General features: G+C 69.7%; 51 protein-coding genes, 2 tRNA genes and 1 other RNA gene (2 of these 54 running past the window's edge). 27 read left to right on the top strand and 27 right to left on the bottom strand.

Translation table 11 applies throughout. From position 1 onward, the window contains the following. From CEF10_RS03510 to CEF10_RS03490, 5 genes are all read left to right on the top strand, one after another. Positions 1-640, top strand: the 3' portion of a protein-coding gene (locus CEF10_RS03510) for a beta-ketoacyl-ACP synthase III (RefSeq protein ID WP_101066271.1). 335 nt of this gene lie to the left of the window's left edge; the window shows 640 of its 975 coding nt (coding positions 336-975); its start codon lies beyond the left edge, outside the window; it ends in the stop codon at positions 638-640. 123 nt (positions 641-763) lie between these two features. Then, entirely contained in the window at positions 764-1,066 is a 303-nt protein-coding gene (gene ihfA, locus CEF10_RS03505; protein WP_101066269.1) for an integration host factor subunit alpha, read from the top strand. A 24-nt stretch (positions 1,067-1,090) separates the two neighbouring features. Further along, positions 1,091-2,266 carry a MerR family transcriptional regulator gene (locus CEF10_RS03500; protein WP_101066267.1) on the top strand — a complete coding sequence of 392 codons (1,176 nt, stop codon included), beginning with the start codon at positions 1,091-1,093 and terminating at the stop codon, positions 2,264-2,266. An 86-nt stretch (positions 2,267-2,352) separates the two neighbouring features. Continuing rightward, positions 2,353-2,429, top strand: a tRNA-Pro gene (locus tag CEF10_RS03495). A 73-nt stretch (positions 2,430-2,502) separates the two neighbouring features. Continuing rightward, entirely contained in the window at positions 2,503-3,582 is a 1,080-nt protein-coding gene (locus CEF10_RS03490) for a 2'-deoxycytidine 5'-triphosphate deaminase (RefSeq protein ID WP_101066678.1), read from the top strand. 18 nt (positions 3,583-3,600) lie between these two features. Here CEF10_RS03490 and CEF10_RS03485 read toward each other — a convergent pair whose 3' ends face one another. The 6 genes from CEF10_RS03485 to argS form a co-directional block, all read right to left on the bottom strand. Next, the gene (locus tag CEF10_RS03485) at positions 3,601-3,822 is read right to left on the bottom strand and encodes a hypothetical protein (protein WP_101066265.1); all 222 of its coding nucleotides are present in this window, start codon (positions 3,820-3,822) and stop codon (positions 3,601-3,603) included. Positions 3,823-3,892: 70 nt separating this feature from the next. Beyond that, the gene (scpB, locus tag CEF10_RS03480; RefSeq protein WP_101066263.1) at positions 3,893-4,597 is read right to left on the bottom strand and encodes an SMC-Scp complex subunit ScpB; all 705 of its coding nucleotides are present in this window, start codon (positions 4,595-4,597) and stop codon (positions 3,893-3,895) included. After that, a complete protein-coding gene (locus CEF10_RS03475; protein ID WP_101066260.1) occupies positions 4,594-5,391 on the bottom strand; it encodes a segregation and condensation protein A in 798 nt (265 codons plus the stop codon). The genes scpB and CEF10_RS03475 overlap by 4 nt, the downstream gene beginning before the upstream one ends. After that, positions 5,384-6,391: a beta-N-acetylhexosaminidase gene (gene nagZ / locus CEF10_RS03470; RefSeq protein WP_198586138.1), complete on the bottom strand. Its 1,008-nt coding sequence runs from the start codon at positions 6,389-6,391 to the stop codon at positions 5,384-5,386. The genes CEF10_RS03475 and nagZ overlap by 8 nt, the downstream gene beginning before the upstream one ends. Beyond that, complete coding sequence (locus CEF10_RS03465; RefSeq protein WP_232796389.1) at positions 6,388-7,242, bottom strand: SPOR domain-containing protein; 855 nt, start codon at positions 7,240-7,242, stop codon at positions 6,388-6,390. The genes nagZ and CEF10_RS03465 overlap by 4 nt, the downstream gene beginning before the upstream one ends. A 167-nt stretch (positions 7,243-7,409) precedes the next feature. Then, positions 7,410-9,155 (bottom strand): arginine--tRNA ligase, encoded by a 1,746-nt coding sequence (argS, locus tag CEF10_RS03460; protein WP_101066254.1) that lies wholly within the window; start codon positions 9,153-9,155, stop codon positions 7,410-7,412. Positions 9,156-9,413: 258 nt separating this feature from the next. Here argS and CEF10_RS03455 point away from each other — a divergent pair, with 258 nt between their 5' ends. Continuing rightward, the gene (locus CEF10_RS03455; RefSeq protein WP_157932953.1) at positions 9,414-10,025 is read left to right on the top strand and encodes an outer membrane protein; all 612 of its coding nucleotides are present in this window, start codon (positions 9,414-9,416) and stop codon (positions 10,023-10,025) included. Between the two features lie 20 nt (positions 10,026-10,045). Here the strand turns inward: CEF10_RS03455 and CEF10_RS03450 are convergent, their stop codons facing one another. From CEF10_RS03450 to CEF10_RS03440, 3 genes are read right to left on the bottom strand one after another with little or no spacing between them, the layout of a single operon-like run. Beyond that, positions 10,046-10,669, bottom strand: coding sequence for a hypothetical protein (locus tag CEF10_RS03450; RefSeq protein WP_101066249.1), 624 nt, complete (start codon positions 10,667-10,669; stop codon positions 10,046-10,048). Positions 10,670-10,704: 35 nt separating this feature from the next. Continuing rightward, the gene (locus CEF10_RS03445) at positions 10,705-12,528 is read right to left on the bottom strand and encodes a cation:proton antiporter (protein ID WP_101066247.1); all 1,824 of its coding nucleotides are present in this window, start codon (positions 12,526-12,528) and stop codon (positions 10,705-10,707) included. 4 nt (positions 12,529-12,532) lie between these two features. Then, entirely contained in the window at positions 12,533-13,696 is a 1,164-nt protein-coding gene (locus CEF10_RS03440) for a deoxyguanosinetriphosphate triphosphohydrolase (protein WP_101066245.1), read from the bottom strand. Positions 13,697-13,773: 77 nt separating this feature from the next. Here CEF10_RS03440 and CEF10_RS03435 point away from each other — a divergent pair, with 77 nt between their 5' ends. Next, entirely contained in the window at positions 13,774-14,097 is a 324-nt protein-coding gene (locus tag CEF10_RS03435; protein WP_101066243.1) for a HesB/IscA family protein, read from the top strand. A gap of 30 nt (positions 14,098-14,127) precedes the next feature. Here CEF10_RS03435 and CEF10_RS03430 read toward each other — a convergent pair whose 3' ends face one another. Then, complete coding sequence (locus CEF10_RS03430; RefSeq protein WP_101066241.1) at positions 14,128-15,036, bottom strand: Hint domain-containing protein; 909 nt, start codon at positions 15,034-15,036, stop codon at positions 14,128-14,130. A 173-nt stretch (positions 15,037-15,209) separates the two neighbouring features. Here CEF10_RS03430 and xth point away from each other — a divergent pair, with 173 nt between their 5' ends. Then, the gene (gene xth, locus CEF10_RS03425; RefSeq protein ID WP_101066239.1) at positions 15,210-15,992 is read left to right on the top strand and encodes an exodeoxyribonuclease III; all 783 of its coding nucleotides are present in this window, start codon (positions 15,210-15,212) and stop codon (positions 15,990-15,992) included. A gap of 85 nt (positions 15,993-16,077) precedes the next feature. On the opposite strand, the gene CEF10_RS03420 is transcribed toward xth, so the two are convergent. Together CEF10_RS03420 and dksA are read right to left on the bottom strand one after the other, a co-directional pair. Next, positions 16,078-17,247 carry an FAD-dependent monooxygenase gene (locus CEF10_RS03420; RefSeq protein ID WP_101066237.1) on the bottom strand — a complete coding sequence of 390 codons (1,170 nt, stop codon included), beginning with the start codon at positions 17,245-17,247 and terminating at the stop codon, positions 16,078-16,080. 108 nt (positions 17,248-17,355) lie between these two features. Continuing rightward, entirely contained in the window at positions 17,356-17,778 is a 423-nt protein-coding gene (dksA, locus tag CEF10_RS03415) for an RNA polymerase-binding protein DksA (RefSeq protein ID WP_101066676.1), read from the bottom strand. Positions 17,779-17,964: 186 nt separating this feature from the next. On the opposite strand from dksA, the gene CEF10_RS03410 reads away from it, so the two are divergent. The 4 genes from CEF10_RS03410 to CEF10_RS03400 all read left to right on the top strand — a co-directional run bounded on the left by CEF10_RS03410 (position 17,965) and on the right by CEF10_RS03400 (position 21,810). Then, positions 17,965-18,810 carry an AAA family ATPase gene (locus CEF10_RS03410; RefSeq protein ID WP_101066235.1) on the top strand — a complete coding sequence of 282 codons (846 nt, stop codon included), beginning with the start codon at positions 17,965-17,967 and terminating at the stop codon, positions 18,808-18,810. Between the two features lie 272 nt (positions 18,811-19,082). Then, entirely contained in the window at positions 19,083-20,450 is a 1,368-nt protein-coding gene (locus CEF10_RS03405) for a DUF2927 domain-containing protein (RefSeq protein ID WP_101066674.1), read from the top strand. A 3-nt stretch (positions 20,451-20,453) separates the two neighbouring features. Next, positions 20,454-20,621 (top strand): hypothetical protein, encoded by a 168-nt coding sequence (locus CEF10_RS17040; protein ID WP_198586137.1) that lies wholly within the window; start codon positions 20,454-20,456, stop codon positions 20,619-20,621. 4 nt (positions 20,622-20,625) lie between these two features. After that, positions 20,626-21,810 carry a vWA domain-containing protein gene (locus CEF10_RS03400; RefSeq protein WP_101066232.1) on the top strand — a complete coding sequence of 395 codons (1,185 nt, stop codon included), beginning with the start codon at positions 20,626-20,628 and terminating at the stop codon, positions 21,808-21,810. An 84-nt stretch (positions 21,811-21,894) separates the two neighbouring features. Here the strand turns inward: CEF10_RS03400 and CEF10_RS03395 are convergent, their stop codons facing one another. The 4 genes from CEF10_RS03395 to CEF10_RS03380 all read right to left on the bottom strand — a co-directional run bounded on the left by CEF10_RS03395 (position 21,895) and on the right by CEF10_RS03380 (position 27,011). Beyond that, positions 21,895-23,862 carry an acyltransferase family protein gene (locus CEF10_RS03395; protein WP_101066229.1) on the bottom strand — a complete coding sequence of 656 codons (1,968 nt, stop codon included), beginning with the start codon at positions 23,860-23,862 and terminating at the stop codon, positions 21,895-21,897. Positions 23,863-23,977: 115 nt separating this feature from the next. Continuing rightward, complete coding sequence (locus tag CEF10_RS03390; RefSeq protein ID WP_101066227.1) at positions 23,978-25,114, bottom strand: trans-sulfuration enzyme family protein; 1,137 nt, start codon at positions 25,112-25,114, stop codon at positions 23,978-23,980. Beyond that, positions 25,107-25,880: a maleate cis-trans isomerase family protein gene (locus tag CEF10_RS03385; RefSeq protein ID WP_101066225.1), complete on the bottom strand. Its 774-nt coding sequence runs from the start codon at positions 25,878-25,880 to the stop codon at positions 25,107-25,109. The genes CEF10_RS03390 and CEF10_RS03385 overlap by 8 nt, the downstream gene beginning before the upstream one ends. A gap of 30 nt (positions 25,881-25,910) precedes the next feature. After that, positions 25,911-27,011 (bottom strand): anhydro-N-acetylmuramic acid kinase, encoded by a 1,101-nt coding sequence (locus CEF10_RS03380; protein WP_101066223.1) that lies wholly within the window; start codon positions 27,009-27,011, stop codon positions 25,911-25,913. A 63-nt stretch (positions 27,012-27,074) separates the two neighbouring features. Between CEF10_RS03380 and tyrS the strand changes: the two genes are divergently transcribed. From tyrS to arsB, 3 genes are all read left to right on the top strand, one after another. Continuing rightward, positions 27,075-28,328 (top strand): tyrosine--tRNA ligase, encoded by a 1,254-nt coding sequence (gene tyrS, locus CEF10_RS03375; protein ID WP_101066221.1) that lies wholly within the window; start codon positions 27,075-27,077, stop codon positions 28,326-28,328. Between the two features lie 109 nt (positions 28,329-28,437). Continuing rightward, positions 28,438-28,953: an arsenate reductase ArsC gene (locus tag CEF10_RS03370; RefSeq protein WP_101066219.1), complete on the top strand. Its 516-nt coding sequence runs from the start codon at positions 28,438-28,440 to the stop codon at positions 28,951-28,953. Positions 28,954-28,977: 24 nt separating this feature from the next. Next, positions 28,978-30,033, top strand: coding sequence for an ACR3 family arsenite efflux transporter (gene arsB / locus CEF10_RS03365; RefSeq protein WP_101066217.1), 1,056 nt, complete (start codon positions 28,978-28,980; stop codon positions 30,031-30,033). A 6-nt stretch (positions 30,034-30,039) separates the two neighbouring features. Here the strand turns inward: arsB and aroB are convergent, their stop codons facing one another. Further along, positions 30,040-31,155: a 3-dehydroquinate synthase gene (aroB, locus tag CEF10_RS03360; RefSeq protein WP_101066214.1), complete on the bottom strand. Its 1,116-nt coding sequence runs from the start codon at positions 31,153-31,155 to the stop codon at positions 30,040-30,042. 3 nt (positions 31,156-31,158) lie between these two features. Then, complete coding sequence (locus CEF10_RS03355) at positions 31,159-31,662, bottom strand: shikimate kinase (RefSeq protein WP_232796394.1); 504 nt, start codon at positions 31,660-31,662, stop codon at positions 31,159-31,161. A gap of 161 nt (positions 31,663-31,823) precedes the next feature. Here CEF10_RS03355 and CEF10_RS17035 point away from each other — a divergent pair, with 161 nt between their 5' ends. From CEF10_RS17035 to CEF10_RS03345, 3 genes are read left to right on the top strand one after another with little or no spacing between them, the layout of a single operon-like run. Beyond that, the gene (locus tag CEF10_RS17035) at positions 31,824-31,973 is read left to right on the top strand and encodes a hypothetical protein (RefSeq protein WP_198586136.1); all 150 of its coding nucleotides are present in this window, start codon (positions 31,824-31,826) and stop codon (positions 31,971-31,973) included. Further along, on the top strand, positions 31,960-33,489 hold the full coding sequence (locus tag CEF10_RS03350; RefSeq protein WP_232796388.1) for a hypothetical protein: 1,530 nt from the start codon (positions 31,960-31,962) through the stop codon (positions 33,487-33,489). The genes CEF10_RS17035 and CEF10_RS03350 overlap by 14 nt, the downstream gene beginning before the upstream one ends. Next, positions 33,486-34,454 (top strand): site-specific tyrosine recombinase XerD, encoded by a 969-nt coding sequence (locus tag CEF10_RS03345; protein ID WP_101066672.1) that lies wholly within the window; start codon positions 33,486-33,488, stop codon positions 34,452-34,454. Before CEF10_RS03350 ends, CEF10_RS03345 begins: the two co-directional genes overlap by 4 nt. On the opposite strand, the gene CEF10_RS03340 is transcribed toward CEF10_RS03345, so the two are convergent. Further along, positions 34,391-35,209 carry a metallophosphoesterase family protein gene (locus CEF10_RS03340; protein ID WP_101066207.1) on the bottom strand — a complete coding sequence of 273 codons (819 nt, stop codon included), beginning with the start codon at positions 35,207-35,209 and terminating at the stop codon, positions 34,391-34,393. The two genes, CEF10_RS03345 and CEF10_RS03340, sit on opposite strands and share 64 nt — an antisense overlap. A gap of 88 nt (positions 35,210-35,297) precedes the next feature. On the opposite strand from CEF10_RS03340, the gene CEF10_RS03335 reads away from it, so the two are divergent. Then, positions 35,298-36,605, top strand: coding sequence for an HlyC/CorC family transporter (locus tag CEF10_RS03335; RefSeq protein WP_101066205.1), 1,308 nt, complete (start codon positions 35,298-35,300; stop codon positions 36,603-36,605). A gap of 28 nt (positions 36,606-36,633) precedes the next feature. Here CEF10_RS03335 and CEF10_RS03330 read toward each other — a convergent pair whose 3' ends face one another. Beyond that, positions 36,634-39,063 carry a GcvT family protein gene (locus CEF10_RS03330; protein ID WP_101066203.1) on the bottom strand — a complete coding sequence of 810 codons (2,430 nt, stop codon included), beginning with the start codon at positions 39,061-39,063 and terminating at the stop codon, positions 36,634-36,636. Positions 39,064-39,251: 188 nt separating this feature from the next. On the opposite strand from CEF10_RS03330, the gene CEF10_RS03325 reads away from it, so the two are divergent. Continuing rightward, positions 39,252-41,669 (top strand): GcvT family protein, encoded by a 2,418-nt coding sequence (locus CEF10_RS03325; RefSeq protein WP_101066200.1) that lies wholly within the window; start codon positions 39,252-39,254, stop codon positions 41,667-41,669. Positions 41,670-41,856: 187 nt separating this feature from the next. Further along, the gene (locus tag CEF10_RS03320) at positions 41,857-42,462 is read left to right on the top strand and encodes a nucleotidyltransferase family protein (RefSeq protein ID WP_101066669.1); all 606 of its coding nucleotides are present in this window, start codon (positions 41,857-41,859) and stop codon (positions 42,460-42,462) included. A gap of 136 nt (positions 42,463-42,598) precedes the next feature. On the opposite strand, the gene CEF10_RS03315 is transcribed toward CEF10_RS03320, so the two are convergent. The 4 genes from CEF10_RS03315 to CEF10_RS03300 all read right to left on the bottom strand — a co-directional run bounded on the left by CEF10_RS03315 (position 42,599) and on the right by CEF10_RS03300 (position 49,513). Then, positions 42,599-45,649 (bottom strand): Hint domain-containing protein, encoded by a 3,051-nt coding sequence (locus CEF10_RS03315; protein ID WP_101066198.1) that lies wholly within the window; start codon positions 45,647-45,649, stop codon positions 42,599-42,601. Positions 45,650-46,451: 802 nt separating this feature from the next. Continuing rightward, complete coding sequence (locus CEF10_RS03310) at positions 46,452-47,738, bottom strand: DUF6522 family protein (RefSeq protein ID WP_101066196.1); 1,287 nt, start codon at positions 47,736-47,738, stop codon at positions 46,452-46,454. Continuing rightward, positions 47,731-48,915 (bottom strand): P-loop NTPase, encoded by a 1,185-nt coding sequence (locus CEF10_RS03305; protein WP_101066194.1) that lies wholly within the window; start codon positions 48,913-48,915, stop codon positions 47,731-47,733. Before CEF10_RS03305 ends, CEF10_RS03310 begins: the two co-directional genes overlap by 8 nt. Further along, positions 48,902-49,513, bottom strand: a complete 612-nt coding sequence (locus CEF10_RS03300) for a MarR family winged helix-turn-helix transcriptional regulator (protein ID WP_101066192.1) — start codon at positions 49,511-49,513, stop codon at positions 48,902-48,904. Before CEF10_RS03300 ends, CEF10_RS03305 begins: the two co-directional genes overlap by 14 nt. A gap of 85 nt (positions 49,514-49,598) precedes the next feature. Here CEF10_RS03300 and CEF10_RS03295 point away from each other — a divergent pair, with 85 nt between their 5' ends. Further along, positions 49,599-50,456 carry a sigma-70 family RNA polymerase sigma factor gene (locus CEF10_RS03295; RefSeq protein WP_101066190.1) on the top strand — a complete coding sequence of 286 codons (858 nt, stop codon included), beginning with the start codon at positions 49,599-49,601 and terminating at the stop codon, positions 50,454-50,456. 64 nt (positions 50,457-50,520) lie between these two features. Here CEF10_RS03295 and CEF10_RS03290 read toward each other — a convergent pair. After that, a tRNA-Leu gene (locus CEF10_RS03290) sits at positions 50,521-50,606 on the bottom strand. A 114-nt stretch (positions 50,607-50,720) separates the two neighbouring features. Here CEF10_RS03290 and CEF10_RS03285 point away from each other — a divergent pair. Both CEF10_RS03285 and CEF10_RS03280 read left to right on the top strand, forming a co-directional pair. After that, entirely contained in the window at positions 50,721-51,299 is a 579-nt protein-coding gene (locus CEF10_RS03285; protein WP_101066188.1) for a YqaA family protein, read from the top strand. 1 nt (position 51,300) lies between these two features. Further along, on the top strand, positions 51,301-51,768 hold the full coding sequence (locus CEF10_RS03280) for a disulfide bond formation protein B (RefSeq protein WP_101066185.1): 468 nt from the start codon (positions 51,301-51,303) through the stop codon (positions 51,766-51,768). 76 nt (positions 51,769-51,844) lie between these two features. On the opposite strand, the gene CEF10_RS03275 is transcribed toward CEF10_RS03280, so the two are convergent. Next, positions 51,845-52,276 (bottom strand): Lrp/AsnC family transcriptional regulator, encoded by a 432-nt coding sequence (locus CEF10_RS03275; protein WP_101066183.1) that lies wholly within the window; start codon positions 52,274-52,276, stop codon positions 51,845-51,847. Positions 52,277-52,394: 118 nt separating this feature from the next. Between CEF10_RS03275 and rocF the strand changes: the two genes are divergently transcribed. Continuing rightward, positions 52,395-53,321: an arginase gene (gene rocF / locus CEF10_RS03270; RefSeq protein WP_101066181.1), complete on the top strand. Its 927-nt coding sequence runs from the start codon at positions 52,395-52,397 to the stop codon at positions 53,319-53,321. Positions 53,322-53,336: 15 nt separating this feature from the next. Further along, on the top strand, positions 53,337-54,398 hold the full coding sequence (locus CEF10_RS03265; protein ID WP_101066179.1) for an ornithine cyclodeaminase: 1,062 nt from the start codon (positions 53,337-53,339) through the stop codon (positions 54,396-54,398). A gap of 12 nt (positions 54,399-54,410) precedes the next feature. On the opposite strand, the gene CEF10_RS03260 is transcribed toward CEF10_RS03265, so the two are convergent. Continuing rightward, positions 54,411-55,130, bottom strand: coding sequence for a class I SAM-dependent methyltransferase (locus CEF10_RS03260; protein ID WP_157932952.1), 720 nt, complete (start codon positions 55,128-55,130; stop codon positions 54,411-54,413). A gap of 69 nt (positions 55,131-55,199) precedes the next feature. On the opposite strand from CEF10_RS03260, the gene ssrA reads away from it, so the two are divergent. Then, positions 55,200-55,502, top strand: a transfer-messenger RNA (tmRNA) gene (gene ssrA, locus CEF10_RS16740) (it continues 49 nt past the right edge of the window).

Raw genomic sequence — 55,502 nt, 5'->3', positions numbered from 1 at the left:
CGTATGCGCCGGCTTCGTCTATGCGCTGAGCACTGCCAACGCCATGATCCTGTCCGACCAGGCGGAGCGGCTTCTGGTCATCGGCGCGGAAACCTTCAGCCGGATCATGGACTGGACCGACCGCTCGACCTGCGTGCTGTTCGGCGACGGCGCGGGCGCGGTGGTCCTCGGCCCGGGCGAGGGCGACGGCTCCGCGGCGGACCGCGGGATCCTGTCGTCGGACCTCAACTCGGACGGTCGCTACCTCGACATGCTGTACGTCGACGGCGGGGTGTCGACCACGGGAACGGCGGGCAAGCTGCGCATGCAGGGCAACCCCCTGTTCCGGCAGGCCGTCGAGAAACTGACCACGACCGCCGATGCGGCTCTGGGCAAGATCGGACTGACGGGACAAGACATCGACTGGATCGTGCCGCACCAGGCCAACATCCGGATCATCCAGGGCACGGCCAAGAAGATGGAGGTGCCGCTCGACCGCGTGATCCTGACCGTCCAGGACCACGGCAACACCTCCGCCGCGTCCATTCCGCTGGCGCTGTCGGTGGGCGTGGCCGAGGGCCGCATAAAGCCGGGTGACCTGGTCCTGACCGAGGCCATCGGCGGCGGTCTCGCCTGGGGGTCGGTCGTCCTGCGCTGGTGATCGCACCAAAAAAACGGGGCAAGTCATCCGTTTAACGCATCGGTTTCAAGCGTTCTTTATTGACTCGAAAATTCTCGTCCCCCTATGCTGTTTCAATAACGAGAACAGGACGGGGGGAACGCGATGACCAACAAGACGCTGACGCGCATGGATCTCAGCGAGGCGGTGTTCCGCGAGGTCGGCCTTTCGCGCAATGACTCCGCGCAGCTCGTGGAAAGCGTTCTCCAGCACATGTCCGACGCATTGGTCCGCGGTGAACAGGTTAAGATATCCTCGTTCGGGACCTTCTCGGTGCGCGACAAGTCGGCGCGCGTCGGCCGCAACCCCAAGACGGGCGACGAAGTCCCGATCGAGCCGCGGCGCGTTCTCACGTTCCGCCCCTCGCACCTGATGAAGGAGCGGGTCGCCGCCGGCAACAAGCGCTAACGGGGCGAAAGGGGCCCGCCTGCCATGCCGAAATCCGCGGATGCCTTCCGCACGATCAGCGAGGTGGCCGACTGGCTGGGCACGCCGGCGCACGTCCTGCGCTTCTGGGAAAGCAAGTTCGCCCAGGTCAAGCCGGTCAAGCGTGCCGGTGGCCGCCGGTATTACCGGCCCGCGGACATGCAGCTTCTGGGCGGCATCAAGAAGCTGCTGCACGAGGACGGCATGACCATCAAGGGCGTCCAGAAGATCCTGCGCGAACAGGGCGTCAAGCACGTCGCCAGCCTGTCGCCGCCGCTTGACGACATCGTGGACGAAAGCCGGACGATCGAAGGGGTCGCCCGGCCCGAAGCGGACAGCCGCCCGGCGCAGGTGCTCGATTTTCCGCCCCAGGGCAAGAACGGCGAAGCTGTTGCCGAAAACGGGGCGCCCGAGACCGCCACGCAAGACACGCCTGAAGCCGAAGACGCACCGGCAGCCGAAGCGACACATCAGGCCCCGGGCGCCCCCGAGCCTTCCACCGGGTCGGCCGAAACCGCGGCCGAGGCCGGGACTGGCGCCACGGCGACCGGAAACGAGGATGCGACGGGCGACGCCGCACCGTTTCAGGACAGCGATGCCGCGCCCGATACCTCGCGACCAGCCGGGGCGTCCGAAGCGGAATCGACGGGTCCCGCCGGCGGGACCGACGACGCCGATAAACCGCAGACCGAAGGAACGCCGCCGGCACAGCACGCCGCGGACGATACCGACACCGGCGACACCGCGCCCGCAGACACCGGCGAGGATGCCGCCGGGCCGACCAGCCAACCGGACGCTGCCGGCGCCACGTCGGCCTTCGGCGGCGGGCCGGCACCGGCCTTCCTGCGCGGCGGTGCAGCCCCCCCCGCGCCCGGGCAGGACGCCGCGTCGCGCGGCGAGCAGCAAGCCAGCGAAGGAGACGGCGGCGCCGACGAAGCGGCCTCGACCGAAGACACCGGCCCGCCCGAACACCTCGGCTGGAGTTCCCCGCCGCGCCCCGCGGTGGTGGATGTGCCCCCCGACCCGGACGACACCCCGGCTCCGACAGCCGAACCCGGCCTGCTGACCCGGCTGGCACGCTCCGGCCGCGACCTGCCCGAGGACACCGCACGCGAGATCGCCCCGTCGCTGGACAGGCTGCGCGAACTGCATGCAAGAATGGCCCCGGACAGGGGCAAATGACCTCGGCCGGGATGGTGAAAGGGCGGGCGATTTTGCCAGAATCCCCCTTGTCCCTGCCGCGAAAACAGGTATGAAACGCAGACCATCGGGCTATAGCGCAGCTTGGTAGCGCGTCCGTCTGGGGGACGGGAGGTCGCAGGTTCGAATCCTGCTAGCCCGACCATCGCCACCCGCCCCGGCCCTCGCACGCGGACCAAGGGCGCCGCCGGGGCAGCACGGCCATGCGGGGCGCGGTCATGACCGGTGTTCTTTCCAGCCAGCAGATTCGCGGAATGATCGAGGCGGACCAGATCCGCGTCGCGGCGCCGACCGATCCCGACCAGATCCAGCCCGCCAGCCTCGACCTTCGGCTGGGCAGCGTGGCCTATCGCGTGCGCGCCTCCTTCCTCGCCGGCAAGGGGCGCAGCGTTGCCGACCGGCTGGACGAGTTCGAGATGCACCGCGTCGACCTGTCGGAGGGCGCCGTTCTGGAAAAGGGCTGCGTTTACGTCGTGCCACTGTTGGAGGGGCTCGCGCTGCCCGAGGGTGTGCAGGCTGTGGCGAACGCCAAGTCCTCGACCGGCCGGCTCGATCTGCTGACCCGCGCAATCACCGACGGCGGCGAGGAATTCGACCGCATCGCACCGGGCTACGACGGCCCGCTCTACGCCGAGATCTGCCCGCGCTCGTTTTCCGTGCTGGTGCGGCCGGGGATGCGGCTCAACCAGATCCGGTTCCGCGCGGGTCAGGCCGTGCTGGACGATGCCGCGCTGCGCGCGCTGCATGCCGAGACCCCGCTGGTGGACGGGCCGGCGCTGATCGATTCCGGCCTGGGTTTCTCGGTGGACCTGCGCCCGGCGGCGGGGCAAACGCTGGTGGGCTACCGTGCCAAGCCGCACGCCGGTGTCATCGACCTAGGCAAGATCGGTCACTACGCTCCGGGCGATTTCTGGGAGGAGGTGCACGGCGACAACGGGCACATCATCCTCGACCCCGGCGCCTTTTACATCCTCGTCAGCCGCGAGGCGGTGCATATCCCCCCCGATTACGCTGCCGAGATGGCCCCCTACCTGGCGATGGTGGGGGAGTTCCGGGTGCACTACGCGGGGTTCTTCGACCCGGGCTTCGGCCATGACGGCGCCGGCGGGGCCGGATCGCGCGGGGTGCTCGAGGTGCGCTGCCACGAAGCGCCCTTCGTGCTCGAACACGGGCAGATCGTGGGCCGGCTGGTCTATGAACGCATGGACGCGCGGCCCGAGCGGCTGTACGGCGCCGCGCTGGCCTCGAACTACCAGGGCCAGGGGCTCAAGCTGTCCAAGCATTTCCGCACGGCCTGACGCGGCCGCGCCGGCGGATCAGAACCTGCCCATACGCCGGGTCATGCGCATGGATTGCTTGGCGCGCTTGGTGGTCTGGCCGGTGTCGGGGCCGTGGCCGCCGTCGTCGTCGCCGTCCTGGTTGCCCTTGGCCCGCTTGCCACGCTTGCCGACGGCATCGATGCCGGCGTTGATGCCCTTGCCGATGACGCGGCGCATCACCAGACGGACGACCATGTTGATCAGATGATTGGCGTTCATCGCGCCCTCCTTTGCCTGCTCGTGTGCGATATAACCCGCGACTGTGCAGATTTCAGGGCACCGGCCGCGGTCAGTCGTCGAAAAGTTCATCCTGCCCGCCACCCCCGGGCTCTTCGCCTTCCTCGTCGCCCTGCGCATCGCCAAGGCCGGGCATGTTCCCCGGCGGTGGCCGGCTGTCGAGCAACCCGGCCGAGCGCAGTTCGGCCAGCCCCGGCAAATCGCGTGCGCTTTCCAGCCCGAAGTGGTCGAGGAAGGTCTGCGTGACCATGAAGGTCACCGGCCGGCCCGGCGTCATCTTGCGCCGCCCGAAGCGGATCCACTCGAGCTCCAGCAGCTGGTCGACCGTGCCGCGGCTGACCGAAACGCCGCGGATCTCCTCGATCTCGGCGCGTGTGACCGGCTGGTGGTAGGCGATGATCGCCAGTGTCTCGGTCGCCGCGCGCGACAGCTTGCGCGTCTCCACCACCTCGCGGTGCATCAGGAACCCGAGGTCGGGCGCGGTGCGCATCGCAAAGGCGTCGCCGACCTTCACCAGGTGCACGCCGCGCCCCTCGTAGCGGCGGCGCAGGTGTGCCAGCGCCTCGCCCACGTCGCAGCCGTGGGGCAGGCGTGCGCCGATGTCCGCGGCGGTCAGCGGCTCGGCGCTGGCGAACAGGATCGCCTCGCACATGCGCTCCTGTTCGGCCATCGGCGGCGCCTCGAACAGGGTCTGTTCCCGTTCGGGCGCTGTCTTGTCCGCCTCGTTGCCCGTGTCGCCCGCGCGCTCGTCGCTCATTGGCGATCCTCCCGGCGGCGCAGTTCGATGGGCGCGAACGTCTCGCTCTGACGCAGTTCGATCCGGCCTTCCTTGACCAGTTCCAGCGCGGCCGAAAACGTCGCCGCGGTGGCCGAGCGGCGCTTGTGCGGCTCACCCAGCCAGTCCGCGGGAAGGTAACGGGCGATGTCCGTCCAGGTGCCGGCGAAGCCGATCATGTCGCGCATCCGCTCCAGCGCCTCCTCGGGGCTGTAGATCGCGTCGCGATCCATGGCGTAGGGGCGGAACTCGTCGCGCGTGCGGATGCGGGCGTAGGCCTGCATCAGGTCCAGCAGGGTGGCGGTGTGATGCACGCGGCGCACGTGGGTCTGCGTCTCGGGGATGCCGCGCGCAAAGAAATCGCGGCCCAGCCTGTCGCGGGCCATCAGCTTCGCCGCGGCCTCGCGCATCGCCTGCAGCCGCTCCAGCTGATAGGCCAGATGCGCGGCCATCTCCTCGCCGGTTGGGCCGTCCTCGGCCGGGTCGGGCGGCAGCAGCAGCCGCGACTTCAGATAGGCCAGCCAGGCCGCCATGACGAGATAGTCGGCGGCCAGCTCGATTCTCAGCGCACGCGCCTCCTCGACGAAGGCGAGGTACTGGTGCGCCAGTTGCAGGACGCTCACCCGGCGCAGGTCCACCTTCTGCGACCGCGCCATCGACAACAACAGGTCGAGCGGCCCCTCGTAGCCGTCCACGTCCACGACCAGCGTCTCTGCGGCCATCCGGTCGGCCACGTTTTCCACGTTGCTACCGTCCTCGAACCTTTCGTCAGCCATGCCACGCATCCCCCGTCAGGGCTTCAAGCTTTGCCTCCAACGCGGCGATGTCAACCGGCTTCGGGGCACGGCGCATGGCAAGCGCCGCCTCGGCACGCGACAGCGCGGCGCCCGCCAGTGGCCCCGCGGCCTCGGCCACGGCCTCGCGCTCTGCCAGCGTCGCGTTGCAATACAGCGCCACGTCGCAGCCCGCGTCCAGCGCGGCGCGCACGCGCTGCTCCGGGCAGCCCTTGAGCGCCTGCATCGACAGGTCGTCGGACATGACCAGCCCCGAAAAGCCGATGTCGCGGCGGATCGCCTCCATCACCACGGGCGAGGTCGTGGCCGGCCGGGGATCAAGCGCCGTGTAGACCACATGCGCCGTCATCGCCATCGGCAGGTCGCGAAGCGCCCGGAACGGGGCGAAATCCGTCTCGCGCAGGGCCGGCATGTCCGCGCCCACCACCGGCAGCGCGTGATGGCTGTCGGCCCGCGCGCGTCCATGCCCGGGAATGTGCTTGACGACCGGAAGAACCCCGCCGTCCATCATCCCCTCCGCGGCCGCGCGGGCCACGCGCGCCACCGTCCCGGCATCGGCGCCGAAACACCGGTCGGCCAGGAAGGTGTGGGTCTGCAGCCCGGCGATGTCGGCGGTCGGTGCGCAGTTCACGTCGATTCCCAGCTCCGACAGTTCGGCCGCGATCAACCGGTACCGCATCCAAATGGCCGCCGAGGCGCGGTCACCGGCAGTCGCGGCATGCGCGCGCGGGCTGGGCCATTCGCGCCAATGCGGCGGGCCCAGACGCTGCACGCGGCCGCCTTCCTGGTCGACGAGGATGGGCGCGTGCCGGCCAACTGCCCCGCGCATCTCGTCGCAAAGCGCGCGCAGTTGGGCGGGCGCCTCGACGTTGCGCGCGAACAGGATGAACCCCCAGGGCTGCGCCCTTGAGAAGAACCGCGCTTCCCGCGATGTCAGCCGCGGCCCGTCCGCGTCGAGGATACAGGCCGCCGGCGCGCTCACCGCGTGACCACGGGGATGCACTCGGCCCCTTCCGAGACCAGCGCCGAACAGAAGCGGCGGGCGTCCGCCAGATCCTCGAACCCCATGGCGCGCAGCCGGTAGAAGATGCGACCCCCGCTTTCGGCACGCTGGATCACCCGGTCCTTGTCAGACAGGACCGAGGCGAATTCGTCGCTGATGCGGCGCCATTCGTCGCGCGCGACCTCGGCGCTCTCGAAGGCGCCCAGCTGGGCAAGCCGGGTGCCGGCGGGAATGTTTTCGGGGTCCACGTCGCGGGGGCCCGAGGCCGCCGCCGTGTGCGTGACGGATTTCAGCGCGGCGGGCCGCAGCTTCGGCCGCAGCGAGCGGCCAAGCCCTGCGGCGGCATCGCTGTCTGCTTCGGTTGCCGTATTCTGCTGGGCCGGGGCCGTTGGTTCCGCGTCCGCGCGGGTGGCCTCCGCGCCGCTCGCCTCGTCCGCCTCGGGGCTCTCGGACAGGGGCATGGCCCCCTCCGACAACTCTTCGGCCAGCGCCAGAACCGCGGCGCGCTGATCCTCGGCGTCGGCCACCGCGGGTTCCGCGGCGGGCTGCGCGTCTGCCTGCGCGGTCCCGGCGTCGAGATCCAGCGGCGCCGGCGCCAGCACGACACGCTCGGGCGCGTCGTCGGCCGGCTTGCCCGCGGCCACCTGGTTGACCGACAGGCCCTGGTTGAGGGCGGGCTTGCCGCCGGGATCATCGGGCTGGACGCGCATCGGCCCCTCGGCCGCGCGCACCACCGGCACGCCGCTCACGTCGCGGGCGACCAGCTTGTATCCCCAGACGCCGATCCCGACGACGAGCGCCAGGGACGCGAGGGCCCCGACCCCGTGCACCAGCCCGGCCAGAGATCGCGATGTGGAATGGGTGTCCGATTCAGATTGCCCGTACGCAGCCCTTGGGTGCGTTGCCTGCATTTCTGCCATGTCTCGCCTCGCTCCCTCCGGCGGTGCATGGCCGCCGGGGTTTCTTGCTGTGCCTCGCCCCGGCGTTGCGCGGTTTGTTACCGCATCTCCTGCGCCGGAGTGACCCCAAGAATACCAAGACCGGCAGAAATAACAACGGTCGCGGCGCGCGCCAGCGCGATTTTCGCCGCGCTCGTGGCCGCGTCGCCTTCCTGGAGGAAGCGCAGGCCCGGATTGTCGTGGCCCAGGTTCCACAGCGCGTGCAGCTCGCTGGCCAGATCGTAAAGGTAGAACGCGACGCGATGCGGCTCACCCATGCGCGCGGCGATCTCCACCTGGCGGGGCCACTCGGCGATCTTGCGGGCCAGCGCCAGTTCGGCCTCGTGCGTCAGGATCGACAGGTCCGCGCCGGCCAGCGTGGCGTCGTCCACCGCGATCCCCGCCGCCTGTGCCTTGCGCAGCACCGAGCACACGCGCGCGTGTGCGTACTGGACGTAGAACACCGGGTTGTCCTTCGACTGCTCGAGCACCTTGTCGAAGTCGAAGTCCAGCGGCGCGTCGTTCTTGCGGGTCAGCATGACGAAGCGCGTGACATCCGCGCCGACCTGGTCGACCACGTCGCGCAGCGTCACGAAGGTGCCGGCGCGCTTGGACATCTTGAACGGCTCGCCGTTCTTGTAGAGCTTGACGAGCTGGCACAGCTTGATCTCCAGCGGCACCTGCCCGTCGGTCAGCGCGGCCACGGCGGCCTTCATCCGCTTGACGTAACCGCCGTGGTCGGCGCCGAAGACGTCGATCAGCATGTCGAAGCCGCGGCTGACCTTGTCGTAGTGGTAGGCGATGTCGGGGGCGAAATAGGTCCAGCTTCCGTCGGACTTGGCGATCGGCCGGTCCACGTCGTCGCCGAACGCTGTGGACCGGAACAGCGTCTGTTCGCGCGGCTCCCAGTCCTCGGGCGTCTTGCCCTTGGGCGGCTCCAGCACGCCCTTGTAAAGCAGGCCCCTGGCCTCGAGCGCGTCCAACGCCTCCTCGATGCGGCCGGTCCCGTAGAGGGATTTCTCCGAGAAGAACGTATCCATCTCGACGCCGAGCGCGGCAAGATCATCGCGGATCATCCCCATCATCGCGTTGATCGCGAAGGCGCGGACCTCGGCCAGCCAGACCGCCTCGGGCTGGTCGACATAGGCATCGCCCACCTGTGCGGCCAGCGCCTCGCCGACGCCGATCAGGTAGTCGCCGGGATAGGTGCCGTCCTCGAAAGCCACGGCCTGCCCGTGCGCCTCCAGATAGCGCAGGTAGACCGAGCGGGCGAGCACGTCCACCTGTGCGCCGCCGTCGTTGATGTAGTATTCGCGCGTCACCGCGTAACCGGCGAAATCCAGCAGGCTGGCCAGCGCGTCGCCGAAGACCGCGCCGCGCGTGTGGCCCACGTGCAGCGGCCCCGTCGGGTTGGCCGAGACGTATTCGACGTTCACCCGCGTGCCCTGCCCCATCGCGGAGCGGCCGAAATCGTCGCCGGCCGCCAGCGCGGTGCGCAGCACCTCGTGCCAGGCCGATGCGGCCAGCCGCAGGTTGATGAAGCCCGGCCCGGCGACATCCGCGGACTCGATCCGGGCGTCGGCCGCCAGCATCGGGGCCAGCGTGGCAGCGATGTCGCGCGGCTTGGCACCGGCGGGCTTGGCCAGCACCATCGCCGCGTTCGTGGCCATGTCGCCATGCGCGGGGTCGCGCGGGGGTTCAACGGTGACGTTCGCGAAATCCAGCCCCGCGGGCAGCGCCCCCTCGGCCTGCATGGCGGCGAGGCTGTCGACGACCAGCCCCCTGGTCTCGGAGAAAAGGTTCATGTCACGCCTCCAGACTGACGCCGTGCGTGTACCAGAGGCACCCGGGGGGTCAAGGGCGGCGCGGCTTGTGTCCCGCATAACACGGTCTGCATATTTCCGTCGGGTCACCCCTGCCCAATCGACGCGCGAGCGCATAAACTAACTTCACCACTCACACGAGTAACGGGGGATCAGCCAATGTTTCGTGCAGGACTTCTAACCGCCCTTTTCGCCGGGACCGCGACCGCCGCGATTGCCGGCTCGCCCGAGCCCGCGCCCATGCCGGAACCCGCCCCTGTTGCCCCGCCGGTGGAGGACTGGAGCGGCGCCTTCATCGGCGTGCAGGCCGGTGGCGCGCAGGGTGATGTGGACTGGCTGTTCCCGCTGGCGGGCACGCGAGCCGACCATGACAACGACGGCGGCTTCGGCGGCCTCTACGCCGGCTACAACTGGCAGTCGAATTCGCTGGTCTACGGCTTCGACGCGGAGTTCAACGCGGCCGACATTTCCGGCAGCACGCCCTGTCCGAACCCGGCCTTTTCGTGCCAGACGGAGTTGAACTCCTTCGGCTCCATCCGCGGCCGGATCGGCGGTGCGATGGACAGGTGGCACATCTACGGCGCGGCCGGTTATGCCTTCGCCGACGCCGATGCCCAGTCCATCAACGTGGCGACCGGTGCACCGTTCTATGCCGCGGACACCTCCGAAACCCTCGATGGCTGGACCATCGCGTTCGGCGCGGAGCGCAAGCTCGGCTCGAACACGGTCCTGCGGGGCGAGATCGCGCATTACGATTTCGACACGGCCAACTACTTCCAGCCGTCGGTCGCCCCGGCCAACATCGGGTTTTCCCACACAGCGCTGAAAATCGGCTTGCACCTTAAATTCTGACGCACCACGGCGGAGCGCCTTCAACACGCGCCGGGCACGACCCGCAGAATCCCGCCGCCGATCCCGTCGGCCAGATCGCTGGCCAGAAACAGCATGGCGTGGCGCGCCGCCGCCGGTGGCGCGCCGGATAATGCACAAGGCGGCAGACACACCGCGTTGACGCGGCCGGCCGGCCAAGGGCCGGTTGCGTCCAGCCCGGTCGCGAGCCTGGCAAAGGCGGGCGCGAAGGCGCTCGCCTCGGCCGGCGCATCGGCGCCCGCCGCCGCATGCGCGATCACGACACGCCCGGAGCCGGCCACGAGCGCCGGGCCAAGCGCCCGCGTCAGCGCCGCCACCGACTGGATGGCCGTGCCCGGTCGGGCCGGCACCGCAAGCGCCTGAAGGTGGACCAGCGCATGCAGGGGCGAGTCGGCCCAGACCTCGCCAAGCAGGCGGCAGGGCGCCGGGCGCATCGGATCGAGCGCCAGCGGCTCCACCCGCCTTGGCGCAGCACGCGCCAACGCCAGCACCGCCGGCTCATCGCGATCCAGCGCCACGACGCGCGCGCCGCCATCGCTGAACGCGCGCACGACGTCACCGCCGGCCGGCCCGCCGGCACCGGCGATCAGCACGGTCCGCCCCTCGAGATTCCAGACACTCTGCACGGGCCGCAGCCTAGCCGCGCCCGGCTGCGGAATCTTTAACCGCCGTTGGCCGCCCCTGCCTCGCGGTCCGGGACAAGGGCCACGACATGCGTGCCGTCGGCGTCGCCCGGCTCATCGCCTTCGGGGATGATCCGCAAGCCGCCGCGGTCGCTGACCTCGGCCAGCGCGATCGCCTCGGGGTTGTCCGCGCGCCATTGGTCGGGGCCGTACCCCTCGCTCAGCGGCGTCGCGCACACCTGCCAGCCCGCGGCCATGCGCCGGGCCAGTTCGTAGTATCCTTCCCCGCCGGCGATGGCACGCCCGCCCAGGGTTGCCGGCAACTCGTGGCGGCGGCTGTCGTGCTTTGCACGCTTGAGCTGAAAGACGTTCTCGCGCCCGAACTCGGGGGCCAGGTCCGTGGCGACCAGCGTGTTGTAGGCGTCGTTGTCGCTCATGGCCACGACCTGGCCATAGCTCATCAGCTCCACATGGTCCTCGGCGGCCTCCGACAGGATGTCGCCGAAGAAGACCGGCAACCCCGCCTCCCGGGCACTGCGCAGGCGACTGCGGTTGGCGTCGGCCACCAGCGCGGGGACCTCGAGATCGCGCAGGGTCTCGGCCAGCGCGGCGGCCAACTGCGAACCGCCCACGAGGATCACGCCCGGCGTCTCGGCACTGGCCAGCCCCAGCGCGCGGGCCAGCGGGCGCAGCGCGAAGCCGTGAAGCAATACCGTGGCCGCGACCAGTGCGAACGCCAGCGGAGCGATCCGCTCCGCATCGGCAAACCCCAGCGCCAGCAGGCGTTCACCGAACAGCCCGGCCACCGCCACCAGCACCACGCCGCGCGGCCCCGTCAGCGCCACCAGCCAGCGTTCGCGCCACGGCACGCGCGTGGCCAGCAGCGCGCCCAGCACCGTCACGGGGCGCACCAGCAGGACGACAACCGCGACGAAAGCGCCGGCGCGCCAGTCCAGCGCGGCCAGCGTGGCAAGATCCATCGACGCGGCCAGCAGAATGAACACGCCCGAGACCAGCAGCACGGTCGCATGCTCCTTGAACCGGCGCAATTCGCCGAAACTGGGCAGGTCGGCGTTGGCCACCGCGATTCCCATCACCGTCACGGCCAGCAACCCGCTTTCGTGCAGCACCGCGTCCGAGACGGCGAAGACGGCAAGCAGCAGCGCGAAAAGCACCGGCACCTTCATGTACTCGGGCACCAGCGCGCGGCGGAACGCCTGCGCCAGGCACCAGCCCCCGAGCAGCCCCAGCAGCCCGGCCACCACGATCCCGCGGCCCATGTCGAGCGCGGCGGCGCCCAGTGTCTCTGCCGCGTCCAGAACCAGCACCACCTCGAAGGCCAGAACGGCGGCCAGCGCGCCGATCGGGTCACCGACGATGGCCTCCCATTGCAGCAGCTGCGCGGGCCGGTGCGCCAACCGCGCCTGCCGCAGCAACGGCGCGATGACCGTCGGGCCGGTCACGATCATGATCCCGCCGAACACGGCCGAGGCCGCCCAGCCAAGACCGGCGACGTAGTGCAGCGCCAGCGCCGAGCCCAGCCAGCCCAGCGGCGCACCCACGCCGACCAGCCGGCGCACGCCTTCGGCCGCGCCACGCAACGAGCGAAAGTTCAGCGTCAGCCCGCCTTCGAACAGGATGATCGCTACCGCCACCGCGATCATTGGGTCCAACAGCGCGCCGATGTCGCGGCGCGGGTCGAAAAGGCCCGTCACCGGCCCCACGATCAGCCCGGCGGCCAGCATCAGCACGATCGCCGGCATCCGCAGGCGCCATGCCAGCCATTGCGCGCCCACGCCGAGCACCCCCACCAGCGCGAAGGCCATCACGGGCGCCATCGCGCCATCCGCCACGTCCGCCATGCCGCTACCCCCGTTCGCCCGGCCCGCCGGGGCCACCAAGGTGTTCCGCGTGCGCCTGAAGCGCGAAGCGGTCGGTCATGCCGGCGATGTAGTCGCACACCAGCCGTGCCAGCGCGCGTTCGCTGCCAGCCTGTTGCACGTCCGCCTGCCAGCGCGCCGGCAGGAACTGTGGCTTGTCCATGTAGAAAGGGAACAGTTCCTCGACCACGCGGGTGACCTGCGCGCGTTTCTCCATGACGGGCGGTGCGCGATACATCCGTGTGAACAGGAAATGGCGGATCGCGTCGACATCCGCGCGCATACGGGGCGAAAACCCGATCACCGGCCGGCCCAGCCCGCGCACGGCGTCGATGCTGTCGGGCGCGGCCTCGGCCAGAGCGGCGCGGGCGGCCTCGATCACGTCGCCCACCATCAGCCCGAAGACCCGGCGAAGCGCCTCGTGCCGCCGGCGGTAGGGATCGAGACCGGGGTATTTCCCGTCCACCTCGGCATAGCAATCGCCCACGACCGGCAGCGCCGCGATCTCGTCCTCGGTGAACAGCCGCGCGCGCAACCCGTCGTGCAGATCATGGTTGTTGTAGGCGATGTCGTCCGACACGGCCGCCGCCTGCGCCTCGGCGCTGGCATGGGTGTGCAGTTCGAGGTCATGGCGGGCATTGTAGTCGGCCAGCGTCTCGGGCGGTTTGCCCTCCACCGGGCCGTTGTGCTTGGCGATGCCCTCCAGCGTGTCCCAGGTCAGGTTGAGGCCGTCGAACTCGGCATAGTGCCGCTCCAGCGCGGTGACGATCCGCACCGTCTGCGCGTTGTGATCGAACCCGCCCCAGGGCTGCATCAGCGCGTCCAGCGCATCCTCGCCGGTGTGGCCGAAGGGCGTGTGTCCCAGGTCGTGGGCCAGCGCCACCGCCTCGGTCAGTTCCTGGTCGAGCCCGAGCGCGCCCGCGATCGTGCGCGCGACCTGCGCCACCTCGATCGAATGGGTCAGGCGCGTGCGGAAATAATCGCCCTCGTGCTCGACGAAGACCTGCGTCTTGTGCTTGAGCCGCCGGAAGGCCGACGAGTGGATGATCCGGTCGCGGTCCCGCTGATAGCAGGACCGGAATGCGCTTTCCTCCTCGGGCACCAGCCGCCCGCGGGTCGCGGCCGGATGCGCGGCGTAGGGCGCATGCATCGCCGGACTCCTTGTCCCCTGTTTCCCTTGGTCATATATTCGAAACGCGAGGACAAGGAAACCGCGAGGAGCCTGCCATGCAACTGCCCCCCAAGGTCACGGACCGCGCGTTCGCACGCTTGGCCGAGATCGGTGCCGGCGACAAGGGCCAGGCGCTCCGCGTGGCGGTCCAGGGCGGGGGCTGTTCGGGCTTCGAGTACAGCATCAGCCTGGATGCGCCCGCCGATGACGACCTGGTGCTGGAAAACGACGGTCAGCGCGTGGTCATCGACGAGGTTTCACAACCTTTCCTTGCAGGCGCAACCATAGATTTCACCGAGGAGCTGATCGGCGCGCGGTTCACCATCGACAACCCGAACGCGACCAGTTCCTGCGGCTGCGGCACGTCCTTCGCGATGTAACGGGCGGCGCGCCGTGGTCGCGGGGCGGGCTCAGGCCGCCTGCGCGACAAGAGCCCCCTCGAAGCGGCGGAGCGAGGGCCGGGCCGCCCGCGTGGCCGCGGGGCTTGCGTCGAGCTCGGGGAACACCGTCAGGATTTCCCGCCGCAGGGCCGTGTGATCCCCCGACAGGTAATCGCCAAGGTGGAAGCTTTCCGTCGGCGCCCCCTCGGCAAAGACGACCTCGTGCCGGTCGAACATGAAATGCACGTAGGTAACGAGGTCGCAGGGGGCCCGCTCCGCGCGCCCGCCGTCGACCAGCGCGATGGCCGGGCACAGGACCGCATCCTCGCCCGCGTAGAGCTGGGCGCGCCAGTCCGACAGCAGCATGCGGTGCTGTGGCGACACAAGCAGGGCACGCGCGTTGCCCACCGCGCCGGCGGGGATGCGCACCGGGGCAAGGTCGCGATCGCCGCACACGGTGCGCCGGCCGATCCAGCGGATCGGCTGCGGGCCGCGGTCCATCGTCTCGACAAGGTCGCCAATCGCGAGCTCCTCGACCCGTTTCGTCCCACCCGGCACCGCGATGCGGGTGCCGGCCACGAAACACGGCGGACCGAGATCATTCACATCGAACTGCGTGCTTGACCACACGAAGGTGGTATCGGTGGCAGTACCGCCGTCGGGCAGGACCGAGCCGTCGGTCGGCGTGAAATAGCGCCCGCCATCGGCGGTGTAGAAGGTCGTGCCGGTGATCGTGTTGCCGTCGATCGTGACGGTATCACCGTCGTAGACCGCGACGACATCGCTGCCGTTGACCTGGTCCGAGCCATTGGGGCTGATGAAGCCGTCCCCGTCGGCGTCGTTCAGTGTGATCGTCTCGACGTTGATCGTCGTGGGCAGCGGCGGCGGGTAGCCGGGATCGAAATCGCCGCCGATCGTCTGGTCGGTGTATGTGGGCACTGCTCTGCCTCCGTCTTGCCGGGCGCCTTGGTCGTTCGCCTTCTTGCAACAGACTGGTTACTATTCCGAGAATGGGGCAAGAATTTGGCGAGCCCGAGCATCTTGTGGGTATCCCTTGTTTCGACCGCCCCGCTGCGCGATAGAGGCGGCGGCAGACCCGGCGGGAGAGACGCATGAAGATCGCCAGTTTCAACATCAACGGGATCAAGGCGCGGCAGCAGGCGCTTTGCGACTGGCTCGACGACGCGCAGCCCGACGTGGTGCTGCTGCAGGAAATCAAGTCCGTCGACGAGAATTTTCCCCGCGCGCCTTTCGAGGACCGCGGTTACAACGTGGAAACCCACGGCCAGAAAAGCTTCAACGGCGTGGCGATCCTGTCGAAACGGCCGCTGGAGGACATCCGCCGCGGCCTGCCCGGTGACGAGGACGACGCGCAGGCGCGCTGGATCGAGGCCACGGTCACGGGCGACGGGGCCGCCGTGCGGCTCTGCGGGCTATACCTGCCCAACGGCAACCCGGCACCCGGGCCGAAATACGACTACAAGCTTGCGTGGATGGACCGCCTGCGCATCCGCGCCGCCGAGCTTCTCGCGGCCGAAGAGCCCGCGCTGATGGCCGGCGACTACAACGTGATCCCGCAGGACGCGGATGCCGCCAACCCCGCCGCCTGGGCCGAGGACGCGCTGGCGCTGCCCGAGAGCCGGGCGGCCTTCCGAAGGGTGCTGCACATGGGCTTCACCGATGCCTTCCGTGCCTGCCATCCCGGCCCGGGGCACTATACCTTCTGGGATTACCAGGGCGGCGCGTGGCGGCGCGATGACGGCATCCGCATCGACCACGTGCTTCTGACCCCGCAAGCCGCCGACCTGATGGAGGGCTGCGGGATCGACCGCGAGATTCGCGGGCGCGAAAAACCCTCCGACCACGTGCCCGTCTGGGTGGACCTCGACCTCTGAGATCCGACGACGACAAGGGATTCGGGAACCTTCCGGGCAAGATGCGCGAGAAAGGATCGCGCGGCGCTCGGCCGCCACGTTTCACTCAGCCGCCACGTGTCACATCGTGGCCGTAGATCCAGTCGAACTGGCGGATCATGGCACCGGGCGCCAGCCACCCGCCCAGGCGCAGCGCCGCGTGCGCGGCCCCGCGCATCGGCGGGCTGGAAAGGTGATACTTCCACGCGTTGCGATTCGCGGCGGCGACGACACGTCCGGCGCGCGGCCTGCGCCGCGCCTGATAGGCGGACAGCGCGGCCCCCTGCCCCCCCTCGGCCTCCAGCGCATCGGCCAGCACCCAGGCATCCTCCAGCGCCATGCAGGCGCCCTGCGCCATGAAAGGCAGCGTGGGATGGGCGGCATCGCCCAGCAGGACCACGCCGTCGCCGTGCCAGCGCTCGGCGACCGGGTGCCGGAACAGCCCCCAGTGGCCCACCGCCTCGACCCGGTCGAGCATGCCGCGCACCTCGGGACAGAAATCGGAGAAGGCGGCACGCAGTTCCTTGGGGTCGCCGGGCCGGCTCCAGCTTTCCTCGGCCCATTCCGCGCGCTCCTGCACCGCGACGATGTTGAGCAGGCTGCCGGCGCGCAGCGGGTAGCTGACGACGTGCCGGTGCGGCCCCATGTGCACCCGGGCCACCGGGCCCGCGCCCTCGTCGTTGGCGATCACCGCGCGCCACGCCGTCTGGCCGGTAAAGGACGCCCGGGACGGGCCGTCCACTGCCGGCCGTACCTTCGAATTCAGCCCGTCGGCGCCGACGACGAGATCGGCATGCACGACGGCGCCGTTGGCCAGCTTCACCTTGGGCGGCGCACCCGGAACGACCTGGGCAACCTTCTGCAGAAGCCGGATCCGCACGCCGGCGTCGCGGGCGGCCTGCGCAAGCAACTCGATCAGGTCGGCACGGTGTACGAACCAGAAGTCACGCCGCGCAAGCCGGTCGAGGTCGAGGCGCAGCACCTCGTCCCCGCGGTAGTCGCGCAGGCTGACGGCGCGGCCCCGCACCGCCGGGCCGCGCAGCGCCGCGCCCAGCCCCAGCGCGGCAAGCACCGCGAACCCGTTGGGGCTGACCTGCAGGCCGGCGCCGACCTCGGAAATCTCGTGGGCCTGTTCGAGCACCGTGACCTCGGCGCCGCGCCGTGCCAGCGCGCAGGCGGCAGCCAACCCGCCGACGCCCGCGCCGATCACCGCCACCCTGATACCGTCGAGTGCCATGCGTCCTCTCCTCGCCGGACGATCTGGAGACGAAAAACGCCGGGGCGGAACCCCGGCGCACCTGTTTTCGGACTGGCCCGAAAGACCTGCAGGCGGTGGCCCCGGGGATCAATCGTCGCGGTGGACCTTCTCGCGGCGTTCGTGGCGTTCCTGTGCCTCCAGGCTCATGGTGGCGATGGGCCGCGCATCGAGCCGCTTGAGGCTGATCGGTTCGCCCGTGACCTCGCAGTAGCCGTATTCGCCTTCCTCGATGCGGCGCAGGGCCGCGTCGATCTTGGCCACGAGCTTGCGCTGGCGGTCGCGGGTGCGCAGTTCAAGCGCGCGGTCGGTCTCCTCGCTGGCCCGGTCGGCCACGTCCGGGATCGCGCGCGTGCCGTCCTGCAACCCCTCGATCGTGTCACGGCTTTCGGCGAGCAGGTCGTTCTTCCAGTTGATGAGCTTGCGTCGGAAGTACTCCAGCTGCCGCTCATTCATGAAAGGTTCGTCTTCGGCCGGGCGATAATCCTCCGGCAGGAACACTTCCGGTTTCATCTCGGCTCCCTCGTCAAGGCCAACGTCTGCCAATGCAAATCTCCTCAGACACCTGGCGCCCTCGGGGCTGCACTTACACCCGCACCGATGGATTGTCACCCCTCAATCACCGTGCATTGATGTGTTTTGCCCTTGCGCTTACTGTGCGCCTCGAGACAACTCAGAACTTCCGCGAAAAGGTTTGATATGGAAACGAAATTCCGCGGCACGGATACCTATGTCGCCACCGACGACCTGACGGTTGCCGTCAATGCGGCCGTGCAGCTCGAGCGCCCGCTGCTCGTCAAGGGCGAGCCGGGGACCGGCAAGACGGAGCTGGCCCGGCAGGTTGCCGATGGACTGGGCCTGGACATGATCGAGTGGAACATCAAGTCCACCACCCGGGCCCACCAGGGCCTTTACGAATACGATGCCGTCAGCCGGCTGCGCGACAGCCAGCTCGGCGACGAGCGTGTCCACGACATTTCCAACTACATCCGGCGCGGCAAGCTGTGGGACGCCTTCGCGTCCGAGGACCGTGTCGTGCTGCTGATCGACGAGATCGACAAGGCCGACATCGAGTTCCCCAACGACCTCTTGCAGGAACTCGACCGGATGGAGTTCCACGTCTACGAGACGGGCGAGACGATCCGCGCGAAGCACCGCCCGATCGTCATCATCACCTCGAACAACGAAAAGGAGCTGCCCGACGCGTTCCTGCGCCGCTGCTTCTTCCACTACATCCGCTTTCCCGACCACGACACGCTCCGCCGGATCGTCGAGGTCCACCACCCGGGCATCAAGGAAAGCCTGCTGACCGCCGCCTTGACCCAGTTCTTCGAGATCCGCGAGATGACGGGGCTGAAGAAGAAACCCTCGACGTCCGAGGTGCTCGACTGGCTGAAGCTGATTCTGGCCGAGGACCTCGACGCGGACGACCTGCGCCGCGACGGCGCGGACGCCCTGCCCAAGCTGCACGGCGCGCTGCTGAAGAACGAACAGGACGTGCACCTGTTCGAACGCCTCGCCTTCATGGCACGGCGGCAACGCTAGGGCGACAGGGCGAGATGGGGGGCGGATGGCAGGGTCGCCGCACCGGATGGAACCATCCGTCGCATTTCCGCCGATTCTGCCTTAGTGTCGTCCAAATGGCACCTTACAACGGTCAGCATGACAGGCGACCGTCCCTCTTGTCCTGTCGTACAGTGCGGCGGGATGCGGCGGACACCGGGCGGGGCAACCGGCACGGGCCGACGCATCCCGTCGTCACCGCCAGGGGCGCCCAACGCTCGGGCGCGGTGACGGATACGAGTTTCGGGAATGCCATGCGCCGCCTAGTCCTGCCGATCTGCCTGTTTCTCGGGGCCTGCACGCCCGGCCCCTCGACCGAGATGCCGTCGCGCGCGGCGACCTACACCAACAGCGCCATGCCCGAGATGAAACGGTTCTCGGCCCCGCGCCCGGTGCCGCCGCGACGGTCGAACCGCGAGATCCGGCGCGATTTCATGGAACTGGCGTTCCAGCTCGAATCGGGGCGCAGCCTGGCCCGGTTCTCGCGCTTCGAGGAACCGATTAGCGTGCGTGTCACCGGCAATGCGCCACCGACCCTGATGGGCGACCTGAACCGGCTTCTGCACCGCCTGCGCAACGAGGCGGGCATCGACATCGCCATGACGCCGCGGCAGCGCGCCAACATAACCATCGAGGCGGTCAGCCGCAGCGAGATCCAGCGGAACCTGCCCAACGCGGCCTGCTTCGTGGTCCCCAACATCAGCCGCCTGTCCGAATACCGCGCGGCGCGCCACAGCCGGAAGACGAACTGGAGTTCGCTGACCAGGCGCGAGCGCCTCGCCGTCTTCGTGCCCTCCGACGCCAGCCCGCAGGAAGTGCGTGACTGCCTGCACGAGGAACTGGCCCAGGCCCTGGGGCCGCTCAACGACCTCTACCGGCTGTCGGACAGCGTGTTCAACGACGACAACGTGCACACCGTTCTGACCGGTTTCGACATGCTGATCCTGCGCGCCTACTACGCGCGCGAACTGCGTTCGGGCATGACCAAGCGGCAGGTGGCCGACCGCCTGCCGGCGATCCTGGCGCGTCTCAACCCGGGCGGCCAGCACCGCCCCGCGCAGTTCGCCCCCTCGACGCCGCAGGGGTGGAAAAGGGCGATGCAGACGGCCCTGGGCCCGGGGGCGGACATGCGCAACCGGCTGGCGGCCGCGCGCAAGGCGGTCCGCATCGCGCGCGCCGCCGGCTGGCAGGACCACCGCCAGGCGTTCAGCCACTACGCGCTCGGCCGACTGCTTCAGAACGGCGAGCCCGACCGCGCGCACGCCCATTTCACCGCCGCGCAGAAGATGTACCGCCGCACGCCCGGCACCGCGCTGCACCGGGCCTTCGGGGCGTCGCAACTGGCCGCCCACGCCATCGCCCGGGGCGACGGCGAACGCGCGCTGGACCTGATCGGGCCCCACCTGGCCACCGCCGAGCGGCACGAGAACGCGGCGCTGCTGGCCTCGCTCATGATGCTGCGGGCCGAGGCACTGGAGCTGACCGGCCGCGGGGCGGAGGCGCGGCAGGTGCGGCTGGACAGCCTCGGCTGGGCGCGATACGGGTACGGCGCGGACTGGGCGGTGCGCGCCAAGCTGCGCGAGATATCGGCGCTCAACCCGCTGAAACGAACGGACGGGTAGCACATGATCATCCTCATCGGGGCCGTGCTGGGCGCAGCGCTTGGCGCGTTCACAGCATGGCGGCGCAAGGGCCGGCTGGCCGACATCCTGCTTTACGGCACGGTCTACGCGATGATCTTCGCCGTCCTCGGCCTGTTCGCGACGCTGATCATCCACCGCAACGCGCTGTAAGGCGATGTTCCTGCCGTTCTTCGACAACCTCCGGAAACACGGCGTCCCGGTCAGCCTGCGCGAATACCTGACCTTTCTCGAGGCGATGGCCACGGATCTCGTCACCTACGACGTGGAGGGATTCTACTACCTCGCGCGCAGCGCCATGGTGAAGGACGAGCGCCACATCGACCGTTTCGACCGCGCCTTCGCCGCCAGCTTCGAAGGGCTGGCAGAGATAGACCTGGGCGACATGCTCGAGGCCGTCGACCTGCCCGCCGACTGGCTGGAAAGACAGGCCGAAAAGCACTTGTCGGAAAAGGAAAAGGCCGAGATCGAGGCACTGGGCGGTTTCGACAAGCTGATGGAGACCCTGCGCGAGCGCCTGAAGGAGCAGACCGAGCGCCACCAGGGCGGGTCGAAATGGATCGGCACCGCCGGCACCTCGCCTTTCGGTGCCTACGGCTACAACCCCGAGGGCGTGCGTATCGGCCAGGACGAGAGCCGCCACCAGCGCGCCGTCAAGGTCTGGGACCGGCGCGAGTTCCGCAACCTCGACGACACGGTCGAGCTGGGCACCCGCAACATCAAGGTCGCGCTCAAGCGCCTGCGGCAATGGGCGCGCACCGGCGCGGAAGAGGAGCTGGACCTCGATCACACGATCCGCGCGACGGCCGAGCACGGCTACCTCGACGTGAAGATGCGCCCGGAGCGGCACAACGCCGTGAAGGTGCTGCTGTTCCTCGACGTGGGCGGCTCGATGGACCCGCATGTCCACGTGGTCGAGGAACTGTTCTCGGCCGCGCGCGCCGAGTTCAAGCACCTGGAATACTACTATTTCCACAACTGCCTCTACGAGGGCGTGTGGCGCGACAACCGCCGCCGCTGGAACGAGGTGACGCCGACGCGGGAGGTGCTCAACACCTACGGGTCCGACTACAAGTGCATCTTCGTGGGCGACGCCTCGATGAGCCCTTACGAGATCGCCTACCCCGGCGGCGCGAACGAGCACTGGAACCCCGAATCCGGACAGGTCTGGCTGGAGCGCGCCCGCGCGCAGTGGCCGTCGAACCTCTGGATCAACCCGGTGCCACAGGCGCACTGGGGCTACACGCCCTCGATCGGCATGATCCGCGAGATATTCGAGGACGCGATGGTGCCGATGACGCTTGAGGGTCTGTCGCGCGGCATGAAGGCGCTGGTGGGCTGAGGCCCTCGCACAGGGGGCGCTGCCCCCGTCGCCCTTCGGGCGACACCCCCGGAGTATTTCGGGCAAGATGAAGCCGTCTGTCGGTCACGGGCTACCGCCGGCGGGCGGGCGCGCCAGCAGGTCGGCCAGCAGCGCGTTGCCCGCGCGCGACAGGTGCACGTGGTCCGACAGCAGCGGCACGCCGTCGGCCGCATATACGCATGTCTCGTCCTTGCAGAACACCCGGTGCGGCTCGATCAGTCGCGCGCCCGCGGTAGCGGCGGCGGCGCGCAGCATGGCGACCGTCCCGCCACTGCGGGCCATGAAATCCGCCACCGTCTTGACCGGCGGCACGGTGCCGAACCTGTGCTGGCGCAGCATGGCGCGGGGCACCGCGTAGGGAAACACCGGTACCTGCCCGATCAGGGTCACGCGGTGACGGTCCGGGATCGCCGCGAGGGTGCGATCCAGTGCCGCGGCGAAGACCGCCCGCGTCTCGCCCTCGGGGGGCGCACCGCGGCCGTCCACCAGCGGCACGGTGCCGGGCGTGTCGCTGCGGTGATCCTCGTAGCCCTCGGCGTAATAGGACCAGCGGGCGAACATGTAGACATCCGTCGCCGGGGCCTCTTGCAGGAAGGTCAGGACCGCGCGGTTGACGGCAAGGCATTCCTCGTCGCCCGAGAACTCGCGTGACACGCCGATGACGGGCGCACAGGAGGCGGTCGGCGCCAGGTATCCGCCCTGCCCCTCGCGGCCGGCGAAGGTCTCGAAGGCCCACAGCGCGCTGTTGGCCATGCTGTCGCCCCAGACGAGGAACGGCCGCGCCGCGGCCTCCGGATCGCCGATGCGGCAGTATCGGGACATTCCGGGGCTCAGCCAGCAGGCGTTCCAGCGCTCGGGATAGGCCCGGTCCTCGGCCTTGATGCGCGCCAGCCGTTCCCCGAGCATCGGCGCGGCCGCGTGCGACTGCTGGTAGAGCCAGCCGGCCACCCCGAGCAGCACCGCGGTCTGCACCGCGAACATCGCGAACAGCCGGCCCCGGTGGCGGGCCACGTCGATGCGCCGCACCGGCATCTCGAGCAGGTGATAGGACAGCGCGCCCAGCGCGAAGGACGCCAGGGTCAGCACGCTGCGCAGCACATCGTCGAGATCGACGTTGACGTAGGTCACGAACACGATCAGCGGCCAGTGCCAGAGGTAAGTGCCGTAGGAAATGCGCCCGAGATAGACCATCGGCCGGGTGGCCAGCAGCCGGCCCACCATCGAATGCGCCGGCAGCGCGGTCGCGATCAAGATCGCCGTGCCCAGCGTGGGCAGCAAAGTGCCCCAGGCGGGGTAGAGCGTGCCGGCATCGAGCCACCCCACCGGCAACAGCACCAGCACCAGCCCAACCACCGGCGCCAAGGGCAGGTTCAGCGCACCGCCGCGACGATGCAGCAGCACGAAAAGGAGACCGCCCAGGGCCAGCTCCCACAGCCGGAACGTCGTGGAGAAGAAACGCGCCTCGCGGTCGTGGATCACGTCGCCGGAGGCAAGCGCCAGCGCCAGCGACACCGCCAGGACCCCCGCGAGGGTGGCGCGGAACACCCGCAGGCTGCGCCCCGTGGCAAGGATCAGCAGCGGAAGCGCGATGTAGAACTGTTCCTCGATCGACAGCGACCAGGTGTGCAGGAACGGGTTCTCGTGGGCGGCCGTATTGAAATACCCCTGGGATGCCAGAAGGTTGTAGTTGTTCGTGAAGGTGGTCGAGCCAAGCAGGTTGGCAAAGACCGTGCCCAGTTCCTCGGGCAGGAACAGCATCGAGGCGACCAGGGCCGTCACCAGGAAGCAGGTGAAATAGGCCATTGCCAGCCGCCGGATGCGGCGGGCGAAGAAATCGCGCGCGCTGTAGTCCCCCGCTTGCAGGCGCAGGTAGGTCTGCCCGCAGATCAGGTATCCCGACAGCACGAAGAACACGTCCACGCCGACATAGCCACCCGGCATCGACGGAAAGCCCACGTGGAACAGGACGACGGCCGTGACGGCGATGGCGCGCAGCCCGTCAAGTTCCGGTCTGTAGGTGAGATGCCGCATGGCGCGCTGTTCCGATACACGGCGGCGTGCCCTGCACGATGTGCGCGCCGGGGCTGAATGCCGGGATGGATCGCGCCTTAGCCGATCGGCCGTGCCGGCGCAAGACGGCCCGCCGTCACCCCGCGAGCGCCCGGTCGAGGTCGGCGATCAGGTCGCGGGGGTCCTCGATGCCCACCGACAGGCGCAGAAGGTTGGGCGGGATGCCGCTGTGGGGCTCGATCCGGTGACGATGCTCGACCAGGCTTTCGACGCCCCCCAGCGAGGTCGCCCGGTGAAACAGCGCAAGCCGGCCGGCCACGCCGGCCGCCGCATCCTCGCCGCCCCGCACAAGGCACGACAGCAGGAAGCCGAAGCCGCCCTGCATCTGCCGCCGCGCGACGTCGTGGCCCGCGTGACCCGGCAGGCCGGGATACCACACGGCCTCGACGTCCCTTTGGCCGACGAGGTGCTCGGCCACGGCCAGCGCGTTGGCGCACATCCGCTCCACCCGCAACGCCAGCGTGCGCATCCCCCGCGTCAGCAGCCATGCCTCGAAGGGGCCAAGGATCGCACCCGCGTCGTGGCGATCCGTGGCGATGGCCTGCCACGCCGCGCTTTCGGCATCCGCGCAGGACAGAACCCCGGCCAGCACGTCGCTGTGCCCGTTCAGCGCCTTGGTGGCCGAATGCATCACGATGTCCGCCCCCAGCGCCAGCGGGCGGGTCAGCACCGGCGTCGCGGCAGTGGCGTCCACCGCCAGCAGCGCACCGGCCGCATGCGCCAGCGCGGCTGCCCCGGCAATGTCGGCGCTCAACAACCAGGGGTTCGACGGCACCTCGATCCAGACAAGGTCGGCCGGGCTGTCCAGCGCGCGCCCGAGCGCCGACAGGTCGGACGCGTCGACCTCGTCCAGCGTCACGCCGCGGCGCGCGCAGAAGTCGCGCAGCCATTTCGTGGTGCCCCAGTAGATGCCCGACTGCACCACGGCGCGGCCGCCCGCGGGCAGCGTGCGGAACAGCGCGGCGATGGCCGCCATGCCCGAGGGAAACAGCAGCGTGGCTGCCGCCCCCTCCAGCCGGCGCAGCACCGCCTCGGCCTCGCGCACGGTATCGTTGTCGTCGCGCCCGTAGGTGTTGCGCGGCGCCACCAGCGCGTGGTCGGAACCGCGCAGGAAGGTGGTGGCGGGCCGGATCGGCGGGACGACGCCGCCGCTTTCGGCGTCCACCGCACCTGCGGCCTGCGCGGCGATGCTGGCCGGGTGAAGATCAGCCATGTGCCCGCTCCTCCTTCGGGGCGGCATGCCCGGCCTCTTCCGCGAACAGCCGGCCCGGCCCCCAGCCGGCCGCGGGCACACCCGCCAGCCGCAGAAGGTGCCACATCAGGGCCTGGTTGGAGGTGACGACCGGCACGCCGAGCTCGGCCTCGACCGCCTCGATCACGCCGAAGCTGCGCAGGTTGGTGCAACTCGCGAACACCGCCTCGACGCCCGCGGCGCGGCCGGCCTCCAACATCGCGGCGCGGCTACTGTCCTCGGCGATGCGCGTCACGGTCCAGTCGTCGCCCTGGCCGAAGCTGATCTCGCTGGCGAAACTGACGCCGTGGCGGCCCATGTGGTCGCGCATCGGCGCGGACACCTCGGGCAGGTACGGGGTGACCAGCGCGATGCGCCGCGCGCCAAGGGTGTCGAGCGCGGCGAGAACGGCGCTCATCGGGTCGGTCACCGGCACGCCGGGCTGGGCGGCCTGCACCAGCGCGGCGACACGCCCGGGTCCGATCACCGTGGCGCCCGAGGTGCAGCCGTATGCCACCGCGTCGAGGCCCGCGGGCAGGCGCCCGGCGGTTTCGGTCATGCTGGCGGCCATGGTTTCCAGGGTCCGGGGGGTTACATCGGCCTGCATCGGGATGCGGGCGTGCAGCAGGTTGACATCGCCCCCCGCGACGACCTGCCGAGCCTCGTATTCCAGCGTCTCGTCGGTGCTCAGCACGATCAGGCCGAGCCGCCGCCCCCCGCCCGCGCCATTGTCCAAACGGTAGTCCATCGCGTCTCCTTTCACCGCGCCGCCGCGGCGTCACATGGTGCCGGGCCGGCTGACCGTGCCGCCCGACACGGCCGCGCGCACGCCGGTCGTGCCGGGGCACGAGGTGGGCATGCCGCGCAGGACACGCACGGCCAGATGGGCGAAGGCCTGCGCCTCCAGCATGTCGCCGTCAAGCCCCGCGTCCTCGACCGGCGCGACGGGGCACTCCAGCCCGGCCGCGATCATCTCCATCATCACCGCGTTGTGCCGCCCGCCGCCGGTGACCAGGACCCGCGCGGGCGGCGCCGGGCAATGTTCCATCCCGCGCGCAACCGCGGCGGCGGCCATCGCCGTCAGCGTCGCCGCGGCATCGGCGTCGGACAGCTCCGCCACCGCCGCCGAAACCGCGGCAAAGGCGTCGCGGTCCAGCGACTTGGGGGGCATGCGCAGGAAGAAGCCGTGATCGAGGAACCGCTCCAGCACGCCGTCGGCCACGTTGCCCTGCCGGGCGCAGGCACCGTCGCGGTCAAACCCCGTATGGCGGCGCGCCTGCATCAGGTCGTTGAGCGGCGCGTTGGCCGGGCCGGTGTCGAAGGCCAGCAGCGCGCCCTCGGCCTCGGGCGCGGGCTTGCGCGGATCGACCCAGGTCAGGTTGCCCACCCCGCCCAGGTTGAGAAAGGCCAACGGCCGGTCCGCACCGATCCAGCGCGCGCAGGCGAAATGGAAGAACGGGGCAAGCGGTGCGCCCTCGCCGCCCAGACGCACGTCGGCCGAGCGGAAATCCCACACGACCGGCACGCCCAGCGCCCCGGCCAGCGCGGCGCCGTCGCCCAGCTGGTGCGTGCCCCGCCCATGCGGCTCATGCGCCAGCGTCTGGCCATGAAACCCCACGATCTCGGCGCCCGCGAAGCCGCCGAGAAGCTCGGCATGGGCGGCGTGGATCACCCGTGCGGCGGCCTCGAGATCGTCGCCCGGCCAGCGGCCGAGCGCGCCGGCCAGCACCGCGCGTTCCGCGTCGCTATAGGGCCGGTAAGCCGTCGCTCCGAAGCCATGGATCTCCGCGCCGTCGGTGACGAGCATGGCGGCATCCACCCCGTCGAGCGAGGTGCCCGACATCGCGCCGAGCGCATTCAGCGGCCCTTGCGGTTTCATGCCCTTTTCCTTCGCGCCATGCCTGCCTATACATGCCGCGCAAACACAACCGGGACAAGCGATATGACCTACCATCCCAAGTCGGAGTTCCTCAACGTGATGCGCGCGCGGGGCTTCATCGCCGACTGCACGGATCTGCAGGGCCTCGACGAGGCGCTGATGGCCGGGGTGGTGCCGGGATATATCGGCTTCGACGCCACGGCGCCGTCGCTGCACGTGGGCAGCCTCATCCAGATCATGATGCTGCGCTGGCTTCAGAAGACGGGGCACAAGCCCATCACGCTGATGGGCGGCGGCACAACCAAGGTGGGCGACCCCTCGTTCCGCGCCGACGAGCGCCCGCTTCTGACCAACGCGCAGATCAACGCCAACATCGAGGGTATCCGCGAGGTCTTTGCCGCCTACATCGACTACGGCGGTTCGGAGACCGGCGCGTTGATGATCGACAACGCCGAGTGGCTGGACGGGCTCAACTACCTCGAGTTCCTGCGCGACGTCGGCCGCCACTTCAGCGTGAACCGGATGCTGAGCTTCGACTCCGTCCGCTCGCGGCTGGACCGCGACCAGAGCCTGAGCTTTCTCGAATTCAACTACATGATCCTTCAGGCCTACGACTTCGTGGAACTCAACCGCCGCTACGGATGCCGGCTTCAGATGGGCGGCTCGGACCAGTGGGGCAACATCGTGAACGGCATCGACCTTGCCCGCCGCGTGGGCGAGGTCGAGCTGTTCGGCCTGACCTCGCCGCTGCTAACCACCGCCGACGGGCGCAAGATGGGCAAGACGGCCGACGGCGCGATCTGGCTGAACTCGGAAATGTGCAGCCCCTACGAATTCTGGCAGTTCTGGCGCAACACGCTCGATGCCGACGTGGGCCGGTTCCTGAGGCTCTACACCGAGCTGCCGCTGGAGGAGTGCGCCCGGCTGGGCGCGCTGGAAGGCTCCGAGGTCAACGAGGCCAAGATCGTGCTCGCCAACGAGGTGACCACCCTGTTGCACGGGGCCGAGGCCGCCGAAAAGGCCCGCGCCACCGCGCGCGAGGTCTTCGAGAAGGGCGGCGTCGGCGCCGAGCTGCCCACCGTTGAACTCGCCCCCGAGGACCTGGGCGAGGGTGTGCCGGTCGTCCAGCTGATCGTGAAGTCGGGGCTGGCGAAATCGGGCAAGGAGGCCAAGCGACTGATCGCCGAGGGGGGTGCGCGGCTTGACGACGAACCGCTTTCCGAACCGGGCCTGATGATCGACGCGGGCCGGCTGGCCCGGCCGGTCAAGCTGTCGGCCGGCAAGAAGCGCCACGCGCTGGTCAAGCTGTCCGACTGAGCCGCCGCGCGCCGCGGCCCCGCCCGGCTGTCACGCGCCGGTTACATGCGCGCCGTAGCACCGGGCCCGTGCGGCAGCGTCGCCGTGCGACCGGACCCGGAGGCGCGACATGGCGGACAGTATCCGCAACGTCCTGTTCCTGTGCACCAGCAACTCGGCCCGCTCGATCATGGCCGAGGCGATCCTGAACCGCGTTGGTGCGGGCCGCTTCCGCGGCTTTTCCGCCGGGTCGCGGCCGGCCGACGCCGTGCAGCCCCGCGCGCTGGCGCTGCTGGAAAACCTGGGCCACGACACCGCGCCGCTGCACCCGAAAAGCTGGGACGCGTTCGCCGCGCCCGACGCGCCCGTCATGCATTTTGTCTTCACGCTTTGCGACAACGCCGCGGGCGAGCCCTGCCCGCTGTGGCCCGGCCAGCCCGTGACCGCGCATTGGGGCCTGCCCGACCCGGCCGCCGCGACCGGGTCGGAGGCCGAGATCGCGCTGGCCTTCGCCGATTGCTACAAGATGCTGCACCGGCGCCTGACCATCTTCGTAAGCCTGCCGTTCGCGCAACTCGACGCGCCGGGGCTGTCGCGACACCTTGACGACATCCATGCAGGCGACGATGACGTGTCCGACGCCTGACCCCGATCACAGGATCCCGGCACCATGACCGACCAGAGCACCGACGCCGCCCCCGGCGCCATGGGGACATTCGAGCGCTGGCTGTCGCTGTGGGTGGCCCTGGCCATCGCCACGGGCGTGGCCCTTGGCAACCTCGTGCCCGGCGCGTTCGCGGCGCTGGCCGCGCTCGAGGTGGCCTCGGTCAACCTCGCCGTGGCGGTGCTGATCTGGGCGATGGTCTACCCGATGATGGTGGGGGTCGATTTCACCGCGCTGCGCCACGTGGGCGACCGGCCCAAGGGGCTCGCGATCACGCTGGCCGTCAACTGGCTGGTCAAGCCCTTCACCATGGCCGCGCTGGGCGTGCTGTTCTTCGAGCATGTCTTCGCCGGCCTGATCCCGCCGGGCGACGCGCAGGCCTACCTGGCCGGGCTGATCCTGCTGGGTGCGGCGCCCTGCACCGCGATGGTCTTCGTCTGGTCGCAACTCACCCGGGGCGACGCGACCTACACGCTGGTGCAGGTCAGCCTGAACGACGCGATCATGGTGGTGGCCTTCGCCCCCATCGTGGCGCTGCTGCTGGGCGTGACCGACATCGCCGTGCCCTGGGAGACACTGCTGCTGTCCGTCGTCCTCTACATCGTCATCCCGCTGGCCGCGGGCATGGCGACCCGCGCACGGCTGGTGCGCCGGGGCGGCGCGCAGGCGGTCGAGGCGTTCCGCGACCGCATCAAGCCGGCCACCGTCATCGGCCTGCTGGTCACCGTGGTGCTGCTGTTCGGCCTGCAGGGGCAGGTGATCCTGGAGACGCCGCTGGTGATCGGGCTGATTGCCGTGCCGCTGCTGCTGCAAAGCTACGGTATCTTCGCGCTGGCCTACGCGGCCGCGCGCGCCTGGCGCGTGCCCTTCGAGGTCGCCGCGCCCTGCGCGCTGATCGGCACCTCGAACTTCTTCGAACTCGCCGTGGCAGTGGCCGTCAGCCTGTTCGGCCTCGGTTCTGGCGCGGCGCTGGCAACGGTGGTGGGCGTACTGGTCGAGGTGCCGGTGATGCTGTCGCTTGTGGCCTTCGCCAACCGGACCCGCCACTGGTTCCCCGGCTGAGACGCCTCAGCGGCGCGCCGCAAGCGCCTCGTCCAGCACGGCGCGCACCGCGTCGGCATCCACGTCCGATGTCACGAAGGCATGCCCGATTCCCCGCGCAAGGATGAAGCGCAGCTTGCCGTCCTGCACCTTCTTGTCCTGCGCCATCAGCGCGAGCAACCCCTCTGTATCCGGCAATTCCCCCGGAATATCCGCAAGATCGGCCTTCATGTTCATGTCCCGCAAATGGGCGCGGACGCGCCCCGGCTCCTCCTGCGCGCACAGGCCAAGACGCGCCGAAAGCTCGAAGGCCAGCGCGCAGCCGATCGCCACCCCCTCGCCGTGGAGAAGCCGATCGGAGTAGCCGGTCGCCGCCTCCAGCGCGTGACAGAAGGTGTGCCCGAGGTTCAGCAGCGCGCGGTCGCCCTGCTCGGTCTCGTCGCGCGCGACGATCTCGGCCTTCATCTCGACCGAGCGGCGCACGGCGGCGATCCGGGCCACCTGATCGCCCGAGGCGATGGTTGAACCGCACCTTTCAAGCCATTGGAAGAACGCGGCATCTCCGATAAGCCCGTATTTCACCACCTCGCCGTAGCCCGCGCGGAAATCGCGGGCCGGCAGCGTGTCCAGCGCCGCGGTGTCGGCCAGCACGAGGCTGGGCTGGTGGAAGGCGCCGACAAGGTTCTTGCCCTGCGCGGTGTTGATGCCCGTCTTGCCACCCACCGAACTGTCGACCTGCGCCAGCAGGCTGGTCGGCACCTGCACGAAACGGATCCCGCGCCGGGCGACCGCGGCGGCGAACCCCACGAGGTCGCCGATCACCCCGCCGCCGAGGGCCACGACAACGTCCGTCCGCTCGATGCGCTGCTCCAGCAGCCACTCCACTGCACGCTCGAGATGCGGCCAGGATTTCGTGGCCTCGCCGGCCGGCAGCGTCAGCGTCACGGCGGAAATCTCCGCCTGTTTCAAGCCACTTATCAAGGATTGCAGATGCAGCGCCGCAACGTTCTCATCGGTGATGATGGCCACCCTCGGGCGCCGCAGAAGCGGCGCGATCAACGCGCCGGCGCGGGCCAGCAGCCCCGGCCCGACGTGGACGTCGTAGGCGCGCGCGCCCAGCCCGACCTGCACGGTTTCGATCATTCGTCACCCCCCGATCACGTCCGGCCGCGTCCGCAGCGCCGCCACAACCTTTTCCGCCATCGCCTCCACCGAGTAGTCCGGCTCCGCCGCGACCCGGATGTCGGCCTTTGCATAGACGGGCACGCGCGCCTCGAAAAGCCGTTTCAGCGTGCCGTAGGGGTCGGGCGTGCGCAGCAGCGGGCGCGTATCCTTGTGCCGCACCCGCGCCCAAAGCAGGTCGAGATCGGCGTCGAGCCAGACCGACACCCCCTTGCGCGAGATGACCTGGCGATTGCGCGCCGACAGGAACGCGCCCCCGCCCGTGGACAGCACCGCCGGCGGCCCGTCCAGGAGCCGCGCGATCACCTCGCTTTCGCGCGCGCGGAAAAACCCCTCTCCGTCGCGTTCGAAGATCTCGGGGATGGTCATGTTGGCGGCCGCCTCGATCTCGTTGTCCGAATCGAGAAAGGGCACCTCCAGACGCGCGGCCAGCGCCCGGCCGACGGCCGTCTTGCCCGCACCCATCATGCCGACAAGCGCGACGGACTTTTTCAACCCTGCAGTGCGCGACGCTGGCAAAGCTCGGCGCCCCCGTGCCAAAATTCCGGCCTGACGCCCTGAATGGCGTGATCTCGGCCCGAAGGCCAGCTATAAAGCCAGCCAAGCAAAGAGGAAACAGGCGGATTCAAATGGCGCGGCTCATCAAGTGGTTGTTCTATCTGGCCGTTCTGGCCTTCGTGGCGCTTGTCGGCTACGCCTACATCGGCCCGTTCCTGGGTGCCGATTTCTCGCCGCCCACGCAGGAGATTCGCGAGGACGTGATCCTTGAGGCCGATTAGCGCAGGTCTTCTCGCCGCGCTCATCGCCTCGGCGGCGCCCGCGCAGACGCCGATGTCGGCCATCGACTGGCTGGACGACCCGGTCACCGTCCCGCTTGCCCCGCCGCGCGTGGCCCCGTCGCGCGACGGGGTCACAGACGGCATCTCGACACCCCCGGTCACCGTCACGCCCCTGGGCGAGACGCGCGCCGACGCCGTGGGGCTGCTCGCCCCGTCGGTCACGGGGCTGCCGCCGACGTTGTGGCAGGCCAGCGGCGTCGATCGCCTGCGCGACCGGCTCGAACGGATCGCGCCCGAGCCGCTGCCGGCGATGCAGGAGCTTTATTATACCCTTTTGCTGGCCGAGGCCGAACCGCCGGCCGGCACGGGACAGCACAGCGCCTTCCTGCAGGCGCGCATCGACGCGCTGACGGCGCTGGGGGCGGTGCAGCCGGCCGAGGCGTTGCTCGAGCGCGCGGGCGCCGCCGCGCCCGGGCTGTTCTCGCGCTGGTTCGACCTTTCGCTGCTGCTTGGCCGCGAGGATCGTGCCTGCGCCGCCCTGCGCGACCGCCCCGAAAGCGACTCGGGCTATGCCGCGCGCATCTTCTGCGCGGTGCGCGCGGGCGACTGGCCGGCCGCCGCGCTGACCTACGACGCCGCCATGGCGCTGGGAATGCTGGACCGGGCCGAAGCGCGCCTGCTGGGGCAGTTCCTCGACCCGGAGTCGGCCGAGCGGGCGCTCGCCCTGCCGCCGCCCGAGTCGCCGTCGCCGCTGGTGTTCCGGCTGTTCGAGGCCGTCGGGCGGCCACTGCCAACGGCCACGCTGCCGCGCGCCTATGCCCATGCCGACCTGCGGGGCACATCCGGCTGGAAGGCCGAGCTGGAGGCCGCCGAACGGCTGGCCCGGGTGGGCGCGCTGTCGGAAAACAGGCTGCTGGGGCTTTACACCGAGCGCAAGCCGGCCGCCTCCGGCGGGGTCTGGGACCGCGCGGCGGCCATCCAGCGCCTCGACGCCACGCTCGAGGCGGGGCGCGGCGACGCGATTGCCACGGCACTGGCCGAGGCATGGCCGGCCATGCGGAAAGCGCGGCTCGAGGTGCCCGTCGCGCGGCTTTACGGCATGCGGCTGCACCGGCAACGGCTCGGGGGCGAAGCCGGGCGGCTGGCCACGCGGCTGGCGCTGCTGTCGTCCGACTACGAGGCGGCGGCTGGAACCGTCGACGCGGGCGATGGCCCGCTGGCCTTCGCTGCCGCGCTGGCCCTCGGGCGGCCCACGGAACCGGCCGGGGCGGGCGCGCTTGAGGCGGCGATCGTGCGGGCCTTCACCACCGCGGGGCCCGATCCCGCGCATGCGCCGCTGATAGACGCGGGCCGGCTGGGCGAGGCGATCCTTGCCGCGGCCAACCAGCTCGACGCCGCCGCGCCGGCCAACGCGGGCCAGATCGGCGGCGCCCTGCGGACGCTGCGGGCCGTGGGTCTGGAGGATTCGGCCCGCCGCGCGGCGCTGCAACTGCTGTTGCTGGAGTGGCCGCGGTGACCGGCGCACGGGCCATCGCGACCTTCCTCGACGCGCAGGCCGCGGAACTGGGCGCGGCGCAGAACACGCTGGCGGCCTATGCCCGCGACCTCGACGACTTCCGCGGTTGGCTGGAGGCGCGCGGCGGCGCCCTCGATACCGTCAAGCGCGACGAGGTCGAGGCGTATCTCGTGGACTGCGCGGACCGCGGTCTGGCGGAATCCACCCGCGCGCGGCGGCTGTCGGCGATCCGCCAGTTCTGCCGTTTCGCCTTCGAGGAAGGCTGGCGCGGCGACGACCCCGCCGCGCAGGTCCGGGGGCCGGGCCGGCGCCAAACACTGCCCGGCACGCTGACGGTCGAGGAGGTCGACCGCCTTCTGGCCGCCGCGCGGCAGCATGGGCGCAGCGTGGCCGACCGCAGCCGCAACACATGCCTGATGGAAGTGCTCTATGCCACCGGCATGCGTGTGAGCGAACTGGTCGCCCTGCCGGCCGCGGCAGCGCGCGGCGACCCGCGCATGCTGCTGGTGCAGGGCAAGGGCGGGCGCGAACGCATGGTGCCGTTGTCGGGGGATGCCCGCGCGGCGATGACCGACTGGCTGGGCCACCGCGACACCGCCGAGGCGGCGGCGCGCCGGAAGGGCCGGCCGGCCTCGCCCCATCTGTTCCCCTCGCGCGGCAAGGCCGGCCACCTCACGCGGCACCGGTTCTTCTCGCTGATCAAGGAAATCGCCGTCGCGGCCGGGGTCTCGCCCGCGCAGGTGACGCCGCACCGGCTGCGCCACGCCTTCGCCACGCATCTGCTGGCCGGCGGCGCCGACCTGCGCGCGATCCAGACGCTGCTCGGCCACGCGGACGTGTCGACGACCGAGGTCTACACCCATGTCCTGGACGAACGGCTGCGCACGCTGGTGCAGGAGGGTCACCCGCTGGCGCAGGCGGCGCGGCGCAAGTCGGGCGGCAGCACGTCCTCGGACGGCCAGTAGCCCGTCGCGAGCCCCCGGTCGTAGCCCTGCGTCAGCCCCGCCGCGCGCATCGTCGCGGCCGCGCCTGCGTGGTCGTACGTCAACCGTTCGATGCGCGGCGCCCCGCCGGCAAGCACGGCGAAACGCGTCTGCGGCGCGCCGTCGTTGGGCGGCATGCCGATGACGCCGGCGTTGATCCACGCCACGCCGGCCACCCGGCGGGTGAAGGGAATGCCGCAATGCCCCGCGACGATCCCGTCGACCGGGCCGGCGGCGGCGCGGACGGCGGCGATTTCCTCGGCAAAACACGCATCGGGCGAGGTGGGCCAGAGAAAGCGGGCCACATCCGTTGCCCCGCCGTGGATCACCGCGAACCGCCCGCCGCGATGGGTGAACAGGCCGATGTCGGGCAGGCCGGCCATCCAGGCGCGGTCACCCGGCCCGAGGGCCGCGTCGGCATGGGAATACCAGCGCGCCGACAGCCGGTCGCAGGTGCTGCCGGGGGCAAACCCGCAGCCGCAGTCGCCCGCACCGGCGGCGAGCTGTTTCTCGCAGTTGCCCGCCACCACGGGGCACCCTGCCGCGCGCAGCGCCGCCACCGTCGCCGCGGGGGCGCCGCAATAGGCCACCACGTCACCGGTGCAGACCGTGGCCGCGGGCGCGATGCCGCGCGATCGCGCGTGCGCCAGCAACGCCTGCGTTGCCTGCAGGTTGGAATACGGCCCACCGAACAGCACCAGCGGCCCGTCGTGCCGGCCGAAATCCACGATCTTCATGCGCTCTGCCCCGCTTGCCCGCGTGGTCCCTTGATCGCCGCGCCAGTGCGGCCCATAACGCACGAAGCTACCAAGGATCGCCCCGGAAATGGAAATCACATCCCCGATACTCGACGCCGCCTTCTGGATCACCGCGGGGGCGATCGCGCTGTTGCTGGTCCTCTCGGGCTTCTTCTCGGGGTCCGAGACGGCGCTGACCGCCGCCTCGCGCGGCAAGCTGCGCTCGCGCGCCGACAAGGGATCGAAGGGGGCCCAGAGCGCGCTCGACATCACCGAGGACAACGAGCGGCTGATCGGCTCGGTTCTGCTGGGCAACAACCTTGTGAACATTCTCGCGGCGTCGCTGGCGACCTCCCTGTTCACGCGGCTGTTCGGTGAATCCGGCGTGGCGCTGGCCACGCTGGTGATGACGCTGCTTGTGCTGATCTTCGCCGAGGTGCTACCCAAGACCTATGCCATCACCAACGCCGAGGTGGCGGCATCACGCGCGGCCCCCGCGATCAAGCCGGTGGTGCGCATCTTCGCCCCCGTGGTCGCGGCCGTCCGGCTGCTGGTGCGCGGGATCCTGCGCGTGTTCGGCGTGCAAACGGACCCCGACAGCCACATCCTGGCCGTGCGCGAGGAAATCGCCGGGGCGCTTTACCTCGGCCACTCCGAGGGCGTGGTGGAAAAGGAGGACCGCGACCGGATCCTCGGCGCGCTCGACCTGGGCGAGCGGGCGGTGGAGGAAATCATGCTGCACCGGTCGCGCATCGAGATGATCGACGCCCGCGAGGAACCGCGCACGATCCTCGACCAGTGCCTGCACAGCAGCCACACCCGGCTTCCCGTCTTTCGCGACGATCCCGACAACATCATCGGCATCGTCCACGCCAAGGACCTGCTGCGCGCGATGCACAAGCTCGCGCTGGACCCGGAAAAGGGCGCGGAGGCGCTGGACGACTTCGACATCTGCGACGTCGCGATGAAACCCTACTTCGTGCCCGAAACCACGACGCTTGACGACCAGATGCGCACCTTCCTGCGCATGCGCAGCCACTTCGCGCTGGTGGTGGACGAATACGGCAGCCTGCAGGGGCTGATCACGCTCGAGGACATCCTCGAGGAGATCGTGGGCGAGATCACCGACGAGTTCGACCCCGACGCCGAGCACCCCATACGCCGCAGCGAGGACAACCAGTTCCTGGTCGACGGGGCGATGACGATCCGCGACCTGAACCGCGCCACCGATTGGAGCCTGCCGGACGAGGCGGCCAACACCGTGGCGGGGCTGGTGATCCACGAGGCGCAGATGATCCCGCAGGTCGGCCAGGTCTTCAGCTTCCACGGCTTCCGCTTCGAGGTCGTGGCGCGCAAGGACAACCGCATCACGAAGCTGAAGATCCGCCCGTTGTAAACGCCTGGCGCGACGGCCGGCCGGCGGCTCAGGCGCGCAGGCGGTGGCCGTCGGGGTCGAAGGGCGGCCGCTCCAGGATGCGCGCGGCGTGGGGGCGCCCCAGTACCATGACCTCGACCGTGTCACCCGGCGCGGCGGCCCCGGCGCGCACGTAGCCCAGCGCGAGGCTCATGCCAACGGTGTAGCCGTAGGTGCCCGAGGTCACCCGCCCGACCGGCGTGCCGTCCCTGAAGATCGGCTCGCCCCCCGTGGCATCGGCATTCGAGGCCGTCACGGCAGCCTCGTCGATCTGCACGAGAACCAGACGCTCGCGCGCCGGATCGGCCATCGCGCGCTGCGCCGCCGCCTTGTGCAGGAACGCCTTGTCCATCTTGCACAGCCGGTCGAGGCCGACCTCGTGGGGGAAATACTCGGGGCTGTATTCCCGCCCCCACGAGCCGTACCCCTTCTCGATGCGCATCGACATGAGCGCGCGCGCCCCCACCGGGCCGGCGCCGACGGCCTGTCCGGCCTCGAGCAGCGCGGTGTACAGCCGCGCCTGATCCTCGGTCGCGCAGTGCAGCTCCCAGCCGAGATCGCCGGTGAAGCTGACGCGCAGCGCAAGGCAGGGCACGCCGGCGATCTCGAGCATCGCCGAGCGCATGAACGGGAAATCCTCGGTCGCCAGCGAGGCGTTGGTCAGCCGCTGGAGCATCTCGCGGGACCGCGGCCCGGCCACGTTGAAGCCGCACATCGCCTCGGTGCGGCTTCCGAACGTGGTGTCCGCGGGCAGTGGCACCATGTCGAAGAACCGCTTGTGGTAGCGTTCGGCAGCGCCCGAGGAGACGATCCAGAATTCCTCGTCGCCCGTGCGCGTCACCGTGGCATCGCCGGCAATGCCCCCGCGCACCGAGATGAGCGGCGTCAGACACGACCGCCCCGCCGCCCGCGGCATCCGGTTGGCGAAAACGGAATTCAGCCAGTCCTCGGCGCCCGGGCCGGCCACGCGGTATTTCGCGAAGTTGGAGATGTCGATGATCCCCGCCCGCTCGCGCAGCATGCGCGCCTCGCGGCCCACCGGCTCGAACCAGTTCTGGCGGGTGAAGCCGTTCGTGTCCTCGGTGCCCGGCGCACCGGCGAACCACTGCGGGTGCTCCCAGCCGTAGTTGAGCCCGAAGACGGCCCCCATCTCCCGTTGCATCTCGTGGACCGGCCGGATGCGCACGGGGCGCCCGGCCGCGCGTTCCTCGTTGGGATAATGGATCGCGAAGCGGTGGGCGTAGGCGTCGCGCACCCGCCCCTTCACGAAATCGCCGTCGTTGGCCCACTCGCCGAAGCGGGAGAGGTCCCAGGCGAACATGTCGTACTCCATCTCGCCCTGCGTGATCCACTGCGCGGCCATCAGCCCCATGCCGGCCGACTGCGAGAAGCCGGGGATGATTCCGCCGCAAACGAAGTAACCCGGCTTTTCGGGCACCGGCCCCATCAGCACGTTGGAATCGGGCGACCAGATCATCGGGCCGTTGATGACCCGCTTGATGCCGGCCTCGGCCACCGCCGGGACCCGGTCGATGGCGCGCATCATGTTGTCCTCGATCCGCTCGAGGTCGTCGGGAAACAGGTCGTGGGCGAAGTCCAGCGGCGTGCCGTCCTCCGCCCAGAAGCGCATGTCGCGCTCGTAGGCGCCGATCAACAGCCCCTGCCCTTCCTGCCGCAGGTAGTATTCGCCGTCGCGGTCGGCGACCGAGGGCAGCCGGCGCCCGGCCTGCGCGATCTGCGCGATCGTCTCGGTAACGAAATACTGGTGCTCGGTGGGCTGCAGCGGCAGCGTGATGCCCGCAAGCTTCGCCACCTCGCGGCCCCACAGCCCCGCGGCGTTGATGACCCAGGGCGTGCGGATCTCGCCCTTGTCGGTCTCGACGATCCATGTGCCGTCGGGCTGTTGCACGGTGGCGGTCACCGGCGTGAAGCGGTATATCTCGGCCCCTTCCTGCCGCGCCCCCACGGCATAGGCGTTGGTCACGCCCGAAGGGTCCACGTTGCCGCCCTCGGGCTCCCACATGATGCAACGCACGCCGTCGAAATCGACCAGCGGATGCAGGCGTTCGGCCTCGTCGCGCGTGACTTCGTGGAAGTTCATGCCGTAGAGTTGCGCCTTGGCCGCCTGAAGCCGAAGCTGGTGTTCCCGGTCCTCGGTCTGCGCGAGGTAGAGCGAGCCGGGCTGGAACACGCCGCAGCTTTGCCCCGTCTCTGCCTCGAGCTCCTTGTAAAGGCGCATGGTGTAATGCTGCAGCCGGCTGATGTTGGCGCTGTCGTGCAGACCGTGGATGTTGGCCGCGGCGTGCCAGGTGCTGCCGGATGTCAGCTCGTCGCGCTCGAGCAGGACGACGTCGTGCCAGCCCAGTTTCGCAAGATGGTAAAGGATCGAGCAGCCGATGACGCCGCCCCCGATCACGACGGCCTGTGCGTGCGATTTCATGGGAAAACCCGTGTGTTGTGTCGCCGCCAGACTGTCCCCGATTCCCCGCCGGCGATTGCCGGTTCCCGACATTTCCCGTCGCGGTGATACAAGCTGCGGGCCGGAAAACGACAGCATCTGTCGGATTCCGGCATGCCGGGGGCGCCCCCCGGCCCGCAGGCTGCGGCCAAACGACAGGAGGGTCTTCCATGCAAACCACCACCCGCGTGGCCGTGATCGGCGGCGGAGTCGTCGGCTGTTCCGTGCTCTACCACCTGACCAAGCTGGGGTGGTCCGACGTGATGCTGATCGAACGCTCGGACCTGACCAGCGGATCGACATGGCACGCGGCGGGCGGCTTTCACACCCTCAACGGCGACACCAACATGGCCGCGCTTCAGGGTTACACCATCAAGCTCTACCGCGAGCTTGAAGAGATCACCGGGCTGTCGTGCGGCCTGCACCACGTGGGCGGTGTGACGTTGGCCGACAACCGCGACCGGATGGACATGCTGCTGGCCGAGCGCGCCAAGCATCGTTTCATGGGGCTGGAGACCGAGATCGTCGGCCCCGAGGAGATCGCGCGCCTCGCCCCCGTCACCAACACCGAGGGCGTGATCGGGGCGCTCTACGACCCGCTCGACGGCCACCTCGACCCCTCCGGCACCACGCATGCCTACGCCAAGGCGGCCCGGATGGGCGGCGCCACCATCGAGACGCACTGCCATGTCCACGAAACGAACCAGCGCCCCGACGGCACCTGGGACGTGGTCACCGACAAGGGCACCGTGCATGCCGAGCACGTGGTCAACGCCTCCGGCCTCTGGGCGCGCGAGGTCGGCGCGATGGCCGGCGTCTACCTGCCGCTGCACCCGATGGAGCACCAGTACCTGGTCACCGAGGAAGTGCCCGAGATCGCGGCCTTGATCGACGCGGGCGGCGAACACCCCCACGTCATGGATCCCGCCGGCGAAAGCTACCTGCGCCAGGAGGGGCGCGGGCTGTGCATCGGCTTTTATGAACAGACCTGCCGGCCGTGGGCCGTGGACGGCACGCCGTGGAACTTCGGGCACGAACTGCTGCCAGACGACTTCGACAAGATCGAGGCGAGCATCGACTTCGCCTACCGCCGGTTCCCCGCGCTGGAACGCGCGGGTGTGAAATCGGTGATCCACGGCCCCTTCACCTTCGCGCCGGACGGCAACCCGCTGGTCGGGCCGGTGCCGGGGCTGCGCAACTACTGGTCGGCCGTGGGCGTGATGGCGGGCTTCAGCCAGGGCGGCGGCGTTGGCCTGATGCTCGCCCAGTGGATGGTCGAGGGCGAATGCGAACGCGACGTGACCGCGATGGACGTCGCCCGCTACGGCGACTGGATCACGCCGGGCTACACCCGTCCCAAGGTGATCGAGAATTACCAGAAGCGGTTCTCGGTGGCCTACCCGAACGAGGAACTGCCAGCCGCCCGGCCCTTCCGCCAGACGCCGATGTACGACGTCTTCGACGACATGGGCGCCGTCTGGGGCCACCAGTACGGGCTGGAGGTCGTCAACTACTTCGCGGAAGGCGACGAGCGGCGTTTCGAAACCCCCAGCTTCCGCCGCTCCAACGCCTGGGACGCCACCGCGCGCGAGGTCGCCGCGGTTCGCGAGGGCGTGGGCATCAACGAGGTCCACAACTTCGGCAAGTACCTCGTCACCGGGCCGAACGCGCGCGCGTGGCTCGACCGGATCATGGCCGGGCGCATCCCGAAACCCGGGCGCGTCGCTTTGACCCCGATGCTCAGCCCCAAGGGGCGGCTCTGGGGCGATTTCACCGTCTCCTGCCTGGGCGAGGAGGCGTTCCAGCTCACCGCCTCCTACGGCGCGCAGGCGTTTCACATGCGCTGGTTCGAGATGAACGAGGCCGAGGGCGTGCAGGTCGACAACATCTCCGACCGCCTCAACGGCTTCCAGATCGCGGGCCCGAAGGCCCGCGAGGTGCTGGCGGCCTGCACCCGCGACACCGTCTCGGAGATGCGGTTCATGGACCTGCGGCACGCCACGCTGGGCATGGTCGACTGCCTGGTCCAGCGGGTGAGCTTCACCGGTGACCTCGGCTATGAAATCTACTGCGACCCGATGGCCCAGCGCGCGCTCTGGGAGGTGCTGTGGACCCGCGGGCAACCGCACGGGATGAAACCCTTCGGCATGCGCGCGATGATGTCGCTCAGGCTCGACAAGTTCTTCGGCGCGTGGCTGCGCGAATACGGCCCCGACTACACGCCGGGCGAGACGGGGATGGACCGCTTCGTCGCATGGTCCAAGACCGCCGATTTCATCGGCCGGGCCGCCGCCGAGGCCGAGCGCGAAAAGGGCGCCGCGCGCCAGCTGGTGCCCTTCGAGGTCGCGGCCGGGGACGCCGACGTCAACGGCTTCGAGCCGGTCTGGATCGACGGCCGCGTGCAGGGTTTTTGCACCTCTGGCGGCTACTCGCACCACGCCGGCAAATCCGTCGCGCTCGCGCTGGTGCCGACCGGGCATGCCACCCCGGACCTTGAGGCCGAGATCGAGATCCTCGGCCGGATGCGGGCCGCGACACGGCTGACGACACCGCTGTTCGATGCCGACGGCGCGCGGATGCGCGGGTGAGGTCGCGCCGCGGCCACGCGCCGCGCACTTGCCCGACAGGGGCGCGGGGGCGTATCACCGGGTGCATGATCCCGCCTTCACCCGCAGACTTCATCTTGCGCCAAATACTCCGGGGTGAATTGCCCCGGACACCGTCCGGGGCAAGAGGGGCAGCGCCCCTTGTGCACGGTGGCCCCGCTTGATCGGGATGCGCGATATCCTGATCCTGATCCCGGCCGCCGGCGCGGCCACGCGCATGCGTGGCCGCGACAAGCTGCTCGAACCCGTCGCGGGCGCGCCGTTGCTCGCCCGCCAGGCCAAGATCGCTCTGGCGACCGGCGCACGCGTGCTGGTGACCCTGCCGCCCGACGCCCCCGCACGCCGCGCCACTCTTGACCGGATCGCGGATGCCCGGCTCTGCCCGGAAACGGTGGCGGACCCGGCCGAGGGCATCGCCGCCTCGCTGCGCGCCGGGGCGCGGCGGGCGCAGGATACACGCGCGGCCGGCCTGATGGTCTTGCTGGCGGACCTCCCGGAACTCGAACCGAGCGACCTCGAGGCGGTCTTCGCCGGCTTCGCCGACGCGCCCGACCGCCCCGCGCGCGCCGTGGACGATTCCGGCACGCCCGGCCACCCGGTGGTCTTTCCGCCCCGGCTCTACCGCGACCTGCTGGATCTTGCGGGGGACACGGGGGCGCGCGCGATACTGAAAGATTCCCAAGTCACCCGCGTTCAGCTTGCCGGCGCACGGGCGACAACGGATCTCGACACACCCGAGGCGTGGGCCGCGTGGCGGGCACGCAACGCGCGGTAGTGCCAACGCGACGTTTCCGAAATGCAAACAATCCCGGCAATTCGCCGGGATTGTTCGCCCGAAATCGCGACGACCCCCTTCGACCGATTCCGGAGGGCCGCGCGCGCCGCAGCGCGGCCGGCACACCCGGGGCGCGTCAGGCGGACGCCAAGAGTTGTGCCTCGTGCCTCTTCAGCGACCGGCGGGCCGCTTCGTAGGCCGCACGCCCCTCGCTGTCGCGCAGTTCCGGGAAGAGGTCGAAGATCTCGTCGCGCTGCGCGGCGCCCATCCCGTCGAGCGTCTGTTCGCCCGGCTGGAAGCTCTCGGTCCAGGCCCCGTCGGAGAGCACCACCTCGTGATGGTCGAACATGAAGTGAATGTAGGTGACGGCATTGGCCCGGACACGCTCGATCCCCGGCATTGCCGTCAGGTGCTTTGCCGAGGCCAGCACCTCGTGCTCCTCGAAATAGAGCGCCGTGCGGTCATTGCTGATCAGCATGCGGTGTTGCGGGCTCACAAGCATGTCGCGCTCGGGCAGGCCACGGCCCAGCGCGCCGGCGCGGATCAGCACCGGCTGCAGGTGCGATGCGCGGGCCAGCTCGGCGCCGGTGAGCGCGCGGCGACCGATCCAGCGGATCTCCTGCAGGCCGTTGTCGCGGGTGATGACCCGGTCCCCGGCCCTGAGATCCTCGATCCGCCGCTCGCCCTGCGGCGTCGCGATCACCGTGCCCGGCGTGAAACACGGCACGATGTTCTCGATCTCCGAGAAGGTCATGGAGCCGGTGGTGGTGCCGCCCGGTACATCGAGGAAGTTGATCGTGCCGCTCGTCGAATCGCCGTCGGGATCGGTCGTTTCATTGACGATCTCGAAGGGGCCCGAACCCGTAAGGTCCAGCGTGTCGACATCGTCGCCGCCGGTGCCGCCGTCCACGTTGTCGCCGGTGCCGTCCTCGGCCGAACCGATGACGAAGGTGTCGCGGTCGTCGCCCCCCGAAAGCTCGTCCGCGCCCTGCCCGCCGGTGATCATGTCATCGCCGGATCCGCCGGAGATGGAGTCGTCGTCCACCCCGCCGTCGAGCGTGTCGTTGCCCAGGCCGCCCTCGATCGTGTCGTCGTCGTCCTCGCCGAAGACCACGTCGTCGCCGGCGCCGGCCACGATCGAATCGTCGCCGTTGTCGACTTCGGGATCGCCGGCCGTGTCGGGGATGTTGGCCGACGACTCGTTGATGCCGCCATAGACGGTATCGTTGCCCTCGCCGGCAATGACGGTGTCGCTGCCTTCGCCCGAGATGATGACATCGTCACCCGTGCCGCCATCGATATGGTCGTCGTCGAGGCCGCCGTCGATCGTGTCCTGGCCTGCGCCACCGGTGATGACGTCGGCATCATCGCCGGTCGTGATCGAATCGTTGCCCGCGCCCCCGGCGACCGTATCCAGGTCGTCGCCCGGATGCGGATCCTCCGGCACGGTGGTGCCGAAGCCGTCGTCGGGCAGCGGCTCGCTGCCGCTGGTGTCGATGGTGTCGTCGCCATCGCCGCCCTCGACCGAATCGCTGCCGTCACCCCCGGTCAGCACGTCGGCGCCGCCCTGGCCAAGGATCACGTCGTCACCTTCGCCGCCCGAAAGGGTATCGTTACCGGCGCCGGCGGCCCCACCGCCCGAGGCCGCGTCGAAATGCACGTCGGTGACGTTGATCCCGCTGTCGGCGCCGCCGGTCATCTCGTGCTCTATCTCGATGCGCGAGACCGGGCCGTCGACCTCGACCCCGAGCGAATAGTCATCGCTGTCATCGGGCTGGTAGCCGCCCGTGCTGGTGGCGGTGTCGTCCACGCCGTCACCGTCGCTGTCGGACAATGTCAGCTTGTCGCCGCCGGTCAGCGTCACCGGCACCTCGTTGCCCTGATCGTCGTAGGCGCGCACGCGCACCTGCCCGTCGCCGTCGATGTCGTTGACGCGGAAGTCCACGTTTTCGACCGGTTTCGAGAAGTCCAGGCGGTAGGCCGAGGAATCGCTATCATCCTCCATATCGCTGGACAGCGAGCTGTTCTCGTCGACCGTCTCGCTGCCACCGTCGATGCCCGAGACGTTCTGGTCGTTGTCGGCGAATTCCGTTTCGACATCGCCGCTCTCGTCGAGAACCGAGAAAGTCACGTCGACGCTGCCGGTGTTCTGGGTGAAACCCGACAGCGGGTCACCGTCCTCGATCGGGTTTGGGCCGTTGGGATCGGGTGCCTTGTCCCATTCGAAGCTTTCCCGCGTGGCCGACGGCGCTTCCGAGTCGCCCTTGAGAACATCGTCGCCGGTGCCACCCTCGACCGAGTCGTCGCCGGCGCCGGCGAACACCGTGTCGTCGCCCAGCGCGGATTCCACCGTGTCGTCACCGCCGCGGGCATCGACGACGTCGTCGTTCGACCCGTCGGGCGCGTCGCCCGCGTCGATCATGTCGCCCTCGGGGTCGCCGGTGTACGCCAGGTCGATGTCGTTGGCGGTGTCATCACCCTCGACAACGCCGTCGCCGCCGGGGTTGACGACATCCTTGTCATAGACCTTCACGTAATCGATCGAGCCCGCGAATTCCTGCGCGTAGTGCCCGTCGTCCGTTTCCCGCGCGCCGAAGGTCCAGCTTTCGTCGTCGTTGTCGGTGACGTCCATCGTCAGGTCGGTCGCCGAGGGATCGGTCAGCGTGGTGCTGGTGCCCTGTGTCACGTTGGTGACCTCGAGCGTCGCGCCGGTGTCGGGCGACCAGGAATAGCTGGCCTCGAGCGTGTCGCCCTCCTCGAAGAAATCCTCTTCGGTCTGCAACAGCGTGCTGTTGCCCCCGTCGTGATGCTCGGCCTCGACGCGGCCGTCCTCGGTCACGCGCAGCTCGAACCAGCCCTCGTCGTCCTTGTCGTCCTTCTCGCCGCGGTTGACGACGCTGTCGGGCGAGCTTCCCACGTGATGGTCCTGCGTGAAACGCACGCTCACCGTGCCTTCGGTCAGGTCGAAGGGGGCATCACTGCCATTGCCATTGTCGGCTTCCACGTCGAAGTAGTCGTTGCTTCCGTCGGTGTGCAACTGCCCGCCCGAGAAGCTTGCGTCGCCGTGCGTGTGGCCGTCCTGCGCGATGCCGTCGGCCAGTCCGGTGTCAGCCGTCGGATCGCCGGGCTGGAAATCCCAGAATCCGATCAGGTTCGCCGCGTGCGGGTCATTGACTGTGTTCGTCATCGTCGTCTCCTTCGAGCGGCCGCCGGCACTCGGACCAGGCCGCGACACCAAACCAAAAACCCCTCGGACGACATCGTTATCGCCGGGGCAACCTGCACGAATGCCTCATGTCTGGTGGGGAGATCGAACGCCGCGAACGGCGATCTGCGGCGCAGGGTTTCTCCCCGCGTCCCATGCGCTTCACTGGCCGCGCAAACGCAGCCTGACGAACGCACATGCTCCCGCACCGGACCGGTGCTTGCGTGCGGTCGCCCCCGTGACCAACGATCATCGCCCCCCAGTTAGGCAGATTCATTTTTACTGAATGCCGCCGGGCTTACAAAATGAAATCTGCCCGGAATTGGCTCATTTGCCGCGAGGTTGGCCGTCAGCCCCCTCGCCGGGACAGGGTTCGCACACGGCTCGGCGGCGTGATTGTTTCGGCAAACGAGGCAATTCAGCGCGCGCGGGCCGCGCTTTCCAGCGATAACGTGCCTTCGGCCCTCATTATCCGCACCGAGGATTGTTAAGCATTTGGCAACATTCCACGCCGGCGCCGCCATGGCCATGCACCATCCGGCGGGCCCGGAACGCCGTCGCCGCAACAGGATCAATCATCGCGTGGCGCCACGGTTGGTGCCGGAACGGAAACACGCAGAGCGGGTCGCGACGATTCGCCCCCGATTCGCAACGAGGGCTCGTGGCGCCTTTCGGGTTTCGTGACGAATCGCTCTGCCCCGCGACCCGGGGGCGCGTAATGCCGCCGCAAGCGGTATGACCGACGGCCGGTTTGCCCGCGCGCGGAACAATCGCCGCGCCCCGCTCACGCCGACGCAGACCCCGCGCCGGCGGGCGTTTCGGGCGATGCCGCAAGCTTCTCCTCGAGATGCGTCAACTCGCGCCGGTGAAACGCCCTCGCGTCCTCGTCGCCGCCCGGCCCGCGCGACAGGGCGCGCGCCGTCTCGAAGAAGCCGTTTCCGGGCAGGCCGTCGCCGGCGCGGCTCACCGCACGGGCGGCAATGAACGGGCGGCCGGCACGCGCATCCTCGTGCATCGTCTCCTCGAGCGCGCCGGTCACCTTGCGCACCGATCCGGGCAGCCACATGCCCAGCGCGCGGGCGAGCGCGCCGTAGGTAACCGTTTCCCCGGCCGGCAGACCGGCCAGGTGCGCGCGCACCCGGTCCGACAGGCGGCGTTCGCGGTCGGCCGCCGCCTCCGCCGATTTCGGGGGCGGCACCTCGCGCGCGCTGCCATCCTCACGAACCTCGGCTGCCCAGGCGCGCGTCGGGCTGCGCAGGACGACCCGGGTGCTGCCGGCGTCGGCGCCGACGCCCTGCTCGGTCACGCCGACGACGTCACCGCGGCGCAAACCTTCGCGCAACGTCTCGGGCGTCAGGCCCAGGCGCGGTGCCAGATACTCGGGATCGACCACGATCTGCCCGTCCTCCCAGCCGATCGCGTCGGGCGGAACCGGCCGGTCGAGCACGGGCGAGGCCCCGGCCCCTTCCGTGTAGAAGGGGTTGGTGCCGGCCGCGTGGTCGGTGACATCCACGATGTCGCGGATGTCCGGCAGGGCCGCGCGCAGCATGCGCTCCACCCCTTGCCGCAACGTCGCGGCCGAAGCCGCGCAGCCCTGGCAGCCGCCGGACATGCGCAGGTAGACCGTCGCGTCCTGCACCCGGTCCACCGCGATGTGGCCACCGTGCGCCGCGACCGCCGGGTTGACCTGCCGTTCGAGCAACGCCTCGACCCGTTGCAACAGGACGCTGTCCGCGTCGTCATCTTCCGCGCCATCGGCGGCCACCGTGCCCAGCGGCGCGTCGGTTTCGTCCAGAACCCCGCGTATCGCCGCGGCGACCGCGGGCTTGAGCGCCACCCAGTCGGCCCCCGCGTCCCTGCGCACGCGGACGGTCGCACCGGAGACATCGACCTCGCGCACGCCGTCGACGGCGAACAGGGCGCGGGCCAGCGGGGCCTCGGCCGTCTCCGGGTCGTCGAACCGCGCAGATGCACCTGCCTGGACCGGCGCGTCCAGCACGAAACCCATCACGGTGTCGTCGGCCGGCGAGCGTTGCGCACGGATGCGGCGGCGGGTCGTGTCGTCAGACATCCTCGAGCTCCGCGTCCTGCATCGCGCGCAGGGCCTTGAAGGTGTAGATGCCGCTTTCGTGGCCGTCGCTGAACGCCATGCCGAGCGCATAGTTGCCCACGCTCCAGATCCGCGTCAGGCGGATGTCGAGCGGGACCGTATCGGGGTCGAGAATGGGCTTGCCGCTCATCTCGTCGCGGCAGGCCGCGCAGCGGCAGGCCAGGCGCAGGTCGCGCGGGGCGATGCACTGTTCATGGCCGTCGGCCCAACGCAGCAGCAGCCCCGTGTCGTCGTGATCGAGGGCCACCAGCCGCTCGGCCGGCCCGTCGCCCTGCACCGGGGCCGGCTCCGGCTTGCCCGTGCCATCCGCAAGCGTCCAGGAAAACGGGGTCGCGATCCCGGCCGCGCCCGTTCCGCCGTCGGCCAGCGCGGCGGCGATGCTTTCATAGGCCCGCGCCGCCGGGCTTTCGGGGGCGGCGGCCACCAGCGGCGTGCCCGAGTCGCCGGTGTCCACGACCTGCGGGTCCAGCGGCACGGACCCGAGGAACGGCACGCCGATGTCCTCGGCGACGGCCGCGCCGCCGCCCTGGTGGAAGATGTGCGTGACGCTGCCGCACGAGGGGCAGGTGAATCCGCTCATGTTCTCGATCACGCCGAGGATGGGAACGTTGACCTGTTCCATCATCCGCAAGCCGCGCCGCGCGATCTTCAGGCTGACGTCCTGCGGCGTGCTGACGATCACCGCCCCGGTCAGCGGAAACGCCTGCGCGAGCGTGAGCTGGATGTCCCCGGTGCCCGGCGGCAGGTCGAGCAGCAGCACGTCCAGTTCGCCCCAGTCCACCTGCTGCACGAACATCTGCAGGTATTTCGTCACCATGGGCCCGCGCAGGATCGCGGGCTTGTCGTCATCCGACAGCATCGCCATCGAGATCACCTTGACCCCGAAGGCCTCCGACGGGATGACCTTGCGCTCGGCCGACATCGCCGGTGGCGCGTTTCGGGCGATGCCCAGCATGCCGGGGATCGAGGGGCCGTAGACGTCGGCATCGACCACGCCCACGCGCAAACCGGCGCGCGCCATCGCCACGGCCATGTTCGCCGCCACCGTCGACTTGCCGACGCCGCCCTTGCCGCTGCTGATCGCGATCATCCGGCGCGCGCCGGGGGCCCGGCTGTCACTGGCATCACTGGCTGTCATGCTGGCTGTCCTTTCCTTGCTTGCCGTCGACCTGATGATCGGCGCCGCTGTAGTCAATGCACAGCTTGTCGATTTCCCCGGTGCCCAGATGCGCCGCCATGCAGGCGCAGTAGCCGCTTCCTTCCGAGGTCGAGAAATGCGTGCAATCACTGCAGGTGCCGAAGGTGCGCCCGCCGCGACGCGCGGCGAGCGTCGAGGCCACGCGCGACAGCATCTGAAGGAACGCCTCGCGCTCGGCCGGGCCGAGGCCGTCCAGCGACGCGATGAGATCACCCAGCGGATCATGCGACAGGGCCGCCCACCCCGCCTCCGTCAGCGCGAAGCAAACGCTGCGGCCGTCCACCGGCGAGCGTTCCCGGCAGACCAGCCCGCGGCGTTCCAGCGTCTTGACGATCTGCGACGCCGTGCCGCGCGTCGTCGCGTGGAAACTGGCAAAGGCCGAGGGCGTGCAGGTGGTCCGGTTGGCGTGGGAAAAGAACCTCAGGCAGGTCCATTGCGCCGCGGTCAGGCCGGACTGGCCGTCCTCGCTGCACGCGGTGCGCCCGAGATGGACCAGCATCTCGGCGATACGGTCCGCGATGGCGGTGGTGTCTGACATGGCATTTTGGTATCGAATCGAAACTGTTTTGACAAGACCCGCATGGCCAATATAGTGTCGATTCGAAACGGAATTGGGTGACCCTATGAACAAACCGGTCAGGCACTGGACGACGCGCCGGCGGCAGACGAGCGAGCACGCGATGCTGGACGCGCAGGAAGAGCGGCGGCTGATTCAGGCGTGGCAGCACGACCGGGACGAGACCGCGCGCCACCAGCTGGTCCAGGCCTTCACGCCGCTCGCGGCGGCGATGGCCAAGCGGTTTGCCCCCGGCACGTCCACCCCGGACCCGGACCTTCTCCAGCAGGCGCATATCGGGTTGCTCAAGGCGGCCGACCGCTTCGATGCCTCCCAGGACGTGCGGTTCTCGACCTACGCGGTCTGGTGGGTACGCGCCGAGATCCAGGATTTCCGGCTGGCCAACCTGTCGGTGGTGCGGCGCCCCAACACCGCCAGCTTCCGCAAGGCGTTCTTCAACCTCTCGCGCGTCGAGAAGGAAGTGGGCGCGGCGCACCCGGATGCGGACGACAACGAGGCGCGCATCGCGGCGGCCCTGGGCCTCAGCCAGGAAAAGCTGGGCGACATCCGCACGCAGCTTTCGGGCAGCGACAGTTCGCTGAACGCGCCGGCGCTGGAGGAAGACGGCGAGGACCGCATGGCGCTGCTCGTTGATCCGCAGACGGACGTCGAGGCCGAGGTCTCGGCCGATCTGGACACCGAGAAGCTGCGCGCGGTGATCGTCAAGGCGATGTGCAAGCTGCCCGAGCGCGAACGCGAGATCATCGTCGCCACCTATCTGTCCGATCCGCCGGAAACGCTCGAGGCGCTGGGCACGCGGTTCGGGATCTCCAAGGAACGCGTGCGCCAGCTGCGCGAACGCGGTTTCGAACGGCTGCGCACCCTGCTGCGCAACCGCGACCTGTCGCTCGAAAGTTTCGTCTGAGCAACGCTCCCGGCACGGTATCGCGCCCCGAACGGCACGACCTGTCCCGCGCAAACCGTCGATATGGTGCCCAAGGCCGGACTCGAACCGGCACGGCCTTTCGGCCGGGGGATTTTGAATCCCCTGCGTCTACCATTCCGCCACTTGGGCACGCGCCTTCTGTAGCCGAGGTGCGGGGCGCCGTCCAGTGCGGCGCGGGCGGGCTTGACCCCTGGCATCCTGCGTGCTCTGAGGCGTCCAGTCCAAACCGCGAAAGCCGCGCGCATGATAAGACGACTCTACGACTGGACCATCCGGATGGGCCGCCACCCGCGCGCGCTCTGGGTCCTCGCCGCGGTCTCCTTCGCGGAGAGCTCGGTTTTTCCGATCCCGCCCGACGTGCTGCTGATCCCGATGATCCTCGCCCAGCCGCGCCGGGCCTGGCTGATCGCAGCCGTCGCGCTGGTGGCCTCGGTGCTGGGCGGGCTGCTGGGCTACGCGATCGGCGCCTTCGCCTACGAGGAAGTCGGCCGGCCGATCCTCGAAAGCCTAGGCAAGACCGAGTCGATGGAGGCATTCAACACCCGCTTCAACGATTTCGGCTTCTGGGCGGTGCTCACCGCGGGCGTCACGCCCTTCCCCTACAAGGTCATCACCATCATGGCCGGCTGGACAAGCATGCCGCTGGCCGTCTTCATGGTGACCTCGGTGATCGCGCGGGGGCTGCGCTTCTTCCTCGTGGCCGCGCTGCTGTGGAAGTTCGGCGCGCCGATCCGCGACTTCATCGAACGCTGGCTCGGGCCGCTGTCGATCCTCTTCGTCGTGCTTCTCATCGGCGGGTTCTACCTGATAAGGCACCTGTGACATGCAACGGCGCACCCTTTACATCCTGATCGCCGCCGGTGGCTCGGCGGCGCTGCTGCTGGGCGCGCTGGCCTTCCAGCACCTCGGCGGGCTGGCACCCTGCAAGCTTTGCCTGTGGCAACGCTGGCCGCACGCGGCGGCCGTCGTGCTGGGCGCCGCCGCCCTGGTCCGCCCGGGCGCCGCCCTGCCCGCGCTGGGCGGGTGCGCGGCGCTGACCACCGCGGGCCTGGGGCTCTATCATGCCGGTGTCGAACAGGCATGGTGGCCGGGTCCGGCCGGCTGCACCGGCGGTGGCGCGGGGTTGTCGGGGCTGAGCGGGGCGGAACTGCTCAACCCCGAAAGCGCCCCGGCCATCGTCATGTGCGACGAGGTGCCGTGGCAGATGCTCGGGGTCTCGATGGCCGGCTGGAACGCGCTCGTCTCCCTCGCTCTCGCCGCGCTTTGGCTGATTGCGGCGCGCCGCGGCTGACCGCGGGCAAGGGCGCCCTGCCCTTCATCTTGCCCGAAATACTCCCGCCGGAGGCATCCCGCCACGCGCCACAGGCTCAGGCGGTCGCGGCCTTGCGCGTGCTCAGAAGCAGGCTGGTCTCCGAGTGCGCGATCCCGTCGAAACGGCGGATCCGCGCCAGCACGCCGTCGAATTCCTCCAGCGTGGCCGTGCCGATCTCGACGATGACATCCCAGCGGCCGTTGGTGGTGTGCACCGCGCGCACGGCCGAAAGCCCGCCCAGCTGCCGCAGGATCCGGTCGGTGCCGCGGCCCTCGATACCGATCATCATCAGCCCGCGCACCGGATCGCGCGCGGTGTCGGCCTTGAGCACCACGGTGAACCCAACGATCTCGCCCGCGCGCCGCAGCCGCTCGATGCGCCCGCGCACGGTGGTGCGTGACACCCCCAGCTCCAGCGCGAGATCGGACAGCGAGGCGCGCGCATCGTGCCGCAGCGCCGAGATCAGCTGCTGGTCGATATCATCCATTTCGCACGCCCTGTCCTCCGTTTCGCATGCAGCGCGCCCGATTTGTGCAAAATACCGGCTTCAAATCAACCTGTTTCGAAATCACCTTGCCCGCAGCAACACTCGGAGAGCATGCCCCATGACACCCGGATCCTGTGTTCTCATCGGCGCGCCCGTGGACAGCGGCAAGCGGCGCACCGGCTGCCTGATGGGCCCCGATGCCTATCGCGTGGCGGGGCTGCCGCGCGCCTTTGCGGAGCTGGGCCATGACGTGCGCGACGCCGGCAACCTGGCCCCGGATCCGTCCGACACGCCCGCCGATGCGCCCGCGCACCTTCACGGGCTGGCCGAAAGCATCGGCTGGACCCGCGCGCTCATGCGCGAAGGCCACGCGGCGATGAACGAGGGGCTGCCGGTGTTCCTTGGCGGTGACCACAGCCTTTCGCTGGGCGCGATCGCCGGGGTGGCCGCACACGCGGCCGAAACCGGGCGGCCGCAGTTCGTGCTGTGGCTGGACGCGCACAGCGATTTCCACACGCCGCGCACCACGCAGTCGGGCAACCTGCACGGCACGCCGCTGGCCTATGTCACGGGCCACGGCGGCTTCGACGGGTTCCCGGCGGTCACGCCCGTCCCCGAGGAAAACATCTGCATCCTCGGCCTGCGGTCGGTGGACGCGGCCGAACGCGCGGTCCTGCAGGGTTCCCGGATCGGGCGGCACGACATGCGCGAGATCGACGAGACCGGGATCGCGCGGCCGCTGTCGGCCTTTCTCGATCGCGTCGCCGCGGCCGCCGGGGCGCTGCACGTCTCGCTCGACGTCGATTTCCTCGATCCCGCCGTGGCCCCGGCGGTGGGCACCACCGTGCCCGGCGGGGCCACGATCCGCGAGGCGCACCTGGTGATGGAGATGGTCTGCGACAGCGGGCTGATGACCTCGCTCGACCTGGTGGAACTCAACCCCTTCCTCGACGAGCGCGGCCGCACCGCGCAGGTGATGGTGGACCTGGCCGCCTCGGCGCTGGGGCGGCGTGTGTTCGATCGGCCCACCCGGGCCTACGGCTGAGCAAAGGAGCTTCGAATGCCCAAGCTGCACCCCTCCGACAAGGCACTCGTGCCCTTCGTCTCGGTCGAGAACATGATGAAACTGGTGCATCACATCGGGATAGAGCCGATGCTGCAGGGGCTGGCCGACTACATCGAGGCGGATTTCCGCCGCTGGGAGCTCTTTGACAAGACGCCGCGCGTGGCCAGCCATTCGGACGAGGGCGTGATCGAGCTGATGCCCACCTCCGACGGCGAGGTCTACGGTTTCAAGTACGTCAACGGCCATCCGAGGAACACGCGGGCCGGTCTGCAGACCGTCACCGCCTTCGGGCTGCTGGCGAACGTCGGCAACGGCTACCCCGTCCTGCTGTCCGAGATGACGCTGCTGACGGCGCTGCGCACGGCGGCGACCTCGGCCATGGCCGCACGGCACCTGGCCCCGCGCGGCGCCGACACCATGGCGATGATCGGCGCGGGCGCGCAGTCGGAGTTCCAGAGCCTCGCCATGAAGGCCGTCTGCGGCCTGAAGAGCGTGCGGCTCCACGACATCGACCCGGCGGCCACGGCCAAGGCCGAGCGCAACCTTGCCGGCTCGGGGCTGACCGTCGTGCCCTGCGAGAGCGCCGAGACCGCGATGGAGGGGGCGCAGATCATCACCACCTGCACCGCCGACAAGCAGTATGCGACCATCCTGTCCGACAACATGGTCGGCAGCGGCGTGCACATCAACGCGATCGGCGGCGACTGCCCGGGCAAGACGGAGCTGGCGCCGGGCGTCCTGCAGCGCGCCGAGATCTTCGTGGAATACCCCGAGCAGACCCGGGTCGAGGGCGAGATCCAGCAACTGGCCCCCGACCATCCCGTCACGCAGATGTGGCAGGTGCTGGCGGGCACCGCGCCCGGTCGCACCGGCGCGGGGCAGATCACGCTGTTCGACAGCGTGGGATTCGCGATCGAGGATTTCAGCGCCCTGCGTTTCGTCCGCGACCGGGTGGGCGGCACCGGGCTGGTGCAGGAACTCGACATGCTGGCCGACCCGGACGACCCGCGCGACCTGTTCGGCATGCTGGCGCGCGCGGCGCCCGCTGCGGGCTGAGCCCGGGCGCCGTCAGTTGCCCGCGTCGTCGGCCTTGCGCGCGACGACGAACCAGCCCATGCACTGCAGTTCGCTGCTGCGCCGGGCCATGCGCGGGCCGTCACAGGCCGCAAGCAGCCGCACGTTGAGCCGCGCCAGCTGCATCAGCAGCCATGTCAGCGGGTCGGGCACCCAGGCGCCGAACTGGCGCCGCGTGCGCGACACGCGCCCCAGTTCCTGGTCCATCATGTCGAAGTAGCCGCCGTTCGCGGTCAGCTCCTCGATCTCGAAGCCGAGCCGCGGCAGGTGCAGCTCGTAGAAATAGCGCGAGAACCCGGTGCAGTAGTGGTAGGGCGCGAAATGCGTGAGCGAATTGAACGGGGCGGTCAGGACCATGCGCCCGCCCGGCCGCGTCAGCCGCCCGAGCTTTTCCACCGCGCGCACCGGATCCACCACGTGTTCGAGCACCTCCGAACAGAATACGGTGTCGAACTGCCGCGCCTCGGGGATGTCGTAGAGGTCGCAGACGAAGTCCAGCGCGCTGGTGTCCCACCGCCCGGTCTGCAGGCCCGCCCCGTCGCCGGTGCCGTCGTATTCGGCGATGTCCTGCGCGAGGTAATCGAGGTGCGTGCAATACTGCTTGTGGGCGCATTCGCCGGCGCCCACGTCGAGCAGGCTGCTGCCCTCGGGCAGCGCGCGCAGCGTGCGGGCGATCCATTGCTCGCGTGCCTGGTGGTTCTTCAGTCGTCTCATCTTCGGGGTCCCGGCCTTGGTCATCCCCCTATTGCACGACGCGCGGGCCAGGCGCCAGACCCGCCGTTGCCCGTTGCAAAACGCGACGCAGCCATTACATTGAAGGTGTCCCGCAAGGGACTATGGGCATAAACGCGCGCGGAATAAGCGGTTCGGACCCGGGGGCGGTACCCGGCGGCTCCACCAGATACCCGGTCGTTGGCGGGACACGGGGCCGAAACAGGATCGACGAACGTGTAAAGGCGTGGCTTTGTCCCGGTGAGGTACCACCGTTATCGGTCCGTCAAAGCATAATTGCCAACGACAATCATGCTCCGGTCGCCGTTGCCGCGTAAGCGGTAACAAGACCGAAACCTTGAAGCCCTGGCCTCT

The organism is Roseovarius salinarum, from assembly GCF_002834145.1.
GTDB classification, from domain to species: domain Bacteria; phylum Pseudomonadota; class Alphaproteobacteria; order Rhodobacterales; family Rhodobacteraceae; genus Roseovarius; species Roseovarius salinarum.
This window is presented reverse-complemented; position numbering and strand designations above follow the sequence as displayed.

Bases quoted from the DNA above. Each gene is read 5' to 3' on its own strand.
- ihfA (WP_101066269.1), top strand. From the start codon at position 764: ATGACCAACAAGACGCTGACGCGCATGGATCTCAGCGAGGCGGTGTTC.
- CEF10_RS03500 (WP_101066267.1), top strand. From the start codon at position 1,091: ATGCCGAAATCCGCGGATGCCTTCCGCACGATCAGCGAGGTGGCCGAC.
- CEF10_RS03490 (WP_101066678.1), top strand. From the start codon at position 2,503: ATGACCGGTGTTCTTTCCAGCCAGCAGATTCGCGGAATGATCGAGGCG.
- CEF10_RS03485 (WP_101066265.1), bottom strand. From the start codon at position 3,822: ATGAACGCCAATCATCTGATCAACATGGTCGTCCGTCTGGTGATGCGC.
- scpB (WP_101066263.1), bottom strand. From the start codon at position 4,597: ATGAGCGACGAGCGCGCGGGCGACACGGGCAACGAGGCGGACAAGACA.
- CEF10_RS03475 (WP_101066260.1), bottom strand. From the start codon at position 5,391: ATGGCTGACGAAAGGTTCGAGGACGGTAGCAACGTGGAAAACGTGGCC.
- argS (WP_101066254.1), bottom strand. From the start codon at position 9,155: ATGAACCTTTTCTCCGAGACCAGGGGGCTGGTCGTCGACAGCCTCGCC.
- CEF10_RS03455 (WP_157932953.1), top strand. From the start codon at position 9,414: ATGCCGGAACCCGCCCCTGTTGCCCCGCCGGTGGAGGACTGGAGCGGC.
- CEF10_RS03445 (WP_101066247.1), bottom strand. From the start codon at position 12,528: ATGGCGGACGTGGCGGATGGCGCGATGGCGCCCGTGATGGCCTTCGCG.
- CEF10_RS03440 (WP_101066245.1), bottom strand. From the start codon at position 13,696: ATGCATGCGCCCTACGCCGCGCATCCGGCCGCGACCCGCGGGCGGCTG.
- CEF10_RS03435 (WP_101066243.1), top strand. From the start codon at position 13,774: ATGCAACTGCCCCCCAAGGTCACGGACCGCGCGTTCGCACGCTTGGCC.
- xth (WP_101066239.1), top strand. From the start codon at position 15,210: ATGAAGATCGCCAGTTTCAACATCAACGGGATCAAGGCGCGGCAGCAG.
- CEF10_RS03420 (WP_101066237.1), bottom strand. From the start codon at position 17,247: ATGGCACTCGACGGTATCAGGGTGGCGGTGATCGGCGCGGGCGTCGGC.
- dksA (WP_101066676.1), bottom strand. From the start codon at position 17,778: ATGAAACCGGAAGTGTTCCTGCCGGAGGATTATCGCCCGGCCGAAGAC.
- CEF10_RS03410 (WP_101066235.1), top strand. From the start codon at position 17,965: ATGGAAACGAAATTCCGCGGCACGGATACCTATGTCGCCACCGACGAC.
- CEF10_RS03405 (WP_101066674.1), top strand. From the start codon at position 19,083: ATGCGCCGCCTAGTCCTGCCGATCTGCCTGTTTCTCGGGGCCTGCACG.
- CEF10_RS17040 (WP_198586137.1), top strand. From the start codon at position 20,454: ATGATCATCCTCATCGGGGCCGTGCTGGGCGCAGCGCTTGGCGCGTTC.
- CEF10_RS03400 (WP_101066232.1), top strand. From the start codon at position 20,626: ATGTTCCTGCCGTTCTTCGACAACCTCCGGAAACACGGCGTCCCGGTC.
- CEF10_RS03395 (WP_101066229.1), bottom strand. From the start codon at position 23,862: ATGCGGCATCTCACCTACAGACCGGAACTTGACGGGCTGCGCGCCATC.
- CEF10_RS03390 (WP_101066227.1), bottom strand. From the start codon at position 25,114: ATGGCTGATCTTCACCCGGCCAGCATCGCCGCGCAGGCCGCAGGTGCG.
- CEF10_RS03385 (WP_101066225.1), bottom strand. From the start codon at position 25,880: ATGGACTACCGTTTGGACAATGGCGCGGGCGGGGGGCGGCGGCTCGGC.
- CEF10_RS03380 (WP_101066223.1), bottom strand. From the start codon at position 27,011: ATGAAACCGCAAGGGCCGCTGAATGCGCTCGGCGCGATGTCGGGCACC.
- tyrS (WP_101066221.1), top strand. From the start codon at position 27,075: ATGACCTACCATCCCAAGTCGGAGTTCCTCAACGTGATGCGCGCGCGG.
- CEF10_RS03370 (WP_101066219.1), top strand. From the start codon at position 28,438: ATGGCGGACAGTATCCGCAACGTCCTGTTCCTGTGCACCAGCAACTCG.
- arsB (WP_101066217.1), top strand. From the start codon at position 28,978: ATGACCGACCAGAGCACCGACGCCGCCCCCGGCGCCATGGGGACATTC.
- aroB (WP_101066214.1), bottom strand. From the start codon at position 31,155: ATGATCGAAACCGTGCAGGTCGGGCTGGGCGCGCGCGCCTACGACGTC.
- CEF10_RS03355 (WP_232796394.1), bottom strand. From the start codon at position 31,662: ATGATGGGTGCGGGCAAGACGGCCGTCGGCCGGGCGCTGGCCGCGCGT.
- CEF10_RS17035 (WP_198586136.1), top strand. From the start codon at position 31,824: ATGGCGCGGCTCATCAAGTGGTTGTTCTATCTGGCCGTTCTGGCCTTC.
- CEF10_RS03340 (WP_101066207.1), bottom strand. From the start codon at position 35,209: ATGAAGATCGTGGATTTCGGCCGGCACGACGGGCCGCTGGTGCTGTTC.
- CEF10_RS03335 (WP_101066205.1), top strand. From the start codon at position 35,298: ATGGAAATCACATCCCCGATACTCGACGCCGCCTTCTGGATCACCGCG.
- CEF10_RS03330 (WP_101066203.1), bottom strand. From the start codon at position 39,063: ATGAAATCGCACGCACAGGCCGTCGTGATCGGGGGCGGCGTCATCGGC.
- CEF10_RS03325 (WP_101066200.1), top strand. From the start codon at position 39,252: ATGCAAACCACCACCCGCGTGGCCGTGATCGGCGGCGGAGTCGTCGGC.
- CEF10_RS03320 (WP_101066669.1), top strand. From the start codon at position 41,857: ATGCGCGATATCCTGATCCTGATCCCGGCCGCCGGCGCGGCCACGCGC.
- CEF10_RS03315 (WP_101066198.1), bottom strand. From the start codon at position 45,649: ATGACGAACACAGTCAATGACCCGCACGCGGCGAACCTGATCGGATTC.
- CEF10_RS03310 (WP_101066196.1), bottom strand. From the start codon at position 47,738: ATGTCTGACGACACGACCCGCCGCCGCATCCGTGCGCAACGCTCGCCG.
- CEF10_RS03305 (WP_101066194.1), bottom strand. From the start codon at position 48,915: ATGACAGCCAGTGATGCCAGTGACAGCCGGGCCCCCGGCGCGCGCCGG.
- CEF10_RS03300 (WP_101066192.1), bottom strand. From the start codon at position 49,513: ATGTCAGACACCACCGCCATCGCGGACCGTATCGCCGAGATGCTGGTC.
- CEF10_RS03295 (WP_101066190.1), top strand. From the start codon at position 49,599: ATGAACAAACCGGTCAGGCACTGGACGACGCGCCGGCGGCAGACGAGC.
- CEF10_RS03285 (WP_101066188.1), top strand. From the start codon at position 50,721: ATGATAAGACGACTCTACGACTGGACCATCCGGATGGGCCGCCACCCG.
- CEF10_RS03280 (WP_101066185.1), top strand. From the start codon at position 51,301: ATGCAACGGCGCACCCTTTACATCCTGATCGCCGCCGGTGGCTCGGCG.
- CEF10_RS03275 (WP_101066183.1), bottom strand. From the start codon at position 52,276: ATGGATGATATCGACCAGCAGCTGATCTCGGCGCTGCGGCACGATGCG.
- rocF (WP_101066181.1), top strand. From the start codon at position 52,395: ATGACACCCGGATCCTGTGTTCTCATCGGCGCGCCCGTGGACAGCGGC.
- CEF10_RS03265 (WP_101066179.1), top strand. From the start codon at position 53,337: ATGCCCAAGCTGCACCCCTCCGACAAGGCACTCGTGCCCTTCGTCTCG.
- CEF10_RS03260 (WP_157932952.1), bottom strand. From the start codon at position 55,130: ATGAGACGACTGAAGAACCACCAGGCACGCGAGCAATGGATCGCCCGC.